The 56,641-nt window shown below is 72.1% G+C and carries 55 protein-coding genes and 3 tRNA genes (1 of these 58 running past the window's edge); 17 read left to right on the forward strand and 41 right to left on the reverse strand.

Going from position 1 to position 56,641, the window contains the following annotated elements; translation table 11 throughout:
• The first annotated feature begins 244 nt into the window (after positions 1 to 244).
• Genes LQ940_RS18845 through LQ940_RS18890 form a run of 10 tightly spaced genes read left to right on the forward strand, consistent with a single transcriptional unit; the run spans position 245 to position 11,997 of the window.
• Positions 245 to 985 (forward strand): ABC transporter ATP-binding protein, encoded by a 741-nt coding sequence (locus LQ940_RS18845; RefSeq protein WP_231241535.1) that lies wholly within the window; start codon positions 245 to 247, stop codon positions 983 to 985.
• Positions 982 to 1,782 (forward strand): ABC transporter permease, encoded by an 801-nt coding sequence (locus tag LQ940_RS18850; RefSeq protein ID WP_231241536.1) that lies wholly within the window; start codon positions 982 to 984, stop codon positions 1,780 to 1,782. The genes LQ940_RS18845 and LQ940_RS18850 overlap by 4 nt, the downstream gene beginning before the upstream one ends.
• A gap of 59 nt (positions 1,783 to 1,841) precedes the next feature.
• The gene (locus LQ940_RS18855; RefSeq protein ID WP_231241537.1) at positions 1,842 to 2,990 is read left to right on the forward strand and encodes an ABC transporter substrate-binding protein; all 1,149 of its coding nucleotides are present in this window, start codon (positions 1,842 to 1,844) and stop codon (positions 2,988 to 2,990) included.
• A 7-nt stretch (positions 2,991 to 2,997) separates the two neighbouring features.
• Positions 2,998 to 4,074, forward strand: coding sequence for a hypothetical protein (locus tag LQ940_RS18860; protein ID WP_231365049.1), 1,077 nt, complete (start codon positions 2,998 to 3,000; stop codon positions 4,072 to 4,074).
• The gene (locus LQ940_RS18865) at positions 4,071 to 5,489 is read left to right on the forward strand and encodes an aldehyde dehydrogenase family protein (protein WP_231241539.1); all 1,419 of its coding nucleotides are present in this window, start codon (positions 4,071 to 4,073) and stop codon (positions 5,487 to 5,489) included. Before LQ940_RS18860 ends, LQ940_RS18865 begins: the two co-directional genes overlap by 4 nt.
• Positions 5,486 to 6,700 (forward strand): aspartate aminotransferase family protein, encoded by a 1,215-nt coding sequence (locus tag LQ940_RS18870; protein WP_231241540.1) that lies wholly within the window; start codon positions 5,486 to 5,488, stop codon positions 6,698 to 6,700. The genes LQ940_RS18865 and LQ940_RS18870 overlap by 4 nt, the downstream gene beginning before the upstream one ends.
• On the forward strand, positions 6,697 to 8,118 hold the full coding sequence (locus LQ940_RS18875; RefSeq protein WP_231241541.1) for an amidohydrolase family protein: 1,422 nt from the start codon (positions 6,697 to 6,699) through the stop codon (positions 8,116 to 8,118). The genes LQ940_RS18870 and LQ940_RS18875 overlap by 4 nt, the downstream gene beginning before the upstream one ends.
• The gene (locus LQ940_RS18880) at positions 8,115 to 9,713 is read left to right on the forward strand and encodes a phytoene desaturase family protein (RefSeq protein WP_231241542.1); all 1,599 of its coding nucleotides are present in this window, start codon (positions 8,115 to 8,117) and stop codon (positions 9,711 to 9,713) included. Before LQ940_RS18875 ends, LQ940_RS18880 begins: the two co-directional genes overlap by 4 nt.
• Complete coding sequence (locus LQ940_RS18885; protein WP_231241543.1) at positions 9,710 to 10,666, forward strand: acetylserotonin O-methyltransferase; 957 nt, start codon at positions 9,710 to 9,712, stop codon at positions 10,664 to 10,666. Before LQ940_RS18880 ends, LQ940_RS18885 begins: the two co-directional genes overlap by 4 nt.
• A 56-nt stretch (positions 10,667 to 10,722) precedes the next feature.
• Positions 10,723 to 11,997, forward strand: coding sequence for a hypothetical protein (locus tag LQ940_RS18890; protein ID WP_231241544.1), 1,275 nt, complete (start codon positions 10,723 to 10,725; stop codon positions 11,995 to 11,997).
• Between the two features lie 141 nt (positions 11,998 to 12,138).
• Here LQ940_RS18890 and LQ940_RS18895 read toward each other — a convergent pair whose 3' ends face one another.
• A complete protein-coding gene (locus tag LQ940_RS18895; protein WP_231241545.1) occupies positions 12,139 to 12,606 on the reverse strand; it encodes a hypothetical protein in 468 nt (155 codons plus the stop codon).
• A 162-nt stretch (positions 12,607 to 12,768) separates the two neighbouring features.
• Between LQ940_RS18895 and LQ940_RS18900 the strand changes: the two genes are divergently transcribed.
• Complete coding sequence (locus LQ940_RS18900) at positions 12,769 to 13,377, forward strand: class I SAM-dependent methyltransferase (protein WP_205293126.1); 609 nt, start codon at positions 12,769 to 12,771, stop codon at positions 13,375 to 13,377.
• Positions 13,378 to 13,620: 243 nt separating this feature from the next.
• Here LQ940_RS18900 and LQ940_RS18905 read toward each other — a convergent pair whose 3' ends face one another.
• From LQ940_RS18905 to LQ940_RS18965, 13 genes are all read right to left on the reverse strand, one after another.
• Positions 13,621 to 14,910 carry an HNH endonuclease gene (locus LQ940_RS18905; protein ID WP_231241546.1) on the reverse strand — a complete coding sequence of 430 codons (1,290 nt, stop codon included), beginning with the start codon at positions 14,908 to 14,910 and terminating at the stop codon, positions 13,621 to 13,623.
• Between the two features lie 63 nt (positions 14,911 to 14,973).
• The gene (locus LQ940_RS18910; protein WP_231241547.1) at positions 14,974 to 15,492 is read right to left on the reverse strand and encodes a flavin reductase family protein; all 519 of its coding nucleotides are present in this window, start codon (positions 15,490 to 15,492) and stop codon (positions 14,974 to 14,976) included.
• Entirely contained in the window at positions 15,489 to 16,943 is a 1,455-nt protein-coding gene (locus LQ940_RS18915; protein WP_231241548.1) for an amidohydrolase family protein, read from the reverse strand. Before LQ940_RS18915 ends, LQ940_RS18910 begins: the two co-directional genes overlap by 4 nt.
• On the reverse strand, positions 16,940 to 17,806 hold the full coding sequence (locus LQ940_RS18920; protein ID WP_231241549.1) for a hypothetical protein: 867 nt from the start codon (positions 17,804 to 17,806) through the stop codon (positions 16,940 to 16,942). Before LQ940_RS18920 ends, LQ940_RS18915 begins: the two co-directional genes overlap by 4 nt.
• Positions 17,793 to 19,214: an NAD(P)-binding domain-containing protein gene (locus LQ940_RS18925; protein ID WP_231241550.1), complete on the reverse strand. Its 1,422-nt coding sequence runs from the start codon at positions 19,212 to 19,214 to the stop codon at positions 17,793 to 17,795. Before LQ940_RS18925 ends, LQ940_RS18920 begins: the two co-directional genes overlap by 14 nt.
• The gene (locus LQ940_RS18930) at positions 19,211 to 20,365 is read right to left on the reverse strand and encodes an amidase family protein (RefSeq protein WP_231241551.1); all 1,155 of its coding nucleotides are present in this window, start codon (positions 20,363 to 20,365) and stop codon (positions 19,211 to 19,213) included. Before LQ940_RS18930 ends, LQ940_RS18925 begins: the two co-directional genes overlap by 4 nt.
• Positions 20,362 to 21,237, reverse strand: coding sequence for a polysaccharide deacetylase family protein (locus LQ940_RS18935; protein ID WP_231241552.1), 876 nt, complete (start codon positions 21,235 to 21,237; stop codon positions 20,362 to 20,364). Before LQ940_RS18935 ends, LQ940_RS18930 begins: the two co-directional genes overlap by 4 nt.
• A complete protein-coding gene (locus tag LQ940_RS18940; RefSeq protein ID WP_231241553.1) occupies positions 21,234 to 22,415 on the reverse strand; it encodes an amidase family protein in 1,182 nt (393 codons plus the stop codon). The genes LQ940_RS18935 and LQ940_RS18940 overlap by 4 nt, the downstream gene beginning before the upstream one ends.
• Entirely contained in the window at positions 22,412 to 23,827 is a 1,416-nt protein-coding gene (locus LQ940_RS18945) for a 4-hydroxyphenylacetate 3-hydroxylase family protein (protein ID WP_231241554.1), read from the reverse strand. The genes LQ940_RS18940 and LQ940_RS18945 overlap by 4 nt, the downstream gene beginning before the upstream one ends.
• A gap of 24 nt (positions 23,828 to 23,851) precedes the next feature.
• Positions 23,852 to 24,829, reverse strand: coding sequence for a hypothetical protein (locus LQ940_RS18950; protein ID WP_231241555.1), 978 nt, complete (start codon positions 24,827 to 24,829; stop codon positions 23,852 to 23,854).
• A complete protein-coding gene (locus LQ940_RS18955) occupies positions 24,826 to 25,767 on the reverse strand; it encodes a GntR family transcriptional regulator (RefSeq protein WP_231241556.1) in 942 nt (313 codons plus the stop codon). Before LQ940_RS18955 ends, LQ940_RS18950 begins: the two co-directional genes overlap by 4 nt.
• A 1-nt stretch (position 25,768) precedes the next feature.
• A complete protein-coding gene (locus LQ940_RS18960; protein ID WP_231241557.1) occupies positions 25,769 to 27,130 on the reverse strand; it encodes an amidohydrolase family protein in 1,362 nt (453 codons plus the stop codon).
• The gene (locus LQ940_RS18965; RefSeq protein WP_231241558.1) at positions 27,127 to 27,990 is read right to left on the reverse strand and encodes a carbon-nitrogen hydrolase family protein; all 864 of its coding nucleotides are present in this window, start codon (positions 27,988 to 27,990) and stop codon (positions 27,127 to 27,129) included. Before LQ940_RS18965 ends, LQ940_RS18960 begins: the two co-directional genes overlap by 4 nt.
• Before the next feature lie 176 nt (positions 27,991 to 28,166).
• On the opposite strand from LQ940_RS18965, the gene LQ940_RS18970 reads away from it, so the two are divergent.
• A complete protein-coding gene (locus LQ940_RS18970; protein WP_231241559.1) occupies positions 28,167 to 29,201 on the forward strand; it encodes an AbrB family transcriptional regulator in 1,035 nt (344 codons plus the stop codon).
• A 1-nt stretch (position 29,202) separates the two neighbouring features.
• Here the strand turns inward: LQ940_RS18970 and LQ940_RS18975 are convergent, their stop codons facing one another.
• The 15 genes from LQ940_RS18975 to LQ940_RS19045 all read right to left on the reverse strand — a co-directional run bounded on the left by LQ940_RS18975 (position 29,203) and on the right by LQ940_RS19045 (position 42,756).
• Positions 29,203 to 30,111 (reverse strand): PfkB family carbohydrate kinase, encoded by a 909-nt coding sequence (locus LQ940_RS18975; RefSeq protein ID WP_231241560.1) that lies wholly within the window; start codon positions 30,109 to 30,111, stop codon positions 29,203 to 29,205.
• Positions 30,104 to 31,231, reverse strand: coding sequence for a class II histone deacetylase (locus tag LQ940_RS18980; protein ID WP_231241561.1), 1,128 nt, complete (start codon positions 31,229 to 31,231; stop codon positions 30,104 to 30,106). Before LQ940_RS18980 ends, LQ940_RS18975 begins: the two co-directional genes overlap by 8 nt.
• Positions 31,228 to 31,797, reverse strand: coding sequence for a DUF1989 domain-containing protein (locus LQ940_RS18985; RefSeq protein ID WP_231241562.1), 570 nt, complete (start codon positions 31,795 to 31,797; stop codon positions 31,228 to 31,230). Before LQ940_RS18985 ends, LQ940_RS18980 begins: the two co-directional genes overlap by 4 nt.
• Positions 31,794 to 32,867: a nucleoside hydrolase gene (locus LQ940_RS18990; protein WP_231241563.1), complete on the reverse strand. Its 1,074-nt coding sequence runs from the start codon at positions 32,865 to 32,867 to the stop codon at positions 31,794 to 31,796. Before LQ940_RS18990 ends, LQ940_RS18985 begins: the two co-directional genes overlap by 4 nt.
• Positions 32,868 to 32,878: 11 nt before the next feature.
• Positions 32,879 to 33,862, reverse strand: a complete 984-nt coding sequence (locus LQ940_RS18995) for a queuosine salvage family protein (protein WP_231241564.1) — start codon at positions 33,860 to 33,862, stop codon at positions 32,879 to 32,881.
• Positions 33,863 to 33,911: 49 nt separating this feature from the next.
• The gene (locus LQ940_RS19000) at positions 33,912 to 35,108 is read right to left on the reverse strand and encodes an ABC transporter permease (RefSeq protein WP_231241565.1); all 1,197 of its coding nucleotides are present in this window, start codon (positions 35,106 to 35,108) and stop codon (positions 33,912 to 33,914) included.
• The gene (locus LQ940_RS19005) at positions 35,105 to 36,244 is read right to left on the reverse strand and encodes an ABC transporter permease (RefSeq protein WP_231241566.1); all 1,140 of its coding nucleotides are present in this window, start codon (positions 36,242 to 36,244) and stop codon (positions 35,105 to 35,107) included. Before LQ940_RS19005 ends, LQ940_RS19000 begins: the two co-directional genes overlap by 4 nt.
• The gene (locus LQ940_RS19010; RefSeq protein ID WP_231241567.1) at positions 36,241 to 37,773 is read right to left on the reverse strand and encodes an ABC transporter ATP-binding protein; all 1,533 of its coding nucleotides are present in this window, start codon (positions 37,771 to 37,773) and stop codon (positions 36,241 to 36,243) included. Before LQ940_RS19010 ends, LQ940_RS19005 begins: the two co-directional genes overlap by 4 nt.
• A gap of 10 nt (positions 37,774 to 37,783) precedes the next feature.
• Positions 37,784 to 38,839, reverse strand: a complete 1,056-nt coding sequence (locus LQ940_RS19015; protein WP_231241568.1) for a BMP family lipoprotein — start codon at positions 38,837 to 38,839, stop codon at positions 37,784 to 37,786.
• A gap of 177 nt (positions 38,840 to 39,016) precedes the next feature.
• On the reverse strand, positions 39,017 to 39,964 hold the full coding sequence (locus LQ940_RS19020) for a D-2-hydroxyacid dehydrogenase family protein (RefSeq protein ID WP_231241569.1): 948 nt from the start codon (positions 39,962 to 39,964) through the stop codon (positions 39,017 to 39,019).
• Positions 39,965 to 40,048: 84 nt separating this feature from the next.
• Positions 40,049 to 40,768: a 50S ribosomal protein L1 gene (rplA, locus tag LQ940_RS19025; RefSeq protein ID WP_231241570.1), complete on the reverse strand. Its 720-nt coding sequence runs from the start codon at positions 40,766 to 40,768 to the stop codon at positions 40,049 to 40,051.
• Positions 40,769 to 40,857: 89 nt separating this feature from the next.
• Positions 40,858 to 41,286: a 50S ribosomal protein L11 gene (gene rplK / locus LQ940_RS19030; RefSeq protein ID WP_231241571.1), complete on the reverse strand. Its 429-nt coding sequence runs from the start codon at positions 41,284 to 41,286 to the stop codon at positions 40,858 to 40,860.
• 128 nt (positions 41,287 to 41,414) lie between these two features.
• Positions 41,415 to 42,293 (reverse strand): transcription termination/antitermination protein NusG, encoded by an 879-nt coding sequence (nusG, locus tag LQ940_RS19035; RefSeq protein ID WP_269214357.1) that lies wholly within the window; start codon positions 42,291 to 42,293, stop codon positions 41,415 to 41,417.
• A 79-nt stretch (positions 42,294 to 42,372) separates the two neighbouring features.
• Positions 42,373 to 42,627 (reverse strand): preprotein translocase subunit SecE, encoded by a 255-nt coding sequence (gene secE, locus LQ940_RS19040; protein ID WP_231241573.1) that lies wholly within the window; start codon positions 42,625 to 42,627, stop codon positions 42,373 to 42,375.
• 56 nt (positions 42,628 to 42,683) lie between these two features.
• Positions 42,684 to 42,756, reverse strand: a tRNA-Trp gene (locus tag LQ940_RS19045).
• 167 nt (positions 42,757 to 42,923) lie between these two features.
• On the opposite strand from LQ940_RS19045, the gene LQ940_RS19050 reads away from it, so the two are divergent.
• From LQ940_RS19050 to LQ940_RS19060, 3 genes are read left to right on the forward strand one after another with little or no spacing between them, the layout of a single operon-like run.
• Positions 42,924 to 44,189, forward strand: a complete 1,266-nt coding sequence (locus tag LQ940_RS19050) for a pyridoxal phosphate-dependent aminotransferase (RefSeq protein ID WP_231241574.1) — start codon at positions 42,924 to 42,926, stop codon at positions 44,187 to 44,189.
• Complete coding sequence (locus LQ940_RS19055; RefSeq protein WP_231241575.1) at positions 44,186 to 45,193, forward strand: adenosine deaminase; 1,008 nt, start codon at positions 44,186 to 44,188, stop codon at positions 45,191 to 45,193. Before LQ940_RS19050 ends, LQ940_RS19055 begins: the two co-directional genes overlap by 4 nt.
• A gap of 44 nt (positions 45,194 to 45,237) precedes the next feature.
• A complete protein-coding gene (locus LQ940_RS19060) occupies positions 45,238 to 45,801 on the forward strand; it encodes a DUF4190 domain-containing protein (protein WP_231241576.1) in 564 nt (187 codons plus the stop codon).
• On the opposite strand, the gene LQ940_RS19065 is transcribed toward LQ940_RS19060, so the two are convergent.
• The 11 genes from LQ940_RS19065 to LQ940_RS19110 all read right to left on the reverse strand — a co-directional run bounded on the left by LQ940_RS19065 (position 45,798) and on the right by LQ940_RS19110 (position 53,917).
• Positions 45,798 to 46,826: a UDP-N-acetylmuramate dehydrogenase gene (locus LQ940_RS19065; RefSeq protein ID WP_231241577.1), complete on the reverse strand. Its 1,029-nt coding sequence runs from the start codon at positions 46,824 to 46,826 to the stop codon at positions 45,798 to 45,800. The two genes, LQ940_RS19060 and LQ940_RS19065, sit on opposite strands and share 4 nt — an antisense overlap.
• On the reverse strand, positions 46,819 to 47,196 hold the full coding sequence (locus tag LQ940_RS19070; protein ID WP_231241578.1) for a MaoC/PaaZ C-terminal domain-containing protein: 378 nt from the start codon (positions 47,194 to 47,196) through the stop codon (positions 46,819 to 46,821). Before LQ940_RS19070 ends, LQ940_RS19065 begins: the two co-directional genes overlap by 8 nt.
• Positions 47,193 to 47,594: an FAS1-like dehydratase domain-containing protein gene (locus LQ940_RS19075; protein ID WP_231241579.1), complete on the reverse strand. Its 402-nt coding sequence runs from the start codon at positions 47,592 to 47,594 to the stop codon at positions 47,193 to 47,195. Before LQ940_RS19075 ends, LQ940_RS19070 begins: the two co-directional genes overlap by 4 nt.
• Positions 47,595 to 47,668: 74 nt before the next feature.
• Complete coding sequence (gene rpmG / locus LQ940_RS19080) at positions 47,669 to 47,839, reverse strand: 50S ribosomal protein L33 (protein WP_170259177.1); 171 nt, start codon at positions 47,837 to 47,839, stop codon at positions 47,669 to 47,671.
• Between the two features lie 33 nt (positions 47,840 to 47,872).
• Positions 47,873 to 47,946: transfer RNA gene (locus LQ940_RS19085), tRNA-Met, on the reverse strand.
• Positions 47,947 to 47,982: 36 nt separating this feature from the next.
• Positions 47,983 to 48,055, reverse strand: a tRNA-Thr gene (locus LQ940_RS19090).
• Between the two features lie 73 nt (positions 48,056 to 48,128).
• On the reverse strand, positions 48,129 to 49,532 hold the full coding sequence (locus LQ940_RS19095) for an amidase (RefSeq protein ID WP_231241580.1): 1,404 nt from the start codon (positions 49,530 to 49,532) through the stop codon (positions 48,129 to 48,131).
• Positions 49,533 to 49,693: 161 nt separating this feature from the next.
• A complete protein-coding gene (locus LQ940_RS21910; protein WP_374229499.1) occupies positions 49,694 to 49,897 on the reverse strand; it encodes an LrgB family protein in 204 nt (67 codons plus the stop codon).
• Positions 49,898 to 49,910: 13 nt separating this feature from the next.
• The gene (locus LQ940_RS19100; RefSeq protein ID WP_231241581.1) at positions 49,911 to 50,486 is read right to left on the reverse strand and encodes a DNA-3-methyladenine glycosylase I; all 576 of its coding nucleotides are present in this window, start codon (positions 50,484 to 50,486) and stop codon (positions 49,911 to 49,913) included.
• 30 nt (positions 50,487 to 50,516) lie between these two features.
• A complete protein-coding gene (locus tag LQ940_RS19105; RefSeq protein WP_231241582.1) occupies positions 50,517 to 51,527 on the reverse strand; it encodes a pirin family protein in 1,011 nt (336 codons plus the stop codon).
• A gap of 20 nt (positions 51,528 to 51,547) precedes the next feature.
• Entirely contained in the window at positions 51,548 to 53,917 is a 2,370-nt protein-coding gene (locus LQ940_RS19110) for an FdhF/YdeP family oxidoreductase (protein ID WP_231241583.1), read from the reverse strand.
• Between the two features lie 139 nt (positions 53,918 to 54,056).
• On the opposite strand from LQ940_RS19110, the gene LQ940_RS19115 reads away from it, so the two are divergent.
• Positions 54,057 to 54,878: a hypothetical protein gene (locus LQ940_RS19115; protein ID WP_231241584.1), complete on the forward strand. Its 822-nt coding sequence runs from the start codon at positions 54,057 to 54,059 to the stop codon at positions 54,876 to 54,878.
• 1 nt (position 54,879) lies between these two features.
• On the opposite strand, the gene LQ940_RS19120 is transcribed toward LQ940_RS19115, so the two are convergent.
• The gene (locus LQ940_RS19120; protein WP_231241585.1) at positions 54,880 to 56,076 is read right to left on the reverse strand and encodes a homogentisate 1,2-dioxygenase; all 1,197 of its coding nucleotides are present in this window, start codon (positions 56,074 to 56,076) and stop codon (positions 54,880 to 54,882) included.
• Between the two features lie 79 nt (positions 56,077 to 56,155).
• Here LQ940_RS19120 and LQ940_RS19125 point away from each other — a divergent pair, with 79 nt between their 5' ends.
• A protein-coding gene (locus LQ940_RS19125; protein WP_231241586.1) for a hypothetical protein crosses the window boundary here: on the forward strand, positions 56,156 to 56,641 show its 5' portion. 330 nt of this gene lie beyond the right edge of the window; only the first 486 of its 816 coding nucleotides appear in the window; it begins with the start codon at positions 56,156 to 56,158; the stop codon falls past the right edge of the window.

The raw sequence follows: 56,641 nt of genomic DNA on the forward strand, positions 1-56,641 counted from the left end.
TCTGGCTGCTGATGCAGCCGGACAACCGGCGGTCTCTGGATTCAGGTACGAACTCTACGGCCTCGAGGGAGACGGCACCAAATCGAGCTGCAGGCACCGGTCCGGCCCTCATGGAGCCGCCCGACTGGGCGGCGCCTGTCCCCCTGTCCCAGTGTTTGTAACACCGCCGAGAAGAACGGCGACGAGCAGTAAACAGGCCGTAAACCGGGCCGAATACGGCCGATTTCGCTTCTAACCTCGCCGCATGTCCAGCACTTCTCAGCCCCTGGTGGCCTTCCGCCGGGTGGGGCGCACCTTTGAGTCCGTCGAGGCGCTCGCCCCTACCGACCTCAGCGTCTCCCGGGGGGAGCTCGTATCGATCATCGGCCCGTCCGGCTGCGGCAAGTCGACGCTCCTGCGGCTGGCGTCGGGCCTGGACAAGGCGACCTCGGGCGACATCCAGTTCGCCACCGACAGCGTCGGCTACGTCTTCCAGGACGCCACGCTGATGCCGTGGCGGACGGTACGCCGCAACGTCGGGCTGCTGGCCGAGCTCCAGGGCATGAGCAAGGCCGGCATCCGCACGGCGGTCGACCGGGCGCTGGCGACCGTCGGACTCACCGACTTCGCCGACCACCTCCCTCACCAGCTCTCCGGGGGCATGCGGATGCGGGCCAGCGTGGCCCGCTCGCTGGTGCTCGACCCCGAGGTATTCCTCTTCGACGAGCCCTTCGGCGCCCTCGACGAGATCACCCGCGGCCGACTCAACCTGGTCCTGATGGACCTCTTCCTCGACCGCTCGTTCGCGGGGCTCTTCGTGACCCACTCGGTCGAGGAGGCAGTCTTCCTGTCCACCCGGGTGGTCGTGATGTCGGCTCGGCCCGGCCGGATCGTCGAGGAGTTCCACGTGCCCTTCGAGTTCCCCCGATCCCTCGACCTGCGCTACACGCTGGAGTTCGCCGAGCTCGCCGGCAAGGTCGCCAAGTGCCTGGAGGCGGCCTCGTGAACCGCTTGGTCAAGAAGGTTCTCGTCGCGGTCGTGCCGCCGCTGGCCGTCTTCGCGCTGATGCTCGGGATCTGGTACTTCGTCAGCTACCAGGTGCTGGCCGAGGACGAGAAGTTCCTGCTGCCGCCGCCGCACGACGTGCTCACCGAGGGCTTCCTCGACTCCGAGATCCGCGCCGACATGCTCGATGCCCTGTGGGTCACCGCCCAGGCGGCGCTCATCGGTCTGGCGATCTCGGTCGGCATCGGGCTCCTCCTGGCCGTCGCGATGGTCCAGGCCCGCTGGATCGAGCGGTCCCTCTATCCCTACGCGATCCTGCTGCAGACCGTCCCGATCCTCGCGATCGTGCCGGTGATCGGCTTCTGGTTCGGCTTCGAGATGTTCGCCCGGGTCGTGGTCTGCGTGATCATCAGCCTCTTCCCGCTCATCATCAACCCGCTTCAGGGCATGCTCGGCGCCGACCGCGGCCTGCACGACCTCTTCACCCTCGGCGGGTCCGACTCCTTCACCCGCCTGGTGAAGCTCCAGTTCCCGTCCGCCCTGCCCGACGTCTTCGTCGGCCTGCAGACCGCGGCCGGCCTCGCCGTCGTGGGGGCGACCGTGGGCGACTTCTTCTTCGGTCGCGGGGAGACCGGGCTGGGCCTGCTCCTCCAGCGCTACAGCTCGCGGCTCCAGTCCGCCGAGATGCTCGCCACCGTCATCGTCGCCTGCCTGCTGGGCATCGCGGCCTTCTGCATCTTCGGCGCACTCGGACGCCGGATCGTCGGAAAGTGGTCCCCCGCGTGGGGGGCCCGCTGACGGCGCTCGACCGACAGTCCCGCCCCATCCGCTCGCACACCACCTCGAAGGAACCCACCATGACAACTTCAGGCATCCGACGGTCCCTGGCCGTCGGCTCCACCCTCCTCGTCGGCTCCCTGGTCCTGACCGCCTGCGGCTCGGACGAGGAGCCGACCGCCACCACCACCGGTGAGGGAGTCCTCGCCGAGGTCTGCCCCGAGACCGTGGTGATCCAGGCCGACTGGGAGCCCGAGGCAGAGCACGGCGGCATCTACAAGCTCATCGGCGACGACTACACGATCGACGCCGACGCCAAGTCGGTCACCGGCCCGCTCATCGTCGACGGCGAGGACAGCGGCGTGAACATCGAGATCCGCATCGGCGGCACCTCCGTCGGCTTCCAGTCCGCCCAGTCCCTGATCTATCAGGACCGCGACATCATGTTCGGCTACGGCCGCGTGGGCGAGTACATGGCCACGCAGGCCGATACCCCGGTCATCGGCGTCCTGGCCTCGATGGCGATCAGCCCGTACGCCGTCTACTGGGACGAGGAGACCTACCCCGAGGTCGAGACGATCGCGGACCTCAAGGACACGGGCGCCCCCATCTCGGTCGGCTCGTCCGAGGACGTCTGGGTCGACTACCTCGTCGGCACCGGGGTCATCGACGAGGACCAGGTCGACCGCAGCGACCAGAACAAGCCGGCCGCGTTCGTGAGCGCGAAGGGCGAGCTCGCCGAGGCGGGCTTCCTCACGGCCGAGCCCTTCATGTACGAGGAGGAGATCCCGGAGTGGGGCAAGCCCGTCAAGGGCCAGCTGATCCACGACACCGGCTTCCCCGAGTACTTCCAGGCGCTCACCGTCAGCACGGCGACGTACGAGAAGGAGGCCGACTGCCTCAAGGAGATCGTGCCGATCATGCAGCAGGCGCAGGTCGACTACATCAACGATGCGACGGCGACCAACGAGCTGGTCGTGGAGCTCGTCAAGGAGTACGACACCGGGTGGGTCTACAGCCTGGAGGGCGGCGAGTACGCCCACAAGACGGGCGTCGAGCTGGGGGTGCTCGGTGACAGCGAGGACGGCGTCATGGGCACGTTCGACCTCGAGCGGGTCCAGACCCTGATCGACATCGTCGACGAGTACGGCAAGGGCGACGTCTCCGACGCCACGCCCGAGACGCTGGTGACCAACGAGTTCATCGACACCTCGATCAGCGCCGGGTGAGCGCCTCGTGACCACCCACCTCACGACGGAGTCCCGCGCGGCCGACCAGGCCGCGCGGGGCTCCGCCCCCCACGCCACCCCCCTGACCACCCCCCTGGCCGCCTCCCTGGCCGCGCTGCTCCCCGAGGCCCGCCTGGCCGGCTCGCGTCGCAAGATCCGCGCGCCGTTCGAGCTCGACCCGACGCTCTGCCTCTACTCGCCGCAGACCAACGTGGAGGCCCTGGACCACCCCCGGGTCGCCTCGTGGCTGCGCTACATCCAGGAGGAGTGGACGCCGAGCGCCGTGCCGGGCACGCACTCGCGGATCGCTCTGCTGCTGCCCTGCACCAAGATGAAGCCCTACTTCACCAGCCGCGAGCATCGGGGCGTCAACGCCGCCCTCCTGGGCGCCGGGTGGCGCCCGAGCAGGGCGTACGACGGCCCGGCCGAGCTCGCCTCCGCGCTCGCCGCCGACGAGTCACCCGACCTGCTGGCCAACGCGCCGCTGGTGCGTGACGGGGTCGTGCTCGACCGGTTCGTGATCTCCGAGCCGCTGGCGCTGGTCCCCTACGAGCACACGATGTACCTCCCCGACGCCCTCGGCGGGGGCCCTTCGCCGGCCGTCTCGTACGACGACCCCGGGCTGTTCGAGGGGCGCGGCACCTCCGTGTCACCCGAGCACCCGACCTTCAGCGCGGTGCCGCGCGGTGACGGCGCCTTCGCGTGGGGCCCGGCCGAGCGGGCGGCGTACGCCGCGATGCACCAGGCGATGGTCGAGGCTCTCACCACGACCCTGACCCGACTGACGCCGTCGTACGACGGCGTCCTCGCGTGGGTCTCCCCCGGGCTCACCCACCGCAGCTTCCTGCTCGGCGTGCTCGACGAGGCACCCACGGGCGAGCTGAGCCTCGAGGTGCTGCCGACGCCGGCGCAGAAGACGCTCGCCCAGGAGCGACTGGCAGAGCGGCTCGCGAGCGAGGGCCGGCCGGCGGGCGCCGCCTCGGTGCGCTCGGTCTTCGCCCGCGGCGACGGCCACGACACGCCTCTCGGCCTGCCCGAGCTCGCCGCCACCCTCGTCACGCGCCTGGACGAGCTCACCCGGTGACCACAACGATCTGGGCGCCCGGGACCGGACAGGTCCTCGGCGACATCACCGCACTGCCGCTCGCGGGCGTAGCGGGCATCGTCGGCGCGGCGCGCGCGGCCGCGGGCGACTGGGCGGGGGCGGCGCCCCACCAGCGCGCCGAGCCGCTCGTCGCGGCGGCCGACGAGCTGGCCCTGCGCGTCGACGAGCTGGCCGGCCAGCACGCCCGCGAGTCGGGCAAGGTGCTCGCCCAGGCACACCACGAGGTCCTCGGCGCGATCGCCCTGCTGCGCCGCAACGCCGAGCTCGGCCGCACCGCGGCCGGTGAGCTGGCGGCGACCGGCTGCCTCCCGGGCGGCGAGCGCGACATCACCATGATCGAGCGGGTGCCGCTCGGCGTCGTGGTCGCGGTGATCCCCTTCAACTTCCCGGTCGAGCTGACCATGGAGAAGGCGGCGGCCGCACTGGCGGCCGGCAATGTCGCGATCGTCAAGCTCCCCCCGCAGAACCCCCTCACGACCGCCGCCGTGCTCGACGTGCTGGAGCGCCACCTCCCGACCGGGGTCCTCCAGCAGGTGTACGCCGATACCGAGACCTCCGCGGCGCTCTGCGCCGCACCCGGGGTGGACGCGGTGTCCCTGACCGGGTCCGTCGGCGCCGGGGTGGCGGTGGCCCGAGCGACCGCGGGCGTCCTGCGCCCCCTGCACCTCGAGCTCGGCGGCAACGGCGCCGCGATCGTGCGGGCCGACGCCGACCTCGACCACGTCGTCACCGAGTGCCTGCGGGGCCGGCTGCTCATGAACGGCCAGGCCTGCGCGGCCACCAAGCGCGTCGTCGCCCACCGCAGCGTCGCGGCCGACCTGACCGAGCGCCTGGTCGCCGCGCTGAGCGACGTGGCCCCCACCGACCCGCTGTCGCCGGGAGCCCGCCTGGGGCCGCTCATCGACGCGGGCGCGGCCGCACGGGTGGAGGAGCAGGTGCAGCGCGCGATCGCCGACGGCGCCACGCGTGCGCTCGGCGCTCCCCCGGACGGCGCCTGGTTCGCTCCGACCGTCCTCGCCGACGTGCCCGCCGAGGCGGCGGTGCTCCACGACGACGAGATCTTCGGGCCGGTGCTGCCCGTGACGGCCTACGACGACGACTCCGAGGCGCTCGCGCTCGCCAACGCCACCCGCCTGCGGCTGACCGCCGCCGTCTTCTCCGCCGACCTGCCGACCGCGCTGGCCATGGCGGAACGGCTCGACTTCGGCGGCGTCGTCGTCAACGGCACCAACAACTACCGCCCTCCGATCGTGCCGTTCGGAGGAGTCGACCTCGCCGGCGCCGGGCGCGAGGGCCTCGGCTGGACCTTCCAGGAGCTCACCCGCACCCGCTTCATCGCGCTGCGCGGTGTCCGCCCCGCCGGCATCGTCCCGATCCCGAAGGGAGCATCATGACCACCACCACCAGCGAGGACTACCGCGACCGCTTCGTGGAGCGGCTCTCGCAGAACATGCCGGGTCGCAAGGACTTCCAGGTGGCGTCGGCGTCCGGGTGCACCCTCACCGACGACCAGGGCCGCACCTACCTCGACATGACCTCGGGGATCGGCGTCGCCAACGTCGGCCACTGCCATCCGCGCGTCGTCGCCGCGGTGCAGGAGCAGGTGGCGCGCTACGCGCACGTCAACGTCTACGGGCGGTTCGTGGTGCCCGAGCAGGTCGAGATGGTCGACCGCCTGGTCGCCGCCGCAGGTCCCGGCTTCGACATGGCCTACCTGCTCTCGACCGGCGCCGAGGCCAACGAGTGCGCCCTCAAGCTCGCTCGCAAGGTGACCGGCCGCCCGAAGTTCGTCGCCATGGAGCGGGCCTACCACGGGCGCAGCTTCGGCGCGCTGTCGGTGTCGTGGCGCGAGGAGTGGCGCACGCCGTTCGAGCCGCTGCTGCCGGAGGTCGAGTTCGTGCCCTTCGACGACCTCGCGGCCGCGGCCGCCGCCATCGACGACCGGACGGCCGCCGTGATCGTCGAGCCGATCCAGGGCGAGGGAGGCATCCGGGTGCCGTCCGACGGCTTCCTGCCCGGGCTGCGCTCACTCTGCGACGACGCGGGGGCACTGCTGATCGCCGATGAGGTGCAGGGCGGGATGGGTCGCTCCGGTCGGTGGTTCGCCCACCAGCACTGGGATGTGCGGCCCGACATCGTCACCTGCGCGAAGGCGACCGGTGGCGGGCTTCCGCTCGCCGCGGTGCTCGCGCGGGCCGAGCTGTTCGCCACGTTCGTCGACCCGCCGCTCTCGCACCTGACGACGATGGGCGGCAACCCGGTCGCCTGCGCGGCCGGCATCGCGGCGTACGACGTCATCGTCGACGAGGGGCTGCTCGACAACGCGACCGACGTCGGCGCCTACCTGCGCGACGAGCTGAGCACGATGATGACCGACTTCCCCGGCCTGCTCGTCGACGTGCGCGGCAAGGGGCTCTGGTGCGCGCTGGAGGTCTCGGTCGACGCCAACCCGCTCGTCACCCGGATGCAGGAGCTGGGCGTGCTCACGGGTTCGGTGCTCAACCAGTCCGGGACGGTTCGGATCATGCCGCCGCTGGTGATCACGCGGGCCGAGGTCGACGTCTTCCTCGAGGCGCTGCGCACCACGTTGACGGAGATCGCATGACCACCTTCCTGGTGCGGGGGCGTCACGTCCTCACGATGGCCGGGCTCGCCCCGGTCGGCGAGCGCGAGCGGACGCCCGGCGCCCACCTCGAGGGCGTCGTCGGCGACGGCGCCGTGCTCGTGCGCGACGGCGAGATCATCGAGGTCGCGGCGTACGACGCCTTGCGGGCCGCGCACCCCGGCGTGCCCGTGCACGGTGACGGCACCGGGCTGGTCCTGCCGGGCCTGATCTCGACCCACACCCACCTCTCGGAGGCGCTCGGGACCGGCATGGGCTCCGAGCTCTCGCTCTTCGAGTGGGGCGAGGAGATCGTCGGGCCCCTGGGCCTCGTGCTCACCCGCGAGGACGCCGCCGAGGGCACGGCGCTGCGCGCCGTCGAGATGCTGCTCTCGGGGGTCACGACCGTCAACGACATGTTCTGCCACGGCCACCTGAGGTCGCGCGCCTCCCTCGGGGTCGTCGACGGGCTCACGCGGGCCGGCATGCGCGGCGTGGTCTCCTACGGAGCCGAGGACCTGCCGCTGGGCGCCCTGGTCGACCTGGAGCCCACCGAGATCATCGACGACATCCTCGCCGAGCAGGTCGACCTCGCGGCGCACGTCGCGACCGCGCCGCTGATCGACTTCCGGTACGGCGTCGGCACGATGCTCGGCCAGAGCGACGACCTGCTCGCCGGCGGGGTCGAGCTCTGCCGCGAGCACGGCTGGGCGGCGCACACCCACCTCGCCGAGGTCCGCGAGGAGCTCACCGCGAGCCGCTCCCGCTGGGGACACCGCACCGTCGACCACGCGCTGAGGATCGGGCTCTTCGAGCGGCCGCTGATCGCCGGACACGGGGTCTGGCTGACCGAGTCCGACATCGCGACGTTCGCCCGGCACGACGTGGCGATCGCGCACAACCCGGTCGCCAACATGATCCTGGCCTCCGGGGTCTGCCCGGTGCCGCGGCTGCGCGCCGCCGGCGTCGTGGTCGGCATCGGCACCGACGGCGCCGCCTCCAACGACAGCCAGGACATGCTCCAGGCGGTCAAGGCAGCCGCGCTGCTGCAGAAGCTGCACCATCTCGACGCCCTGGTCATCGACGCGCTGGATGTGCTCACCATGGCCACGATCGACGGTGCCCGGGCCCTCGGCATCGACCACCTGGTCGGCTCGCTCGAGACCGGCAAGCGCGCCGACATCGTCCTGCTCCAGGACACCGTGGACGTCTCGGTGCTCCACGACCCCGTGTCCCAGCTGGTCTACGGCGCGTCGCCGCGCTCGGTGCGCGACGTGTGGGTCGACGGCGTGCAGGTCGTCTCCGACCACCGCTGCGCGAGCGTCGACGAGACGGCGCAGATCGTGCGCTGCCGGCCGCTGATGGAGCGCATCGCGCGCGCGTCCGGTCTCGCCGCCACCGGTCACTCGGTGCTGGCATGAGCCGGTCGGTCATCGTCGTCGGCGGCGGTCACAACGGGCTCGTCGCCGCCGTACGGCTGGCGCGCGCGGGCTGCCGGGTCACCGTCCTCGAGCAGGGTGTCGAGCCCGGCGGCTGCGTCTGGACCGAGACCCATCCCTCGGGCGTCGTCGTCGAGCGGGGGGCTTGGGAGCATGCCGGCGTGCTCGACGTCGCCCGCGAGCTCGAGCTGGACGTCGACTACGTCGAGCACCCGGTCGCCGCCGGCTTCCACTTCGCCGACGGTACGCAGCGGGTCTTCCACACCGACCTGGAGCACACCGTGCGCGAGCTCGGCGCCGACGGGCCGGCGTACCGCCGCCTGGTCGACCTCGCCGACACGCTCTTCGGGCTGCTCGACACCTTCGCCACCCCACCTACGCCGGCCGAGGTCGCGGCCGCTCTCGCGGCGGTGCCGGGCGGCGACGCGCTCTTCCGCACCATGGTGCAGTCCGCGGAGACGGTGATCGAGGCGACCTTGACCGACCCCTTCGCCCGCGCCGCACTGGCCCTCCAGGCCTCGCACGCTCAGGTGCCCGCGTGGGCGCCGGGCACCGGTCTCTTCGCGTTCCTGCTGCCGCTCGCCCACGGCGGCCCGTCGGTGCGCCCGCTCGGCGGCTCGCGAGCGCTGGTCGACGGCCTGGTCGCCGCGCTCGAGGCGGCCGGCGGGACGGTGCGCACGTCCGCCCCGGTCGTACGCCTCTCGACGCACCGGCGCCGCGGCGCCGCCTTCGGTGGCGGTCTCGACGAGTCCGGCGGGGGCGGGGGCGGCGAGGTCGAGCTCGCCGACGGCACCGTGCTTGCCGCCGACGTCGTCGTCTCGACGCTCGGGCTGCCCCGCACCGGCTCGCTGCTGACGGATCCGGCACCGGCGCTGAGGGCGGCGGCGAGCGACCTGCACAGCGGCCACTTCAACGTCTCCGAGCTCACCGCCACGGTCGTCTCCTCGGCGCCGGTCCCACTCCCGTGGGACGACACGGACGCGATCTGGTACGCCGTCGCCGAGCCGGGCGACGTACGTCGCGGCTTCGGCGAGATCCTCGCCGGCCAGCTGCCCACCTCGCCGTGGTCCATGGTGGGCGGGGTCCGGCAGCCCGCCGGGGTGGCCGGCGCCGCCACGTGGCTGAGCTCCGTCGTCCCCCTCGACCCCGCCGACGGGCCGTGGACGGCCGAGCGGGAGCGCCTCGCCGGCGAGCGACTGGTCGACCACGTCTCCTCGGTGCTCGGCGTCGACCTGCGTGCCGGGCTGGTCGACCTGGTCGTCTCGGGACCGGCGACCTGGGCCGGCCGGGTCGGCGGAGACGGCAGTCCCAACCACCTCGACAACACCCTCGACCAGCTGCTCGGCTGGCGCGTACCGGGCCACGCGGACCTGCGCACCGAGCTGCCCTGGCTCTTCCTCGCCGGCGCCGGCTCACACCCCGGCGGCGGGCTGTCGGGCGCCTCCGGCTCGGCGGTCGCGACCACCGTGCTTTCCGGTGCCGCGACGCCGCCTCGAGCCGAGCGACTGCGCGCCGAGGTGCGCGGACTGGTCCGCGGCTTCCAGGCCTACCGCTCCCTGAGAAAGGGCATCCGATGAGCGACGTGTTCAAGGTGATCGACCTCGTCACGGGCTACCAGCCCGCTGCCGCGCTCGTCGCGGCCGGGCGGCTGGGCGTCTATGACTGCCTCGTCGACGGGCCGCTGTCCGCGTCGGCGGTCTCCGACGCCATCTCCGCCGACGCCGGCGCCACGCGCGCCCTCCTCGATGCGCTCGTCGGGGTCGAGCTGCTGACGGCGGACGGCTCCCGCTACGCCCTCACCTCCGCGGCCCGCCGGCTCGCCTCCGACGGCGACCTGCGTCTGGTCGCGGAGAAGGAGGCGTACTTCGCGCGGGTCTGGCTCTCGCTGGAGGACTCGGTGCGCACCGGAGTCCCGCAGCTCGCGCCCTGGGCTACCCGGCTCGCCACGGACCCCGAGCAGGCCCGGTCCTTCCTCGAGGCGCTCGTCGTCCTCGCCGAGACCACCGGCCCCGACCTCACGAGCCTCATCCCCACCGGCTCCCGCGTCGCCGACCTCGGCGGCGGTCTCGGTGCGTACGCCGCCCCGCTCGCCGCCGCGGGGCACACCGTCACGCTCGTGGACCTCCCCCCGGTCGCCGCCTGGGCGGCGTCGGTGCTGCCCGCCTCGGTCTCGGTCACCGCCGTCGACCTGCTCTCACCCGGCGCGGCCTCGACGGTCGGCACCGCGTCGTACGACGTCGCGCTGCTCTCGCACCTGCTCCACGACCTCACCGACGACGACGGTGCCACGGTCCTTCGCGTCGCCCACGAGGTCCTCGCCCCCGGCGGCCGGGTCGTCGTCTTCGAGCTCCCCGGCGACCCCCCCGGCGCCTTCGGCCCCCTCTTCGACCTGATGATGCACGTCGAGACCCCGGGCCGCGCCCGCCGGCTCTCCGAGCTGGTCGCGCTGGTCGAGCAGGCGGGATTCAGCAACGTGCACGTCTCCGCGAAGCACCCGCTGCCGCACGGCGTCGTAGTCGGGACACGCTGACAGGCCTTCCGCCCAGATCGAGCTATGTGTGGCCGTCCCTCACCTAGCGTGTCCCCATGACGTCGAATCAGTGGGCGCGAATCCGTGACGGCGTCATCGGAACCTTCCAGCCGTTGCTCGCCGAGGGACTCGAACCGGCGAACGGCACCATCCGGCTCAACGATGAGCACGCTGAGGTCACCTTCATGGCCAGCGGTGATCACCTCGACGACGATCTCTTACCCCAGGCTTGCCGTGCCGTCTTCGGGGAAACTCAGGCGGGCGACGTCCTAATGCTGTCGATTGCGCAGCGAAGTGGTTCGTGGGGCGGCCTCTGCACAGCGAGATACCGATCTCGGTGCCTGGTGCTTGATCCACCTGCGCAGGACATCGACGACGACACCGTTGTTGCCGTTCAGCTTCACTATTACGGCCTGTCCAGTTGGTCAGGTGAGCGAAGGCTGAACGAAGAACCGATCATCGAAGACGGCAAGGTCGTCGGATGGACGGCGCAACTGCGATGGGACGCCGGCACCACTGTTCCACTCGGTGATGGATACACGCTGAGGTTCTCCTCCGGACATACGGTCACCGGCCCCTACGATCGCCGGACCCTCACCGCACCCCTCGTCATCACGATCGAGTCCGAGGAGCGACGGCCGATTGGCGAGCACCTTGTTCGGCTGGACGCGGTCCATGCCCTCCTAGCCGTAGCGCACAAGGAGACGCCGCTAGCTTCAAGTGGAGGCGTGCGATTCGCACACACACAAGATGTTTATTGCTCGTTGTGGGAGCGAACGATGATCGGGCTTGGCCCGCCTGGCGACCTCACCCACGAGTTCCCGCACCTCGGGCTCGACAACATTGGAGGGATTCGGGGAGTTGCTAGCTGGGTTCGCCTCGTGCTCGAAGACCGTCGCGCGGTCGAGCCCTTAGTTCGGCACGCCCTTTCCTCAATTCAGACGCCTGAGTCGCGCATCCTGTCGACGGCCGCGGCTATGGAGTACTGGGTAGCCAGCAACGCCCGCTCGGCGCCTTGGGCGAAGAGGAAGACCGGGGAGGACCTACCCAGTGCTTTGACTCGGCACGTCGACTCCGCTTGGAACTCCTGGATCGGAGACTCAGATCAGTGGGTCAAGAACTTCTGGAAGGCCTATCTCGACCTGAAGCACTTCCGACCCAACACCCCGGATCCGAGTACGGTCCATGCTCTGGAGGTTTCAGGGAGGTGGCTCCTCACAGCCACCCTCCTCGATCACTGCCTGGGATCTCCAGACGCCAGCCGTCACCTCTTCTCGAAGGGGCTCGGATCCCTCGGACGGAACGTTCGCGAGGAGCTATGGGGACACTAGATCCGGAGCCGGCCCCGAATCGGACGATTCTCAGACTCGGAGTCGGACGGGATACGCCGCCTGCTTACGTGTAGCGAAGCGGAATCGACCATGCCATCGCCATTCGTCGCGGCATCTCAGGGATACGCGTACCAGTAGAACTCAGACCCACTGCTCAGGTGGCTTGATCGCGTTCCACGCTGTCGTGCTCAGCTCGTCGGCAAGCGCTTGAAGGTCGTGAGCGATCTGGTCGAGTTCGGCCATCGTCCAGTCGCGGGTCTCTTCTCGATTTCGGTACCAGCGTTGGCCAGTCACGTGACCTGGCTTCGTCGAGTTCTTCCTAATCCACGTCGAGTGCACAACGCGATCTCGAAGCTTCATGGTCTTACTGATTCGGGACAGCAAGTCACGGAGCGCAACCTCGTGCCCATCGTGGATTACCACCCCACGGGCAAGCACCTGCTTGATCATCTTGATCAGGGCCGAGTACCACTGGCCCTGGGTCGCAGTGAGGTCGTCAGTGTCGGCTAACTCCATGTAAGCAATCTCCAACTGGTACTCCAGCCAGGTCGAACGGTGGCAGATAGCGCCGACTCTGCGATGAGTCTCGTCCAGCCAGTCCGTGCCCACGAGGTCGACGGTACCGCTGGGTCTGACACTCGGCCGCCATGCGCGTGGTAACGCAGCCTCCGCGCGCCCGCGTCCTACCACCGCGAGCCGCACACACTCTTCTGCCGAGAGTCGGGTAACGGCATGAGGAACTTTTCGGTGGCGGGCCGTTAGCCTGCCGTCGTGGATCTCCGCTCGGTGCGCGACGCCTACTCGTCGAAATCGCAGCAGTACGTCGACCTGTTCGACGGGGACTGGGACGCGGACAAGGCCGACGCGACGTTCATCCGGCGGCACCTCGCCGGTAGCGAAGGCCCCGTGCTCGACCTCGGCTGCGGACCCGGGCACTGGACTGCCGATCTGCACCAGCGCGGCGTCCAAGTCACCGGCATTGACGTGGTGCCGGAGTTCATCAGCCATGCTCGCGCCAACCATCCCGGCCCGGAATTCCGACTGGACTCAATGACCGACCTGAACCTAGCGGCCAACTCCATAGCAGGCATCCTCAGTTGGTACTCAACGATCCACGTTCCCCCGGCAGACCTGGACGGCGTGCTCGCCGAGTTCCGCCGCCTCCTTGCCCCGTCCGGCACGCTGGTCCTCGGGTTCTTTGACAGTGACGACGAGGTCGCCTCGTTCGACCACGCTGTCCACACCGCGTACCGCTGGCCGTGTGACCTGATGGTGCGACGCGTTACCGAGGCTGGATTCGCCGAGGTGGAGCGCCTACAACGGGAGTTCGCGGAGCGCCCGGGTCGGAAGTACGCCGCCGTCGCCGCGCGGGCAGTTTGAAACCGGACGAACGTCGCCGCGAAGTGCTACTTCGCCAACGGAGTGATGCCCATGCCACCCTGCGGGCCCGCCCGCTCATGCCGCGATCCGCGCGCTGTCATGCCGAGATCAGGGCGGTTGGAAATAGTGCGGTGGATTGCACGTACCAGGCGCGTGCGATCAACCGCGCTCTTTCGTGATCCGCCCGGACACGCCGCGGTCCGCGCGCGTTGGACGTGCCCCTTCCCACCGCTAACGCAGCACCTACGCGCCCAGCACCCACCGCCCCGGGGCGACCTGGCGGAAGGCGGGGCGGGGTGAGGCGAGGAGGGGTGGCGAGGTCGACCGGTACTCGTGGCCAGTCGGGGTGGTGATGTCGACGGCGTGGCGGTCGGGGCCGGGGCGGGGCTGGTGGTGCCAGCCGGGCGACTCCTTGGTGTAGTTGCACGACTCGCAGAGGCCCTGGCCGTCGGCGGCGGAGGTGGGGCCGCCGGAGGCGGCGCGGACCACGTGGTCGGTGTGGCGGATCGGGGCGTTGCACCAGGGCCTGCGGCACCACTGGTCGCGCAACCGGACGAACGAGGCGAGCGCTCGGGGGAAGACCCGACGGCGCGAGTCCATCGCGACGAGCTCGCCGGTGCCGGGCCGGGCGTAGAGGCGGCGGACCCAGGTGCGCTGGTGGGCGTCGAGGTTGCGGAGCACGAGCTCGCGGGCGAGGTCGGCGGGGATCGGTCCGTGGTCGACGAGGCCGGCCGGGTCATGGGCGCCGGCGAGGAGCGTCCGGTCGCTCATGACGACCCCGATCGCGACCGGGACGACCGGGCGCCCGGCGTCGTCGGCCGCGCACCCGGTGACGCGGGCGACGAGCGCATCGGCCATCACCTGCCCGCGGCCGCGCGGGTCGCCGGCGGCCCGGGCCCGGTCGGCCTCGGCGCAGAGGGCGGCGTACGCCGCGACGCCGTCGGCGACGGGCAGCAGCGCCGTCAGGTAGACCATCGTGTCGGGCGCGGGCCGGATGGTGACGCCGCGCCCGGACTCGGCCCGGCGGCGGCGCTCGGCCACGGAGGCCGGGTCGAGGCGGGCGGCCAGCGAGCGCAGCCGGCCGAGCACCTCGCGGTCCGAGCACGCCTCGAAGGCGTCGGGGTCGGCGGCGATCGCGCGGTCAACCTCGGCCCGATCCTCGAGGGAGAGGCAGGCGGTCTCGCGCGCGACGTTCATGACCCGCCACTCGGTGACGCGGCCGGCACGGAACGCCGCCATGGTGTGCGGCAGCTCGCCGGCGACCAGCGCGAGCCCGAGGTGCTGACGGCCGCGGTGCGGCGACTCGCGCCGCGCGAGCGCGACCTCGGCCGCGACGCTGCGCGGGTCGTCGCGGCTCTCCGCATAGGCCGTGGTCAGTCGCTGCTGCCGCGCCTGGGCGGCACAGACCAGCGTCTCGAGCGCGCGGATCTCGTCGACCTGATCGACGGGGTCGTCCGCGAGCGGAGCCTCCGCGAGCACGCCGGCGAGCCCCACCACAACGGTGGAGTCGATAGGATCGTTGACCTCGAACATGTGTTCGATTATACGCGACGGCGGCCGGCCCGGCAAGTGCGTGTGGACTGTGCGCTGCGACGTCTAAAGCTGCAGGTCGGCCAGCGCCCGGAACTTGCGGTCCTGGTAGACCAACGGCGCCTTGACGCGGCGGGCCACCTGCTCGACGTGGACGACCAGCAGCAGGTGGTCGCCGAGCACGGGCCGCTGGGCAACGCGGCCGACGAGGACGCCCATCGCGTCGATGATGACCGGGGCGGCCGGGAAGTCCGGGTCGAGGTCGACGTGGTCGAACTTGTCGTCGCCCTTGCCCGCGAAGACCACCGCGGCCTCGCTGTGGTGGTCGGCGAGGAGGTTGATGGCGACCCGGTCGGCCCGGAGGAAGTGGTCGTAGGAGCGCGAGGTGGCGCCGACGAGGACGCCGACGAGCGGGGGCTCGACGGAGATGTTGACGAAGCTGCTGGCGGTGAAGCCGACCGGTCCGTCGCTGGTGTGGGCGGCGACGATCGTCACCGGCGCGGGCACCCGGGCGATCGTACGGCGCAGCTCGTCGGCGTCCACGCGGTGCACGAGCTCCACCTCGAGCCGGTCGTCGGTGGTCACGGCAGCAGCCGCTCGTCGGGCCAGGGCTCAGCGCGCAGGGCGGCGAGGGCCGGGGCGGCGCGGTCGACGTCGCGGGCCGCGGCGGCGCGGGCGGGTGCGGCCTGGTCGTGCCAGGCGGCGCACAGCTCGCGGAAGCGCTCCTCCGCGGCGGCCACGTCGAGGCCGGGGAACCCGCGGTCGCGGTAGACCCAGCGCCCGGCGACCATCACGTCAGTGACGTCCGCTGCCCGGGCCGCGGTGAGCACCTGGTTGGCGAGGTCGTTGGGTGGCAGGAACGCACGGGCCCCGAGGTCCAGGACCGCGAGGTCGGCGGCGTACCCGGGCGCGATCCGCCCGACGTCATCCCACCCGCAGGCGGCGGCACCACCGGCGGTCGCCGCCGTCAGCACCTCCTCCACCGTCAGCCACGAGGAGGCCGGCCGCGTCGACGTCCGCGACATCAGCGCGGTGAGCCGGGCGGCGTCGAGGACGTCGAGGGCGTCCGCGGAGTTCGCCCCGTCGGTGCCGACGGCGAGCGTCACCCCGGCCTCGAGCAGGGCGCGGGTGTCGGCGGTGCCGGAGCCCAGCCGCAGGTTGGAGCCCGGTACGGCGACCGCGACCGAGCCGGTCGCGCCGAGCAGTCCCCGGTCCTCGGCGGAGAGCCAGATCGCGTGCGCCGCCGTCAGCCGCGGCCCGAGGACCCCCTGCCGGGCGAGCTCGGAGGTGATGGACCGCCCGAAGCGGGCCGCACCGCTGAGTGCCTGGGGCTTGGACTCCGCCAGGTGCGTGTGCACCCGGAGGTCGTGCTCGTCGGCGAGCGCCAGGAGCCCCGCGACCAGCTCGGGCGTGCAGTGGGCGAGGATCGTGGGCGCGACCGCGGGAGCCACGAGCGGTGGGAAGGACTGCGCCGCGAACTCGCGACACCGGGCCACGACCGTCTCGGCCCGTACGCCGCCGGTGGGAACCCCGCAGCACCCGCCGATCGCCGGCACCGCCTCGTGCACGGAGCGGTCCGCCACCATCGGCGCGAGGACGACGCGCAGCCCGGCGCGGGCGTAGCCGCGGACGGCGGCCGCGAGCCCGGCGAGGTCGGGTCCGCCGGCCTGGGCCATCAGGTCGAAGGCGCCGGTCGCGCCGGAGGCGATCATCTCCGTGGCGGCCAGCAGCGCACACAGCTCGGCGAGCTCCTCGCTGCGCGCGCCGGACATCCAGCCGCCGTTGAGCAGCGAGTCCTCGAGGGTCCAGGTGCGAGACGCGCCCCGCGCCGGGAGGGTGTGTGAGTGGGTATGGGCGTTGACCAGGCCGGGCATGACGAGCCGGCCCTCGAGCGAGACCCGCGCGGCGTCGAGGCGCTCGGCGCCCTCGAGCCGGCCGACCTCGACGACGCAGCCGTCCTCGACGAGCACGTCGGCGACGCTGGGCACCCAGGCCGGTCCGGTCAGCACGACGCCACCGGTCAGCAGCGTCCTCACGGCGCGTGCTCCTCGCGCCAGTGCCGGGCGACCGCTGCGCGCGTCGTGACCCACACGTCCTCGTGGGCCACGACGTGGTCGAGGAAGCGCGCCAGACCGGCCGCGCGGGCCGGATGGCCGGTCAGCCGCGGGTGCACCGAGACGACGAGCATTCCCCCGCCCTCGGCGTACAGCACGTCGAAGGCGTCGCGTAGGTAGACGAATGCGTCCTCCGAGGTCGACCACCAGCCCTTGGCGTACTTGTTGTCGTTGTTGGAGAACGTGTGCGGGATGACGAGGTGGCGCTGTCCGGCGACCGCGACCCAGTACGGCAGCTCGTCGTCGTAGGCGTCGGAGTCGTAGGCGAGCCCGTGCTCGACCAGCAGCCGCCGGGTCTGCGCCGAGGGGGCGTAGCGGCAGTACCAGCCCTCGGGCGGGGCTCCCCACGACCGGGTCAGCGACGCCACCGCGGCCGTGATCGCGGCGCGCTCCTCGTCGACGTCCATCAGGTAGTGCTTGTCGAAGCCGAGCCCGTGCGCCATGAGGTCCCATCCCGCGCTCCGGGCCGCGGGCGCGATGAGGGGGTTGGCCTCGAGCGCGAGCGCGCAGGCGGACAGGGTGGCGGGCAGGCCACGCTCGGTGAGCAGCCGGTGCACGCGCCAGAAGCCGACCCGGCTGCCGTAGTCCATCATCGACTCGGCCGCGAGGTCGCGGCCCGGCACGTCGCCCCCCGCGGCGCCGGCGTCGGTCAGCGGCCACTCCCCCCGCTCGGCGCCCTCCTCGACGCTGACCGCGATGTTGACGGCGAGGCGCGCCCCCTCCGGCCACCGCGGGTCGGGGCGGTCGCGGCCGTAGCCGACCAGGTCCCGCTCAGCGCCCACCATCCGGCCTCCCCAGGTCGGTGAGCTCGGCGAGGTCGTAGCGGGTGTAGTCCTCGAGGAACGCGGCACCGTCCTCGAGGAAGAGCGAGCGGGAGAGGGCGTCGGCGAGGCGGCGGCCCCCGGCGCCGAGCCCGGAGTTCATGTTGCCGTTGAGCCCCATCGACACGCGCGCGCCGTAGGTGAAGTCGTGGACCCGGCTCAACCACGGGGCAGAGCCGGGCGTGCGCTCGGTGAAGCCGAAGTCACCGTCGAGGTAGGGGTAGCCGGCGGTGGCCTGGTCCTCCCAGCCCGCCGGTGGCGTGAAGCGGTCGGCCCAGGTCGCGGCGTACGGCGCCACGTCGCGCAGCTCGGGCCGCGCGGCCAGGTCGACGTTGGGACCGGTGGCGCTGATCACCGCGTCGAACCGGAACTCTCCCGCCCCCGTCGCCACCACGATCTCGCCGGTCCCGGGGTCGCCGTCGACCTCGACGGACTTCCAGTCGGCCGAGGTGTGCCAGGCGAAGGAGTCCCACCCCGTGCAGCGGTGCCAGCTGGCCTGCGGCGGTGGCTGGTTCATGCGCTGGAAGTGCACGGAGTAGCGCCACTTGTCCTCGTCGGGCAGGTCGGGGAAGTGCGCGCCGAAGGCGTAGAACTCCATCCACCGGAACAGGTTCACGCGCGGCACCTCGGGGCGGCGGTAGAAGAGGTCGACGCTGGCGGCGCCGTGCTCGAGTGCCGCGCCTGCGTAGTCGAACGCCGAGGCGCCGCCGCCGAGCACGCCGACCCGCTGGCCGGCGAACCGCGCGAAGTCGAGCCGCTCGCCGGTGTGCGCGTAGCGGTGGGGCGCCAGCGCGTCGCGGACCATCCGGGGCACGGTCCACTCGCCGTTGCCGGCGAGGCCGCTCGCGAGCACGACCCGCCGCGCGAGCCGCACGCCTTCGCTGGTCTCCACCTCGAGCAGGTCGCCGGCGGGCCGGATGCCCGTGACGCTCACGCCGTTGTGCACCCGGGGCTCGGTCACCTTGCGGAACCAGTCCAGGTAGGCCTGCCAGTGGTGCTTGGGGATGAAGCGCAGGTCCTCCCAGGCGGCGTCGCCGTGCGCGGCGCGGTACCACGCCTCCGGGGTCAGTGACGGCAGCCCCTGGTCGGGACCGGTGAGGGTCTTGGGGGTCCGCAGCGTGTGCATGGCGGCGTACGTCGTCCACGGGCCCTCGCTGCCGGCGGGCGCGGCGTCGAGCAGGAGGACGTTGGTGACGGCGCGCCGCTTGAGGGCGAAGGCCACCGTGAGCCCCGCCTGGCCGGCGCCGACGATGAGCACGTCGAGCACGTGCTCGCCGTCCCGGGTGCGCGGGCGGACCCACTCGGGTCGCGGGTAGGCGGTGAGCTCGAGGTCGCGGCGGACCCGCTCCTCGAGTGTGTCGAGCGCAGTCATCGGTCTCCTTGTAGAAGGGTGTCGAGCCAGCGGGCCCCGCCGAGCAGCGCCGCGTCACCGCCGGCGAAACCGAGCAGCTGGACGCCCTGCGGCAGCCCGTCGACGGTGAGCCAGGGCGCCGAGAGCGCCGGCACGCCGAGCAGCGAGGCGGTCGCGGGCATCCGCCGACAGCCGGTGGTGGCGTGGCCGGACGGGGCGGGGTTGGTGGTGGACAGGGTCAGCACGAGGTCGACCGTCGGGGTGAGATCGGCCCAGGCCGCCTGCAGCTCGGCGCGATGCCGCAGCGCGGCGGCGAGCCCCTCCGGCCCGATCGCGTCGGCGTGGGCGACCATCTCCCTCAGCCGGGGGTCGGGCTCGCCGGCCGCGACGTAGGTGCGCAGCAGCGCCGCCGACTCCCCCGCGAACAGGTCGAAGCAGGCCTGGCCGGACCCCACGACCGCGGCGTCGAACGCCGCGAGCCCCGGGTCGGCGTCCACGATCTCGACCCCGAGCCCGCGCATCCGGGAGACGAGCCCGGCGAGCGCCGCGCGGGTCTCGGGACGCGGGAGCCCGCCGTCGTCGAGCCTCAGCAGCCCGACTCGAGGCGGTGCCGGCGGACCCGGGACGACGCCCAGCACGTCCAGCACGGCGCTCAGGTCGGTCAGCGAGGAGGCCATCACGCCGAGGTCGTCGAGGGTGTCGGAGAGCAGGTGCATCCCGCCACGCGGCAGGGCGAGGTGGCTGGGCTTGAACCCCCACACGCCGCAGTACGACGCCGGCCGGATCGTCGAGGCCTGCGACTGGCTCGCCAGCGCGACCGGCACGAGGCCGGCCCCGACCGCAGCGGCCGACCCCGCCGAGCTGCCGCCCGGCGTGTGGCCGGGAGCGCGCGGGTTGTCGGTGGGCGTCGTGGTGCCGCAGGCGAAGGGTGTGCTGGTCGTGATCGCGGCGATGACGGCGCCGGCGGCCCGTAGGCGGGCGACGGCCTCCGCGTCGGTCCGGGGCACCCGGTCGGCGAAGAGTGCCGAGCCGAGCCCCACGGGCATCCCGGCGACGTCGATGATCTCCTTGACCACGACCGGCATCCCGGCGAGCGGCCCGTCCCCGTGCGACCGGTCGTCGGCGACGTGGGTGAAGGCGCGCAGGGTGGCGTCGGCGCTGCGCAGCGTCATGGGGCCGGCACCTGCGCGGCGTACCAGTCGTGGATCTGCGACGACGTCACCGCGGCGACGCCCACGGTCGAGGCGACGGCGGAGGCGATCCGCTCCAGCTCCCCGATGCGGTGCGGGACGCCCATGATGTGCGGGTGCAGCCCGATCGGCATGACCAGCGGGTTGCGGGCGGCCTCGTGGGTGTGCCGGTCGAGCGTGCGGAGCGCGCGGTCCTCGAGCGTGCCGTCGGGCTGGAGGCCCACCTGGTAGGTCGTGACGTCGTTCAGCGTGAGCGTGTAGGGCAGCCCGAGGATCGGCCCGTGGTCGGTGCCGAGCCAGACCGGGCGGTCGTCGACCATCCAGTCGTGGTTGAACTCCAGCCCGGCCGCTCGCATCAACGAGAGCGAGTCGTCGGTCTGGTTCATGCCCGGGCTGAGCCAGCCGCGAGGGCGCCCGAAGCGCGCCTCGATGCGCGTCAGCGCCTCCGCGATGACCGGCTCCTCGGCCTCGTACGACTGGATCGACTGCTGCCGTACGCCGTGGGCGACCACCTCCCAGCCGCGCGCCTCGACCAGGTCGGCGACCTGGGGGTAGTGATCGATGACGTCGGCGTTGAGCGCGACCGTGACCGCGCTGCCGAGCGGCGCGAGCGCCTCCGCGAGCCGCGGCAGCCCCGCGCGCAGGCCGTAGAGCACCCACGAGTGGTTGGCGACGTCCGGGACGACCGTGAGCCCGCCGGGTGCCGGCAGCGCTGCCCGCGGCATCGGCCGGTCGAGGGTCCAGTGCTCGAGGTTGACCACGACGTTCACGAGGACCGAGGCCCCGTCGAGCGGCTCCAACCGCTGTGCCTCGGAGGAGAGGGCGAACGGCGCCGGGGGCCTGCGCTCACTCATGCGATCTCCTGGGCGAGGGCCAGCAGCAGCTCGTCGTCGCCGGCCAGGCCGAGCAGGGAGGTGCCGATCGGCGCCGTCGTGCCGGCGGTCCGGTGCACCACGGTGCCGGTGGGCAGTGAGAGCTGGGGCACGCCGGCCAGGGAGGCCGGCACGACGAAAGCAAGGTTGCGGTCGCGGTAGGCGATCAGGTCGGCATGCGGCAGGTCGCGCAGCGGCGCCGCGTCCACCGTGGTCGGCAGCACGGCGAGCCCGTCGTCGAGCAGCGCCGTCAGTCGCTCCACCAGCAGCACCTGCTGGGCCTCGGCGGCGCGCACCTCGGCGTCGGTGACGTCCGCGGCCGCGAGGATGCGCTCGCGGATGCCCTCCCCGAGCTCGGGCTCGTCGCGCAGCACCCACTCCCCGTTGCTCTCCCAGACCTGGCGGCTCATCAGCGGCCAGAAGACGGGTAGCAGCTCGGAGGGCAGGGGGGAGACGAGCAGCGGCTCCTCCACCAGGGGCAGGCCGAGGCGGTCGGCCCAGGCCGCCGCCACCTGCCGTACGTGGGCGGCCACGTCGGGAGTCGCCAGGTCGAGCAGGTCGGTGAGCAGCACCAGGCGGCGCACGTCATCGCGTCCCCGCCCCGCCGCGTCGTGGGCGAGCACCCCGAACGCCGCCGCCACCGGGCCGAGCGTGCGCGCGAGCAGGCTGACGGTGTCGAAGCGCGGCGCCATCGGACGGACCCCGGCGGTGTCGATGCGCCCGTGCGTCGGCCGGAGCCCGACCAGCCCGCAGAACGACGCGGGCGAGCGGATCGACCCGCCCGTGTCGGTGCCGAGCCCCAGGTCGGCGTCGCCGGCGGCGACGGCGCTCGCCGATCCGCTCGAGGACCCTCCGGGCACCCGGTCGGGCGCGGCGGGGTTCTCCGGCGTGCCGAAGTGGCTGTTGACGCCGAACATGCCCATCGCGAGCTCGTCGGTCGCGCTCTTGCCGACGACACTCGCGCCGGCGCCGAGCACCCTGGCGACGGCGGCGGCGTGCCGGGTCGCCGGGGCTGCCGCCGCCAGGGTGGGGTTGCCGGCCGCGGTGACCCGACCGGCCACGTCGTAGAGGTCCTTGACGACGACCCGCACGTCGTCCAGCGGCCCGTGGGACGTGGGCCGCAGGCGCACGTCGCCGTCAGGTGCGAGTGCCCCGGTCACAGCCCGTAGGTCCCCAGGAAGTCGCCGACGAGAGCCTCGGTCTCGGCGAAGGGGTAGAAGCGGTGCGCCTGGGCCCGGACGACGGCCGCGTTGCCGGAGTAGAAGCGCTCGTACTGGACGTGGCGCCCCGCGAACTCCGAGCCGACGAGGTCCCACGCGAGCTTGAAGAGCTTCACCCTCTCCCGGACCGGCAGGTGGTCGGAGCCCATGACGACGTCCATCCCCTCGGCCGCGACCGGGTCCTCGAAGTCGCGCACGGAGGACGGCACCTGGATCACGCCACCACCGGCGAGCTCGCCGAGCAGCTTCACCGCTCGGGGGTAGACCTCGGTCTGCATGCCGAGGGCCGCGTAGAGGTACTTGCCGGCCGGTCGGAGCACGCCGTGCTCATCGGGCTCGGCGAAGGCGTGCGCCGACTCCGTGAGGGCCTCGCAGACGGTCTGGATCATGGAGATCTCGGCGAGCTGGCCCTTGATGGCCATGTCGGTGTCGCGCCCGTTGGCCTTGGCGACCAGGCTCGCGACGCCCGTGAGGAAGCGCAGCTTCGCCGTGAGCCGGACGATCGACTGGAGGTTGCCGATCTGGTGCGCGGCGGTGCCGAAGAACTGGCTGTTGACCACCTGCACGCTGCCCGCGGCGAACACCGACTCCCACGGCACCAGGACCCGGTCGAAGACCACCATCGCGTCGGTCTCGTCGTAGCGGTTGGAGAGCGGGTAGTCGAAGACCTCGCCCGCGGTGGCGTAGGGCCTGCGGCAGAGCAGCCGTAGGCCCGGCGTCCCGATGGGCACGACGAAGGACAGCGCCCGCGCCGTCTCCTCGGGCGCGAGCGGCCGGATGCTCGTCACGAAGATCGCGTCGGCCACGGCCGCGCCGGTGCCGAGCATCTGGGCGCCGTCGACCACGATGCCCAGGTCGTTCTCCTCGACCAGGACGACCGGCCGCACCCGGCTGGTCGGGTCGTTGGGGTTCTGCTGCGGCGGCACGATCGAGTTCGTCACCCACAGCCCTTCGGCCGCCGCCTTGTCGTGGTAGGCGAGGACGCTCTTGCCGAGCTGGTGGGTGTCGGTGTCGAAGAGCTCAGGGCGCGAGGAGAAGCCGGCGAGCAGGCCGGAGACGTGGTCCGGCCCGCGGCCGATGAACCCGTGGGTCAGCCTGGACCACTCCTCCAGGGTGGCCTTGCGGCGCTCGTGCTGCTCCCGGGTCCGCGGCACCGTGAAGATCGCGAGCCGGCCCGTTTCGGGGTCGACGAGCGGCGAGCCGGGCAGGCACGAGGCGTCGTAGACGGCCGCCATGGTCTGCACGACCCCGGCGAACGCCGGGTGCTCGGCCACGTTGGCCACGAGCTCGCCGTCGACGTAGACGGACCGGCCGTCGTCGAGAGCGGCGGTGTAGTCGGCTCCGGTGCGCAAGGTGCACTCTCCTTCGAAAGTCGTTCAGGTGGCGAGGATCTGCTCGGCGCCGGGACCGGCGAAGAGCTCCTCCACGGTGAAGCGGGTGCCGATGAGGCCGTCGGCGACGCAGTAGTCGACGACCTGCTCGAGCATGGGTCGGTTGGCGGCGACACCGGACGCCCAGAGGTCGGGCCCGAGGTCGCGCTCGGTGGCGAGCAGCTCCTCCAGCTGCCAGGGCAGCACCGTGTCCAGCGCCGTCGAGTCGAAGAGGTCCGTCCGGGCGAGCGCCTGGGCGCGCACGAACGCGTCGTAGAGCGCCATCGGCAGCGTGGGGTGCGCCTCGGCGAGTGGCCGCTTCACAGCGAGCACGTGCATGGCCGGGAAGATGCCCGTCGTGCGGAAGTAGTCCTGCTCGGCCGGGCGCGGGTCGTCGAAGAGTCGCCGCACGCCCCCGCCGGGCCACGTCGACGGGGCGCGGGCCGTCATCAGGGCGTCGATCTCGCCCGCGGCCAGCAGCTCGGCCAGGCTGGCATCCGAGCGGGACTCGAAGGAGAACCCGTCGGGATAGACCTGGGGGTGCTCGTCGCCGCTCCGTGCCTCCTCGAGACCGCCGATGACGTACGTCGGCGCGAACCTGTCCAGGCCGTAGTGGTCGTGCAGGATGCCGCGCAGCCAGACACCGGCTGCCATGTCGAAGACGGAGATCCCGATGCGCCGGCCGGCGAGGTCGGCCGGGGTCCGCACGTCGGCGTGCTCGCTGACGAAGATGCACGAGAGGCGGAAGTGCCGCGACGGGAACACCGGCACGGCCAGGTACGGGCGGGCCGGATCCTGCAGGGTTCGCAGGTACGTCGCGATCGGGAACTCGCACGCGTCGTAGGTGTGCTCCACCGTCTGCTGGTTGAAGAGGGCCTGCACGCCGGTCAGCGTGACGTCGGCGTCGAAGCCGTCGACGACGACCCGTCCGTCGGCCAGCGGCCGCGTGCGTGCGGACTCCGACAACCCGAGCTTCAGCTTCATGCTTCTCCTGTTCCTGGCCCGGGCACGACCGCCCGGGCGCTGATGACGTTCTCGACGCGTGCTCGCAGAGCCGCGTTGAAGCGGCCGTCGAGCTCCCACTCGATGGCGATGACCTGGCCGGCCTTCGCCTCCGCGATCGGCCCGAGGGTGGCGGCGTTGTTGACGACCAGCACCGGCTCGCCCTCGAACCACGCGCCGTCGTCCGGCGCGTCGGGGCCGAGCTCGACGCCCTGGATGTGCCCGGGGTAGTACTGCCCGACGAGCGCGGTCATCCACTGCACGCCGCGCGCGCTCGGAGCCACGACGACGAGGCTCTCCTGGTCGCGCACGCCGATGATGCGCCGCAGGGCAGCCGGCGACGCGACGAGGTTGAGCTCGACGACCTGGTCGAGGTCCTTGACCAGGTCGGCGATGTCGTTGAGGTGGAAGATCGGCACGGCGACGGCGTCGAACTCCTCGTCGAGCACCCGGCCGGCCGCCTCCGCCAGCAGCACCGGTTGCACCTCCACGCCGCTGGCGCGCTGCACCAGCCTCTGCACGTGGCGCAGGTCGCGCTCGTTGCACTCGACGACGGCGATCCGCCGCACCGAGTCCACGCGGTCCAGGGCGACCTCGACCATGCCGGTCAGCTCGAGGGCGGTGAACCCGAGCCGGCGGGCGCGCAGGAGCACCTCGTCGAGCTCGGTGGCGACCACCTCGCGGGCATCGACGGTGACGCCGTCCTGCTGATCCACGAAGGTGCCGCGCCGCGGCACCGTGCGGACCCGGCCGCCGGTGGCGAGCCGGCCGATGGCCCGGTCCACCGTGGAGGAGTTCGAGCCGAGCTCGGTGGCCAGCGCCCGGCACGACGGCAGGCGGGACCCCGTCGGGTAGTACCCGCTGAGGATCCTGTCCAGGATGCGGCGGTAGACCTCGTCCACGCCGGGCGCGACCTCCACGTCAGCTCCCGGCCGACCCGGAGCCTGCGAGCACCGAGAGGTGGGCGAGACCGGCGCGACGCACCAGGTCGGCGGCGACAGGCCGCGACCGCGCCGCGACCTCGGCCGGGTCCACGGCGGTGACCTCGAAGTCGAGCAGGCTCGCTCGCCCGCCGACCCAGACCTCCTTGACCTCCCGGCTGCCGGCGACGAACACCACGGCCTGATAGGGGTCATGGACGTTGGCGAGGGTCGGGCCGGTGCCGTCGAGGACGACGATGTCGGCCTGCTTGCCGGCCTCGAGCGTGCCGATCGTCGCCTCCATCCGCAGGGCACGGGCGCCGCCGATGGTCGCCATCTCCCAGGCCTCGCGCGCGCTCATCGCCGTCGCCTGCTGGTGGTGCACCCGGGCCAGGAGTGCGGCCGACTTCATCGCCTGGAGGAAGTCCTGGGAGTCGTTGGAGGCCGCCCCGTCGACACCGATGCCGACGTCGATGCCGAGCTGGCGCATCTCGGTGACGGGCGCGACGCCGCTGGCGAGGATCATGTTGGCGACGGGGTTGTGGGCGACGCCCACCCGGTGCTCGGCCATCAGCGCGCGGTCGGCCCGGTCGACCCAGACACAGTGCGCGGCGAGCGTCGGCGCCGCGAAGAGGCCCTCGTGGGCGCAGTGCCCGACCACCGTCCGGCCGGTGCGCTCGAAGGTCGCCGTGACCTCCTCGCGGATCTCCTGCATGTGGATGTGCACGCCGTGACCGCCGCCGACGGCGTACTCGACCGATGCCGCGAACATCTCGTCGCTCTGGCCACCGAGCGCCCCGATGCCCACCCGGAAGGTCTGCAGGCTGCTGCTCGCGACGGCCTCGCGGAGCGCGTCGTGCTCCTCGACCTGCCGGCCGATCGAGCGTCCGCCTCGGTCACCGGCGCCGAAGGAGAGCACGCCGCGCAGGCCGAGCTCCTCGAGAGCGTCGACGACGCCGGGTGTCACCGGCGCCGCGTCGTCGGCCGGATGGCAGACGAACATGTCGTTGGCGGTAGTGACACCGCTGCGCAGCATCTGAATGCCGGAGAGCAGGGTGCCGAGGTACGCCGAGCCGCGGTCCAGGTGCGGGCTGACGGGGTTGATCAGCGCGCAGATCCACTCCCACAGGGTGTAGTCGCTGGCGATGCCGGTGATCAGGCCCTCGGAGAAGTGCCCGTGGGTGTTGACGAAGCCCGGGGACACGATGTCGTACGCCGACCCGTGCACCTCGGCGTCGGGATAGCGCGCGACGAGGTCGGTGTACGGGCCGACCTCGACGATCCGGGCGCCCTCGACGACGACCGCGCCGTCGGCGATCGCCTCGGGGGCGAGCACCCAGCCGCCACGGATCAGGACGGTCATGCACCACGCCCGGTCGCATAGTCGTAGGCATCGGCCTGCGGGGCGACGAGGTCGCCGTACATCTCGGGGCGCCGGGCGCGCAGCAGACCGGGGACGGAGTCGAACCGCTTCGGCTCGGCCATCGAGTCGTCGTGGTCGCGCAGCCAGCGGACCCGGTCCAGGTCGAGGGTGGCGAGCACGAGCTCGCGCCGGCCCGCAAAGGCGAGGGGGTGCTCGGGGCCCGTGATCATCGCGGCACCCTGCTCCTCGCCGAAGAGGTTGTTGGTGAGGCCGACGTAGCAGAGGTTCTCGATCGCCCTCGCCTGGTTGATGATCTGCCAGTTGCGGGTCAGGCTCGTGAAGCCGCCTCCGGCCGGCGACAGGATCACCTCGGCACCGCGCAGCGCCACGATGCGGGCGACCTCGGGGGTCCACATCTCCGAGCAGACGACGAGGCCGAAGGGCACGCCATCGATCTCGACGTTGCCGAAGGCCTCGCCCGCCGAGGTCAGGGCACCCCCGGTCTCCTCCGCGGGGATCGTCGCGGGATGGGTCCGCTCGTAGCGCAGCAGCGTCGAGCCGTCACGGCCGACGACGTACACGACGAGGCGGTTGAGCCCGTCCTCGCAGACCTCGTTGCGCGACCAGACGACGTTGATGTCGCCGGCCTTCGCGGCGGCGGCGAGCGCCGGGCCGGCGTCGTAGGAAGGGAGGTCGAGGTCGATCGGGCCGGGGCTGAACTCCGGGAAGCAGACCAGGTCCGCCCCGGCTGCCGAAGCCTCGGCCACGAGGCCGACGGCGTGGTCGACGTTCGGGCTCCCGTCCTCGCCGTGGATGCGACGCGGCTGGGCCATGGCCAGGGTGTAGGAGGAGCGACTCATGGGGCGAGCGTAGGGACCTCCGGACGCCCAGAACCCCCGTGTAATCGGGTGTTTACGGCTCTGCCCCGTTCTTCTCATCCGTGTTACATGCACGGGGACAAGGGGACAGGAAGCGCCTGTGTGACCTCTCCCGCATCACCCGCGCGACCACCCTTGCGGGGTCTACGGTGTGGCCCGTGCTCCGCTGGCTGCTGCTGCTGGCGATGGTGTCCGTCGCCTCCGCGATCCTCTCCGTCGCCCACCTCCCGACCCCGCTCCTCTTCGGTGGACTTCTGGGCGGGCTCATCTACGCCGTGTCACGTCCCCGCCGACCGCTCCAGCTGCCGGGACGGTGGTTCACCGTCGGCCAGGCGGTCGTCGGTGTGCTCGTGGGGGCGTCGGTCGACTGGGGCAGCCTGAGCTCGCTCGGCGCGAGCTGGGCGATCGTCCTGGTGGTCTCGTGCTTCTCGCTGATCGTCTCGGTGCTCGCTGGGCAGCTGCTGGTGCGCCGCGGCGTCTCGCGCGTCACCGCGACCTTCTCCTCCATCGCCGGGGGCGCCGCCGGACTCACCGCCGTCGCCGACGAGCTCGGCGCCGACTCGCGCGTGGTGGCGTCTCTGCAGTACCTGCGCCTGCTCGTCGTGCTCGTCACGATGCCGCTGGTGGCCACCACCGTCTTCGGCGCGAGCAGCGATGCGAACCCGCTCGAGGTGGAGACCCATGCACTGCTCACCGACCTGGCCTTCGCCCTGGTGGCGATCGTCGCCGGCCTGGTCGGCGGGCGCCTGCTGCGCTTCCCCACCCCCGCGATCATCGGCCCGCTCGTGGCGGCCGCGCTGCTCACGCTCGTGCCGGTCTTCGACGATGCCCGGGTGCCCTGGCTCGTCGCCTCCGTCGGCTACGCCCTCATCGGCATCCAGGTCGGCCTGAAGTTCACCGTCGAGAGCCTGCGCCGGATCGGAGGCATGCTGCCGACCGCGCTGTTGACCATCGTCACCACGCAGGTGGCCTGTGCCGCCCTGGGCTGGGTGCTCGTCTGGACGACCGACGTCTCCCCCCTCGACGCCTACCTAGCGACGAACCCGGGCGGCATCTACGCCGTCCTGGGCATGTCCGCCGCGACCGGCGGCGACGTCACCTTCGTGGCGGCGGCCCAGATCGTCCGGCTGATCATCGTGCTCGGCAGCGCGCCGTTCGTCGCGGCGTTCCTCCGGCGGGGAGAGAGCGGCTGAGTCACTCCCCCAGCAGGCGCGCGACGGACTCGGGCGTGGCCAGGGAGCCCCGCGCGCCCAGGGCGGTGACCGCGACGGCCCCCGCGGCGACCGCCCTCGCGACCGCATCGGGGAGCGACCGACCCTGCACCAACAGGGCCGCCAGCGCGCCGCAGAAGGCATCGCCCGCCCCGGTGGTGTCGACGACCTCCACCGTCGGGGCCGGCACGCGCCGGATCGCGGGACCGTCGGCGACCAGCGCACCGCCGGCTCCGACCGTCACGATCGTCGCCACGGTCGAGGCGCCGAGGACGCCGGCCGCGGCCTCGACATCGGCCAGGCCGGTCAGCTGCTCGGCCTCGACCTCGTTGACGACGAGGATCGGGGGCCGGTCCCTCCAGGCCGGCAGCCGGCCGGCGGGCGCCGCGTTGTGGACCCAGGTGGCGCCGTCGCCGATCCCGGCGGGCACTGCCTCGAGCGCCGCGCGCGGGATCTCGGCGCAGGTGAGCACGACGTCCCCCGCTGCCGGAGCCAGGCGCGAGAGCGCCGCGGCCACGTCGTCATGGGTGAGGCCGCCGGTGGCGCCGCTGGCGACGACGATGCTGTTCTCGCCATCGGCGGAGACCCAGATGAAGGCCTGCTGCGTCGGCGACGCCGCGTCGGCGATCGCCTCGCTCGTGTCGACTCCGGCGGCCCGGAGGTCGTCGAGCACGGCGGCGCCGTCGGCGTCCTCACCGAGCTTGACGACCATGGCGGTCCGCGCGCCCATCGCGGTCGCGTTGACCGCCTGGTTGCTGCCCTTGCCCCCGAAGCCGACGAGGAGCCGGGGGGTCAGCACCGTCTCCCCCGGCGCCGGTAGCTGCGCCAGCAGCGCGGTGCGGTCGACGCCGGCCGACCCCACCACGATCACGCGGCCCCCGGGCTCAGGCATCGGGGCCCGGGACGCCGAGGACGTTCGCGGCGGCGAGCCCGACGGCCTCCTCCTGGTGCGGCCGCAGCTGCTGGCCGTACCCCTCGATGGCGGCCAGGTAGGGGTCCTCCACCGGCGTGCGCGCCCCGCTGAGCTCCTCGAGGACCGCCAGCCCACAGAACGGCACGACCCACGGGTTGTAGCCACCCTCGTGTGCCAGCACGAGCCGGCCCCCGCAGAGCTCCTCAGCGGCCTCGCGCACGTGGCGGGTGAGCATCCGGAAGCCCTCCGAGCTCAACATCTGGCGCGCCATCGGGTCGCCGCCGTTGCCGTCGAGGCCACTGGCGACGAGCACGAGGTCGGGCTGGAACCGGGCGAGGGCGGGACGCACGACGTTCATCATGGCGTGCTCGTAGGCACCACCACCGGAACCCGGCGGAAGCGGCACGTTGAGGTTGGTGCCCGCGCCCGGGCCCTCGCCGACGTACGACACGGGGCCCGAGCCGGGCGGGTAGGCGCCGTCCTGGTGCAGCGAGATCGTGAGCACGCTCGGGTCCGCGGCGAAGATGGACTCGGTGCCGTTGCCGTGGTGGACGTCCCAGTCGACGATCGCGACCCGCCCGAGTCCGCGGGACCTGGCGTGCGCGGCGGCGATGGCGAGGTTGTTGAAGAGGCAGAAGCCCCAGCCGGTCTCGCGCGAGGCGTGGTGGCCAGGCGGTCGCACCAGGGCGTAGGCGTTGTCCACGACGCCGTCGAGCACAGCGTCGACGCCCGCGATGACACCGCCGGCGGCGAGCAGGGCGATGCGGTAGGACTCCGCTCCGAACGGGCTCGACCCGTCGCCTGCGTCGCCGCGTCCGCCGGCCGCCTCGACCTCGATCCGGCGACGCAGCGCGGGGGCGTGCACCGCCTCCACCTGCGCCTCCGTGGCCGGCACGGGCCGCACGGGCACGAGCTCGTCGAGCAGCCCCGAGACCGCGACCAGATTGGCGAGACGACGCTTGGCCGGCGGTGACTCGACGTGCTCCATCGGCTCGATCCACTGGCTCAGGCTCGTGGGCAGAGGGCCGGCGCCGGTGCCGGTGTCGTGCCAGAGGTAGCGCTCGTCGAAGACCCAGCCGGTACGCCGCCGCGCCTTCACGTCGTCACCACCAGGCAGCCCCCGGGGACCGTCCGGATCCGGGTGTCGGGGCACGACGAGACGGCCACCGAGACGGGTCGCAGGGCCAGCACCGAGAAGGAGTCTCCAGGGCGCTCGTTCTTCGGCCCGAACGGGTCGTAGTAGTCCGCGGTCGCCGTGGTGTTCTCCCAGAACGACGCCATCCCGGTCACCTCACGCACCGGGATGCCGAGGGCGGCCGCAACCAGCTCACGACAGCCGGCCCGCCCGTCGGCGTACGTCGCGCGACGGCACCCGGGCAGCATGATGTCGATCTCGCCCAGGGACGTGTTCTCCTCCAGCAGCAGCACCGCGGTGCCCTCGGTGTCGTGGAGCGTCTCGCCCGGCCGGACGTGGAACGGCAGCTTCGGTGGGGCGCCGTAGCGCTCGTAGCCGATCACGTTGCGGGTGATCCCCCGGTCGAACCAAGGAAAGGTCAGGTCACCGCCCGAGCGGGCGTCCGGCGTCGTGACGGTGAGCCGGTCCCCCACCGCCAGGTCGAACCGGGTCGCGTGGCCGCGGGGCACCTCGACGGTCCGGCCCGTCACGAGGTGCCCACCCGGACGAGGTCGGCCAGCACCGAGCGCAGGCGCCGGATGAACTCCGCGCCGTCGCCCGCCGTGGCAACGTAGGCGTTGACGGGCTTGTCGAAGTGGCCCCGCCAGTCGGCGATGGTCTCGCCGGTGGTCCACTGCCCGCCCAGCTCCACGTCGACCACCGTCGACAGGGACGCGATCAGGCTCGGGTCGACCGCGGCGCCGACGACGAAGGGGTCGTGCACGTGCGCACCGTAGAAGCCGTCGTGCAGCTCGTGGAACTCGAAGTAGAAGCGCAGCGAGTCCCGCACGAAGTCGAGCACGGGCGAGCCGAGAGCCGTGGTCATCACCTCGACATCCGTCCCTCCCGCCGCTGGGAGTCCGGTGGCGTGGGCGACCGCCAGCAGGTCCTCGGCACGGATCACGGAGGTCTCGGTGACGTCGAGGCCCATCATCGTGATCGGGACCGCACCGCGCTTGCCCGCCGCGCTCCACTGGTGCAGCACCGTGCGCGCCGCCTCGGGGTCGACGTGGATGTTCCACTCCACCCGCGGGTGCACGTTGCCGGCCTGGCTGAACGTCCCGCCCATCACGAAGACGTCACGCAGCAGCAGCGGCAGGTCGGGCTCGGCCAAGACGGCCGCGGCCAGATTGGTGAGGGGTCCGGCCGTGACCAGCGTGATCTCTCCCGGCGTACGACGGGCCTCGTCGACCAACACCTCGATCGCCGTCCGGTCCGAGACGGAGCCACTCGGCTCGAGCACGGCGTACCCGGTGCCGGTGGGCCCGTGCGTCTCCGGGGTGATCTCCAGGCGCCGCGCGATGGGGCCGGCCGCGCCCCTGGCCACCTCGACGTGGGTGGCCCCGGCGAGCTCCAGGACGCCGAGCGTGTTGTGGACGACCTGGTCGACGCCGACGTTGCCGGCACAGGTCGTGACGGCGACCAGGTCGACGTCGGGGTGGCCCGCGGCGTAGAGCAGCGCCAGCGAGTCGTCGATGCCGGTGTCGACGTCGAGGATGAGGCGCTGTCGGCCCCCCGGACGGAAGACCGGCGGGGGTTCGGCCTGGCGGGGTCGTCGCACGGGTCGTCCTCTCAGTACCGGGTCGTGACGGTCAGGTGGTGCGGGCGGATCAGGTCGTGGAAGGCCGACCAGAAGCGGTAGTCGACCTGGGCGTTGACGACCGGCTCGGCGCGCCGCTCGTTGAGGGCGTCGGTGATGCGCGCGCACGCCACGATCGTCTGGACCCGGATCTCGTTCTCCCAGTCCGACCCGGAGGGCACGATCTGACCGCCGTCGACCGCCGCTGCGAGCGCGGGCGAGTAGCGCAGCACCCGCAACGCCCGCAGCGCGGCCGGCACGATGTAGTCGGCGAAGACCGCCAGCGAGTCGAGGTCCTCCAACAGCACCAGCCCCAGCCGGTGCAGGGTCCAGACGCCCAGCTGGGCCAGCTTGTCGATGCGCACCGGCACGCCGTGCACGATCGAGCTGTCGTCGAACTGGGCGAACTCCGAGGTCAGCCGCTCGAGCAGGCCCGCGCCGTCGGCGTACGCCCGCGGGGGGCAGTCGGCGACGAAGGTGGCGAACCGCCCGTCGTACCGCTCGACCAGCACGGCTCCGATCTCGTTGAGCACCCGCACGCGCTCGGCGAGCAGCGGGATGGGTCGTGGCCCGTGCAGCACCTCGGCGAGCTGTTCCTCGGTCACCGACGCGAGCCAGGCGCCCTCGAGCACCGGCACGCCGGCCGCGAGCGCCTGCTCGAAGCGCAGGAACATGCCGTCGGCGTCGACGAGCTCGCGCCCCTCGTGCTCCACCGACCAGGGCACCCCGGTCTCGAAGTCGGTGTAGGCGAAGTTGATCGCGGTCGTCACGAGCGCGAAGTCGATCTGGTCGTCCGGATCGGTGAGGAAGGGCCGCTCCGGGTCGGGCTGGGCACCCCCGATGGGCGCGAACACCTCGAAGCACATCCAGTCGGCGACCGCCGAGACCTGCTCGTCGTCGATCGTCACGTCGCGGCAAAGCGGGCTCGCCGTCGCGCAGCTCGCGAGCACGCTGGCCTTCCAGGCGTTGCTGGTCATCTCGTCTCCTTGTGGGGTTTCATGCTTCGGATCGTCAGGGGGGAAGGGGTCATTCGTCGGAGCGCCGGTAGGCGATGCCGACCGCGGCGGGCGGTCTCAGGGCCTGACGCGCGACGACGAGCACGAGCAGGGTCGTCAGGTACGGCGCGACCACGACGAGCTCCCGCGGAACCGGCGGCCCCCACACGAACCAGATCAGCACGGCCAGTCCGACCACCAGGTTGCCCCAGGCCTCGGAGCCACGCCCCTGGCGCAGCAGCGACAGCGCACGCAGGGCGAGGGCGACACCACCGATGAGGAGCAGCGCCGAGACCGACGCGGCCTGCCTGGTGCTGAGCGCGTCGGTGAAGCCGAAGAGCAGACTGCCACCGAGGACTCCGCCCGGCGTCCAGTTGCCGAAGAGCACCGTCGCCAGGCCGATGAACCCCCGGCCCGCCACCTGGCCCTCGCGATACACCGACGAGGCGGCGACCACGAGGTAGGCGCCGCCGAGGCCGGCCAGGGCTCCGGAGATGGCCTGGGACTGGTAGCGGATGCGGTACGGCGAGACACCGAGGGAGTCGGCCGCCGACGGGTTCTCTCCGCACGCCCGCACGTGCAGGCCGAAGCGGCTGTGGGCGAGGGTCCACCACGTCACGGGGACGAGGAGCAGGCCGATGATGGTCGCGACCGAGACGTCGGTGACCAGGCCGGTCAGGATCCGCGCCCACGCCGAGAGGAACGGCAAGCCCGCGTCCGCGACCGGGTCGAGCAGCCACGAGGCGCCCGGGAGCGTGACGGTGGGCACCGGCTCGAGCGTCGGGCTCTGGCTGATGCTGCCGCCGTCCTGCTGGGCGAAGGTGATCGACGACAGGAAGCGCACGACGCCGAGGGCGGCCATGTTGATGACGATGCCGGCGATCGCCTGATCGACGCCCCAGGCGAGCGTGATGACCGCGTGCAGGAGCCCGGTCAGCACCCCGCCGACCACCCCACCGACCAGCGCGGCCCAGGGGCCGTACTGGAGTCCGACGAAGGCACCGGTCCAGCCGCCGATGATCATCATCCCGTCCAGCCCGAGGTTGAGCGTTCCGGAGCGCTCCGCCCACAGGCCGCCGAGGCCGGCGAGCAGGATCGGCACGGAGAAGCGCAGCGTGGCGCCGGCCAGCCCGGCCGAGGTGAGGTCGGGGGCGTCCGCGAGGTACGCCGCGACCGGCAGCGCCAGCGCGACGACGACGAGCACCCACCACCAGGAGAACCGGGTCACGAGACTGCCTCAGCCGCGGCAGGGCGCGCGTACGAGGCGGCGCGGCGACGGGCAGCGCGGGTGGAGATCCCGTGGACCAGCTGGTAGGACGTGACGACCGCGAGCACGACCGTGGCCTGCACGACCGAGACGACCTCCTTGGGCACGCCGATGAGGTCGAGCGGCAGCGCGCAGCGCTCGAGGAAGGTCCACAGCAGCGCCGCAAGCGCCACTCCGACCGGGTGGTTCCGCCCGACGATCGCGATCGAGAGCCCCACCCAGGCGAGTCCGGCGGGGAAGCCGATGCCGTAGCGGTGGGTCGCGGAGCCGAGCAGCTCGGGCAGACCGACGAGCCCCGCGATGAGGCCGGAGACGACCATCGTCAGCACGATCATCCGACGCGGGTCGGTGCCACCGAGCAGCGCGGCTCGTGGAGCCTGCCCGGCGGCGGTCTGCTCGAAGCCGAAGCGGGTCCGCTCGGTCAGGACCCAGAACCCCACCCCGAGGAGCACGGCGAGCACCGTGAACCCGTAGATCTCGCCGAGGCCGGGCACCGGGATCGAGGGCATCCAGCCCGACTCAGACATCAGCGGCGTCTGGGTGTTGTTGCTGCCCTCGTCACGCGTTCCGAGCCGCTCGGGCGCGACGAGAAACGCGACGATTCCCGTCGCGACGGCGTTCAGCATGATCGTGCTGATCACCTCGCTCACGCCCCGGCTTGCCTTCAGGTACGCCGCGACCGCGGCGTACGCGCCCGCGACGAGGCACGAGACGGTGATCAGCAGCGGGATCTGGAGCACCATCGGCAGGCTCACCGCCGCCCCCACAACGGCGGCGGCGAACACACCGAGCCGGTACTGTCCGTCGATGCCGATGTTGAAGAGGTACATCCGAAAGCCGATGGCCGCCGCCAGTCCGGCCAGGTAGTACGTCGTCGCCTTGTTGACCATCGCCACCCAGCCCTCGGGCGTCAGTGCGAACCGTCCGACGACGTCGAGGATCACTCCCGGTGAGATCGCGTACGCCGCGAGGATGCCCGTCAGCACGGCGGCCGCGAAGGCCAGGGCGATGCCGACCGCGAGCAGGTGCAGGCCCAGCGAGGCCAGGCGCGGCGGCGAGACGACGCGCCTCACCAGCCCCTCGAGCCGCCCGCTCACGCCACCGCCTGGGTCATCGAGCGGCCGATCTGGGCCACCGTCGCGGACTCGGCGTCATGCACGGCGACCACGCGGCCGCGCACCATCACGACGATCCGGTCCGAGAGCGTCAACAGCTCCTCGAGATCGGCGCTGATGAGGAGCACGCCGGTGCCGCGCTCGGCCGCCTCGATGAGCCGGGCCCAGATCGCCCGCTGCGCACCCACGTCGACCCCGCGCGTCGGCTGGGCCGCGACGAGCAGATCCGGCCGGGCATCGAGCTCGCGGCCGACGATGAACTTCTGCTGGTTGCCGCCCGAGAGCGCGGACGCCGGGAGGTCGACGGACGGCACCCGCACGTCGGAGCTGGCGACCACGGCCTCCGCGGCACGTCGTACGGCGCCGATGCGCAGCCACGGGCCGCGCGCCAGGCGCCGGTCGTGGAGGTGGCCGAGCAGCTGCGAGCGCCACAGCGGCTGGTCGAGCAGCACCCCCTCGCGCTGCCGGTCTTGTGGGATGCAGCCCAGGCCGCCCACCCGGCGCTGGGCGGTCGACTCATCGGCGAGGTCGCGGCCGTCGAGCACCACCGTCCCGGCGGTCAGCGGCAGCACGCCGAGGAGCGCGTCGACCAGCTCGTCCTGTCCGTTCCCCTCGACCCCGGCGACGCCGACGATCTCGCCGGCACCGACCTCGAGGTCGAGGTCCAGGCGCCCCCCGCCCTGCGCGGTGGCGGTGACGCCCGCCATGCGCAGCAGCACCGCTCGCTCCCGGCCCCGGTCTCGCAGCGGCAGCGCGGCCGGCTCCGCACCGACCATGAGCACGGCGAGCTCGTGCACGTCGGTCTCGCCGCGCAGGACGTCGGCGACGACCTTGCCGCGCCTCATCACGGTGATCGCGTCGCTGATCTCGACGACCTCGTCGAGGTGGTGGGAGATGAAGACCACGGTGAGGCCGTCCTCGCAGAGCCCGCGGATCCGGCTCAGCAGGTCGGCCGACTCCTGCACGGTGAGCAGCGCGGTGGGCTCGTCCAGGATCAGGATCCGGGCCCCCCGGAAGAGCACCTTGATGAGCTCGACACGCTGGCGCCGGCCGACGCCGAGGTCTCGCACCATCGCATACGGGTCGACCGCCAGGCCGTAGCGCTCCGAGATCTCGACGATCCGTCGCGCGGCCGCGTCGCGGTCGATGCGCCCGAAGCGCGAGCGGCGTACCGGCTCCTGGCCGAGGATCACGTTGTCGAGCACCGAGAGGTTCTCGGCCAGCTTGAAGTGCTGGAAGACCATGCCGATGCCGGCCGCGATGGCGTCCGCCGGCGAGGAGAAGCTCACCGGCTCGCCGCCGATCCGCAGCGTCCCGCGGTCGGGACGGGCCGCGCCGTACATGATCTTCATGAGCGTCGACTTGCCGGCGCCGTTCTCGCCGACGACGGCGTGGACCGTGCCGGGGACAACCCGCAGGCGGACGTCGTCGTTCGCGCGGACGCCGGGGTAGGTCTTGGTGATCCCGTCGAGCTCCACGGCGTAGGCCGTGGAGCCCGACGGGGTGCTCACCGGTAGCGAGTCACTCAACGGTCGTCGGGACCGTGATGTCGCCGGACCTGATCTGGGCGGCGAGCTCGTCGACCGCGGCGATGGTCTCCTCGGAGAGCAGGTCGCCCGAGGTCGAGTACCCCACCCCCTCCGTCGAGAGGTCGAAGCGACGCTCCCCCGCCTCCACCGACCCGTCGGCGACGGACTCGATGAAGGTCTGGACACCGACGTCGACGCGCTTGAGCATCGAGCTGACGATGACCTCGTTCAGCGGCGCCTCGGTGGTGTCGTACTGGTCGCTGTCGACGCCGATCACCTTGGCCCCGGCGCCGTTCGCGGCGTCGAAGACGCCCGCGTTCGAGCCACCGGCGGCCGCGAAGACGATGTCGACGCCCGAGTCGTACTGTCCGTTGGCCGACTCCTTGCCCCGCGTCGGGTCGTTGAAGCCCGCGAAGTCCGGCGGCTGAGTCAGGTACGACGTGCTGACGTCGACCTCCGGGTTCGCCGCCTCGGCGCCGGCGAGGAAGCCGGCCTCGAACTCGTTGATCAGCGGCGTGTCGACGCCGCCGATGAAGCCGACCTTGCCGCTCTCCGACTCCAGGGCGGCGACGGCGCCGACGAGGAAGGAGCCCTCGTTGGCAGCGAAGGTCAGAGCCGCGACGTTCGGCTGCTCGACGGTCGCGTCGTCGACGATCGCGAACCAGGTGTCGGGATACTTGGGCGCGACCTCGTTGAGCGCGGTGGCGTAGAGGTAGCCGACGGTCACCACCGGGTCGGCGCCGCTCTGCGCGAGCAGCTCCAGCCGCGCCGCGCGGTCCTCGTCGGTGTCGGTCTCCTTGGCGGTCGACTCGGTGACCTCGGCGCCCTGCGCGTCGGCCGCGGCCTTCGCGCCGGCGTACGCAAGGTCGTTGAAGCCCCCGTCCCCGCGACCGCCGAGGTCGTAGGCCACCGCCACGGTGCCGCCCGCTCCGGAGCCCCCGCCGTTGGTGTCGTCGCTCGCCGAGTCCTCGTCGCCGCCGCTGCTACAGGCGCCTAGCGCCAAGGACGCCGCAGCGACCAGCACCGCCGCCCGAATCAATGCCTTCATGCTGCTGCTCCTGAGGAGTCGAGGCAGCCGCACGTTCCCGGATCGTGAGCCGCTGCTGGGTGGACAGCGGCCAGTCTTGGGGGCGGCGAGAGGGCGGACAACCCAAGTCTGCAAGAGGAAACCGAGGTTTAACGGGCCGGAGACAACACCCGGCACACAGGGACAGCGCGGCCCGGCTCAACCGAGTCGACGGACAGGCTCCCCCGCGCGCCAGGCGGCGATGTCCTCGACGCCCTGGGAGAAGAACGTGCGGTAGTTGTCCTCGGTGACGTAGCCGAGGTGCGGGGTGGCGAGCACCTGCGGGAGCGAGCGCAGCGGGTGGCCCGAGGGCAGCGGCTCCTCGTCGAAGACGTCGAGCCCGGCGCCGGCGAGCCGGCCCGCCCGCAGCGCCTCCAGGAGCGCGCCGGTGTCGACCAGGCCGGCCCGGGAGGTGTTGACGAGCAGGGCGTGCGGCCTCAGCGCCCCGAGCTCGGCGGCGCCGACCAGCCCGCGCGTGGACTCCGAGAGCACCAGGTGCAGGGTGACCACGTCGGCGGCGGCCATCAGCGCGGACAGGCTCTCGGCGCGGCTCGCGCCCGCCTCGGCGGCGCGCTCGTCGGTGAGGTGCGGGCTCCAGGCGACGACGTCCATGCCGAATGCCCGGCCCACCTGCGCCACCCGGCGGCCGATCTTGCCCAGCCCCACGACCCCGAGCGTCGCGCCCGCCAGGTCACGACCGACGGTGAGCTGCCACGGCCCGCCCGCACGCAACGACGCCGCCTCGCGCTCGAGGTGGCGCGCCAGACCCAGGATGAGCGCCCAGGTGAGCTCGGCCGGCGGCGCCGGGCTGCTCGCCGTACCGCAGACGACGACCCCGCGCTCGACGCACGCCGCCAGGTCGATCGAGGCGTTGCGCATGCCGCTGGTGACCACCAGGCGCAGGTCCGGCAGACGCTCGAGCAGCTCGCGCGTGAGCGGGGTGCGCTCGCGCATCACCATCACGATCTCGGCACCCGACAGCACGTCGAGGAGAGCCTCACCCTCGAGGTGCTCGCTCACCGGGGCGACCTCCACGTCGCCGAGCACCGACCAGTCGGCGTACGACGTGGCGACGCCCTGGTAGTCGTCGAGGATCACGCAGCGCATGGGCCAAGCCTCGCAGCCCGCCGCCGCTCCACGACGAAGGCCCGCCACCCTGACGGGTGACGGGCCTTCGAGGTGCAGCCGGGATCAGGCGTTGCCCTCGTCCTCAGCGGCGACGTTGCGGGTGCGGTTGGGGTCGACCTGGACGCCGGGGCCCATGGTCGTGGAGACCGTGACCTTGCGCAGGTAGCGGCCCTTGGAGCTGGCCGGCTTGAGCCGCAGCACCTCCTCGAGGGCGGCGGCGTAGTTCTCGGCCAGCTGGGCCTCCGAGAAGGACGCCTTGCCGATGATGAAGTGCAGGTTGGCGTGGCGGTCGACGCGGAACTCGATCTTGCCGCCCTTGATGTCCGAGACGGCCTTGGCGACGTCGGGCGTCACGGTGCCGGTCTTGGGGTTGGGCATGAGGCCGCGGGGGCCGAGCACGCGACCGAGGCGGCCGACCTTGCCCATCATGTCCGGGGTCGCGACGACGGCGTCGAAGTCGAGCCATCCGCCGTTGACCTTCTCGATCAGCTCGTCGCCACCGACGACGTCGGCGCCGGCCTCACGGGCCGCGTCGGCCTTGTCGCCGTTGGCGAACACCAGGACGCGGGCGGTCTTGCCGGTGCCGTGCGGGAGGTTGACCGTGCCGCGGACCATCTGGTCGGCCTTGCGGGGGTCCACGCCGAGGCGCATGACGACGTCGACGGTCTCGTCGAACTTCTTCTTGCTGGCGGTCTTGGCGATCTTGATCGCGGTCAGCGGGGCGTAGAGCTCGTCCTTGTCGAACGTGTCTGCCGCCGCGCGGTAGGTCTTGCTGCGCTGCATGTCTGGTTCTCTCGATTCTTTCGGTGCCAGTCGTGGTCAGGTGAGCCAGCGCGGCTCTGCCACAGGTGCGGAAAAGGGCCCGGAGGCTCTTAGTCGGTGGTGACGCCCATGGAGCGAGCGGTGCCCTCGACGATCTTCATCGCGGCGTCCAGGTCGTTGGCGTTGAGGTCGGGCAGCTTGGTCTGCGCGATCTCGCGGATCTGGTCCTTGCTGAGCTTGCCGACCTTCTCCTTGTGCGGGACGCCCGAGCCCTTCTTCAGGCCGGCGGCCTTCTTGATCAGCTCGGCGGCCGGCGGGGTCTTCGTGATGAAGGTGAAGGACCGGTCCTCGTAGATGGTGATCTCCACGGGGATGACGTTGCCGCGCATGGACTCGGTCTGGGCGTTGTACGCCTTGCAGAAGTCCATGATGTTGACGCCGTGCGGACCGAGCGCGGTACCGACCGGCGGGGCCGGGGTCGCGGCACCGGCCTGCAGCTGCACCTTGACCAGCGCAGCGATCTTCTTCTTGGGAGGCATTCGTTGTTCTCTCTCTGTCTTGTGGTCATGACGAGGACGTCCGGCGCCCTCTGCCACTCATCTGTTGCTGTACAACCGCACCATTCTGCGGCCTTGGCGCCTGACGTGCGAAATCCGCGGGGCGGAGCTCAGACGCGCTGGATCTGGCTGAAGCTGAGCTCGACGGGGGTCTCGCGACCGAAGATCTCGACCAGGGCCTTGACGCGCTGGGCCTCGGCGTTGATCTCGGTGATCGTGGCGTGCAGCGTGGCGAACGGCCCGTCGACGACCATGACCGAGTCGGAGATGTCGAAGTCGGCGACCTCGACCTGCTTCTTCGCGGTGGCGGCGCCACCCTTGGCGGGGGTGCCGGCGGCGACGGCCTCGGCCTCGGCCCGGGCGAGGACGCTCGGGGCGAGCATGTTCTCGACCTCGGACATACTCAGCGGCACCGGCTGGTGGCTGTGGCCGACGAAGCCCGTGACGGACGGGGTGTGGCGTACGGCGGACCAGGACTCGTCGGTCAGGTCCATGCGCACGAGCACGTAGCCGGGCAGCGACGGCTTGGTGCGGGTGCGGCGCTGGCCGTTCTTGATCTCGACGACGTCCTCGATCGGGACCACGATCTCGTGGATGTAGTCCTCCATGTTCAAGGAGATGATGCGGTTCTCCAGGTTGGACTTCACCCGGTTCTCCATGCCGGAGTAGGTGTGGACCACGAACCAGTCCCCCGGCTTGGCCCACAGCTCGCGGCGGAAGGCCTCCAGCGGGTCCTCGTCCTCGTCCTCGGCGGCGTCCTCGTCCTCGGCGGTGTCCGCCTCGGCGTCGGCGCTCTCGTCGCTCTCGTCGCCCTCGGCGGCCGGCTCGTCCGTGGCCTCGAGGTCGGCGGCGGCGTCGTCGGAGGCGGCCTCGTCGGGCGCCTCGGGGCTCTCGTCCGCGGCCTCGTCGACGACGGGGGTCGCCTCGGCGTCCGCCGGCGTCTCCTCGGGCTCGACCTGCTCGTACTGCTCCGACACGTGTTGCTCCATCACATTGCTTGTCGTGTTGCTGGGTGTGGTCCAAGTTCCCGGCCCGCCCGGACCGTGGTCACGGGGCGCCGGGAGGGGGTCAGCCGTCGCCGCCGGCGAAGACGGCGAGCGCGAGCTTGCCCAGGCCGAGGTCGAGGGCCGAGATCAGCACCATCATGAAGATCACGAAGACCATGACGACGAGGAAGTACGTGACCAGCTGCTCCTGGGTGGGGTAGACCACCTTGCGGAGCTCGGCCACGACCTGCCGGTAGAACGTCGGGAGGCTGGTGCGTTTGTCGGTCCTGGTGTCGCGGTTGCGGGAACCGCCGCCGACTGCCTTGCTGTCCGACACGCTCTCACCTCTCTCTGTCGTCCTGACGGGTGCTTCTGGTGATCGTTCCTGCTACGCAGGGCACGAGGGACTTGAACCCCCAACCTTCGGTTTTGGAGACCGATGCTCTGCCAGTTGAGCTAGTGCCCTTCGCGGAGGCCCACTCTGCACGCCCTCGAGATCCGGGCGCGCGACAACATGTGGGAATCCACCAAACGTGGAGTCTACGGTGCGGGTGTTGATCGCGTCCAAACGACTCCGACCACCCCCCGGATCTCGGATGTCGGTCCCGGGGGTGCGCCTCTACGATGACAGACATGTCTGACGCGTCCGCCGCCCCGTCCTCCACCCCCACCTCGACCACCGAGTCGCCCGTGGGCACCAACCCGCGCGAGCGCCGGGTGTCTCGCCGGATCGGCGCGATCGCCGAGTCCGCCACGCTCAAGGTGGACGCCAAGGCCAAGGCGCTCAAGGCCGAGGGGCGGCCGGTGATCGGCTTCGGGGCCGGCGAACCGGACTTCCCCACGCCCGACTACATCGTGGAGGCGGCCGCCGAGGCCTGCCGCGACCCGCGCAACCACCGCTACACCCCGGCCGGCGGGCTTCCGGAGCTGAAGAAGGCCATCGTCGCCAAGACCCGCCGCGACAGCGGGCTGGAGATCGAGACCAACCAGGTGCTCGTCACCAACGGCGGCAAGCAGGCCATCTACGCCGCGTTCGCCGCGATGATCGACCCCGGCGACGAGGTGATCGTGCCGGCGCCGTACTGGACGACGTACCCGGAGGCCATCCAGCTCGCCGGCGGCGTGCCGGTCGAGGTGCTCGCCGACGAGACCCAGGACTACAAGGTCACCGTCGAGCAGCTGGAGGCCGCGCGCACCAAGCACACCAAGGTGCTGCTGTTCGTCTCCCCGTCGAACCCGACGGGCGCCGTCTACAGCTCCGAGGAGATCCGCGCCATCGGCCAGTGGGTCGAGGACCACGACCTGTGGGTCCTGACCGACGAGATCTACGAGCACCTCGTCTACGACGACGCCGACACCGGGTCGATGCCGGTCCTGTGCCCGTTCCTGCAGGACAACTGCGTCGTCGTCAACGGGGTCGCCAAGACCTACGCCATGACCGGTTGGCGCGTCGGCTGGATGATCGGCCCCGCCGACCTGGTGAAGGCGGCCACCAACCTGCAGTCGCACGCCACCTCCAACGTCGCCAACGTCTCCCAGCGCGCGGCCATCGCCGCCCTCGAGGGCGACCTGACGGCCGTCGACGAGATGAAGGCGGCCTTCGACCGCCGGCGCCACAAGATCGTGTCGATGCTCAACGAGATCGACGGCGTGGTCTGCCCGATGCCCGGCGGCGCGTTCTACGCCTACCCGTCGGTCAAGGGCCTGCTCGGCAAGGAGTACGGCGGTCAGGTCGTCGAGACCTCCGCCGACCTGGCCGGCTACATCCTGGACGCCGCCGAGGTGGCGGTCGTCCCGGGCGAGGCCTTCGGCTCCCCCGGCTACCTGCGGCTCTCCTACGCGCTCGGCGACGACGACCTCGTCGAGGGCCTCTCGCGCCTGCAGAAGCTGTTCGCTTGAGGGATCTGCACGCCCTCCCCAAGGCGCACCTGCACCTGCACTTCACGGGGTCGATGCGGCACAGCACGCTGCTCGAGCTGGCCGAGCGCGACGGCATCGCCCTGCCCGAGTCCCTGGTCTCGCAGTGGCCGCCGCAGCTGAGCGCGGCCGACGAGAAGGGCTGGTTCCGCTTCCAGCGGCTCTACGACGTCGCGCGCTCGGTGCTGCGCACCGAGGCCGACGTACGGCGCCTGGTCCGGGAGGCGGCGGAGGACGACGTGGCCGACGGGGGGCGGTGGCTGGAGATCCAGGTCGACCCGAGCGGCTACGCCGCGCGCTTCGGCGGGATCACGGCCTTCACCGACCTCGTCCTGGACGCCGTGCGCGACGCCTCGCAGCGCACCGGCCTCGGGATCGCGGTCGTGATCGCCGCCAACCGGACCCGGCACCCCCTCGACGCGCGGACCCTGGCGCGCCTGGCCGCGCAGTACGTCGGGCGCGGCGTGGTGGGCTTCGGGCTCTCCAACGACGAGCGGCGCGGCCGTACGTCCGACTTCGCGGGGGCCTTCGCGATCGCGGAGCGGGCCGGGCTGCTCTTGGCTCCGCACGGCGGGGAGCTGCTCGGGCCCGACTCGATCCGCACCGTCCTGGACTCCCTGCACGCCGACCGCCTGGGCCACGGGGTGCGCTCGGCAGAGGACCCGGCCCTGCTCGAGCGCATCGTCGAGGCCGGCGTGGCACTGGAGGTGTGCCCGGTGAGCAACGTGGCGCTGGGCGTCTACAGCGACCTGACCTCGGTGCCGCTGCCGACCCTGCTCGAGGCCGGCGCCACCGTGGCGCTCGGCGCCGACGACCCGCTGCTGTTCGGCTCGCGGCTGGCCGGGCAGTACGCGACCATGCGCGCGGCCCACGAGCTCCCCGACGAGGACCTCGCCGAGCTGGCGCGGATGTCGGTGCGGGCCTCGAGGGCGCCCGAGGACGTGCGCGCCGCGGTCCTGGCCGACATCGACGCCTGGCTGGACTGAGCACCCGCTGTTTGCGCGGTCCGTCGCCTGGGAAGATCCTCCGTGTGACCAACCAGGGGCCGGACGAGTCGGACGAGACGCAGCCCTTCGCCTCGCCCTCCGGCCCGGAGCAGCCCAGCGCGCCGCAGTGGCCGACGTACGGGCAGCCCAGCGCGCCGACCCCGGAGCCTCCGGCGGCTCAGCCGCCGCCGTCCTACGGCGCTCCGGCGCCGCCGAACCCCTACCTGCAGCAGCCCTACGGCCAGCCGCCGTACCCGCCGAACTTCGCCGGCTACGGCCAGCCGGTGCCGGGCTACAGCTACGCCCAGCCCCTGGGCCAGGCCACGACGTCGATGGTGCTCGGCATCATCGGGATCGTCTCGATCCTCCTGACGCCGATGTGCTGCCTGACCTTTCCGGGCGTCTTCGTCGGTCCGTTCGCGATCTGGACCGGCGTGAGCGCCAGGCGCACGATCGACCGCAACCCGGGGTTCTACACCAACCGTGGCCAGGCCGTCGCCGGCTTCGTCACCGGCATCGTCGCCACGGTGCTCGCGGTGCTGGCCCTCATCGTGGTGGTGGCGTTCGTGGGGATGGCCGACTGGTCCTCGTCGTACGACGGCTACTAGAGCGCGCAGCCCACGAGCACCGGCTCGTTGACCAGCGTGATGCCGAAGCGGGCGGCGACGCCGTCGCGCACCTCGCGGGCGAGGTCGAGCAGCTCGGCGGTGGTCGCGCCGCCGCGGTTGGTGAGGGCCAGCGTGTGCTTGCCGGACAGCGCGACCGTCGTGGTGCCGTGCCCCTTGGCGAAGCCGGCGTGCTCGATGAGCCAGGCCGCGCTGGTCTTCACCCCGCCGTCGGCCGGCCAGGACGGCGCCCCCTCGGGCAGCTCGGCGGGCGCGACCACGGGGTTGGTGAAGAAGGACCCCGCGCTCCAGGTGTCGTGGTCGTCGGCGTCGAGGACCATCCCCTTGGCCCGGCGCAGGCCGAGCACCGCCTCACGGACGTCGGCCAGGGGCGCGCGGCGGCCCACCTCGACGCCGAGCGTGCGCGCGAGCTCGGCGTAGGCCACGGGAGCCCCCAGCGAGCCCTGGACGAGCTGGAAGGTCACGTCGAGCACGACGTGGCGCCCGGGGTCGGCCTTGAACCGGGAGTGGCGGTAGCCGAAGTGGCAGTCGGCGTTGGCGAAGGTGCGGACTCCCCGCAGCGTGCGGTCCCAGACCCGCACGGACGCGACCGTCTGGGCGACCTCCTGGCCGTAGGCGCCGACGTTCTGGATCGGGGTCGCGCCGACCGCGCCCGGGATGCCGGAGAGGGCCTCGACGCCGACCCAGCCGCGCTCGACGGCGGTCGCGACCAGCCCGTCCCAGGACTCCCCGGCGGCCACGGTGACCAGCACCCCACCGCATGAGGCGTCGGTCTCCCCCTCGGGCAGGTCGGGGGTGATCCCGCGGGTCGCGACGTGCACCACGACCCCCGGGAAGCCCTCGTCGGCGACGACCAGGTTGCTGCCGCCACCGAGGACCAGCACCGGCTCGCCGGCCGCGTCGGCGGCGGAGACGGCCTCGATCAGCTCGGCCTCGGTGGAGGCGGTGACGAGGCGCCCGGCCGGCCCACCCAGACGCAGCGTGGTGAGGTCGCGCAGGTCAGGCACGGACCACGGCCTTGGGCATCCCCAGGACCTTCTGGCCACCGCAGGTGACGGTCAGCGCGACCGTCGTCAGCCCGTCCTCGGTGCCCTTCACCTCGCCGGCGACCTCCAGCTCGACCCCGCCCTCGGCCGGGACGACGACGGGGTTGGTGAACTTGCAGCCGAAGCTGACCACCTGGGCGCCGGGGAACCAGCCCTCGACCGCGCGGGCGGCGAGCGCCATGGTGTACATGCCGTGGGCGATGACGCCGGGCAGCCCGACGCTGAGCGCGACCGCCTCGTCCTGGTGGATGGGGTTGTGGTCGCCGCTGGCCTGCGCGTAGCGCACCAGGTCGGCGCGGGTGATCGTGAAGCGCCGGCTGTCGAGGGTCATGCGTCCGCCCCCCGGTGGACGAGGGTGGCCGAGGTGCGGCAGACCACGGCGCCCATCACGTCGGTGATCTCGCTGGTGGTCCCGATGATGTCGTTGCCGCCTATCTGGCGCAGGGTCGCGACGGTGAGGGTCGCGCTGAGCACGTCGCCGGGCAGGATGGCCCGCTCGTAGGCGAACCTCTGCTCGCCGTGGACGATGCGGAACAGGTCGATGCGCTCCGCCTCGAGGAAGGCGTTCATGGCGTCGAAGGCGAGCACGATCGGGAACGTCGCGGGCGCCGGCCCCCCGGCGTACTCGCCGCCGGTGGCGGCGACGAACTCGCCGATCCTCTCGGCCGACACCTCGAAGCGCGGGGTCGGCGGGAAGGTCCGGCCGACGAGGGATTGGTCGACTGGCATGGGTCGAATCTAGCCGGTCCGAAATGCGTTCGACCCGCCGCGGGTCAGCGGCGGGTCGAGCGGCAAGCGTGGGTTCAGCGGGTCTCGCGGTGCGCCTTGTGCGTGCGGCACCGGGGACAGAACTTCGCCAGCTCCAACCGGTCGGGGTCGTTGCGGCGGTTCTTCTTGGTGATGTAGTTGCGCTCCTTGCAGTCCACGCACGCGAGCGTGATCTTGGGGCGAACGTCGGAGCTCTTGCTGGCCACGGGAAGTCCTTTGTCGTATTCAGTCGTCTTGCGTAGCGGGGGCGGGACTCGAACCCGCGACACCACGATTATGAGCCGTGTGCTCTAACCACCTGAGCTACCCCGCCATGGGGAAGGGATCAGGCTCTTCAGAGCCTACCCAGAGCCCCTTTACGGAATCGAACCGTAGACCTTCTCCTTACCATGGAGACGCTCTGCCGACTGAGCTAAAGGGGCAACGACGGAGAACGATACACAGGGGGGTCACGGTTGGAGAAATCGGTCCCGCCCTCCCGCCGCCGGCCCCATCTCAGCCCTGGATCCGAGCCCAGGGACGGGCCTGCTCCAGCTCGTAGGACAGCCCCAGCAAGGTGGCCTCCCGGCCGGCCCCGGCACCGAACATGACCCCCAGCGGGAGCCCCTCCGCGGTGGTCGCCAGGGGCAGCGACACCGCCGGGTCGCCGGTGGCGTTCTGCAGCGGCGTGAAGGCCACCCAGTCCAGGAGCCGGCCCATGATCGTGTCGTAGTCGCGGGTCGGGTCGAGATGGCCCACCTGCGGCGTTCCGGTGGCGAGCGTGGGGGTCAGCAGGACGTCGTACTGGCGGAAGAAGGCCTCGGAGTGAGCCCGGGTCCGCCGCAGCCGGCGGATGGCGCCCGGCAGCCGGTGCAGGTTGCGGCGGCAGTGCCGGTCCAGGCCCAGGGTGAGGTTGTCGAGGTTCTGCGGGGCCCAGCTCCGGCCGTGGGTACGGCGGCCGGTGCGGACCAGGAACATCGCCAGCATCGACCAGTAGAGCAGGAAGTCGTCGCGGAACGTGTCCGGCACCATCATCGCCTCGACGGGCTCGACGTGGTGGCCCAGGTCCTCGAGCAGCGCGGCGACGCCCTCGGTGAGGGCGGTCACCTCCGCGTCAGCGGAGACCCCCATGCCGGTGGTGTTGAGGGCCACCCGCAGCCGGCGCCTGCCGGGTCGTGTGATGTCACCGATGGGCGGGAGATGCAGGGCGCGGTAGACCTTCTCGGCCTCCCGCAGGAACGCCGCGGTGTCGCGCACCGAGCGGGTCAGGACGCCGTCGGACACGATCCGGATCGGCATGTCGCGCGCCAGCTTGTCCTGCGCCAGCCGGTCGCGGGTCGGCTTCAGCCCGACCAGGCCGTTGACCGCCGCCGGGATCCGGATCGAGCCGCCGCCGTCGTTGGCGTGGGCCAACGGCACGGCCCCCGCCGCGACCAGGGCCGCCGACCCCGCCGACGACGCACCGGCCACATGGTCGGTCGACCACGGCGAGCGCACCGCCCCGAGCCGCGGATGCTCGGCAGCCGCCGAGAAGCCGTACTCGGAGAGCTGGGTCTTGCCCAGCGGCAGCAGGCCGGTGGCGAGGTACATGCGCGCGAAGTCCCCGTCCGCGGCCTGCGGCCGAGCGACGTAGGAGTCGGTGCCCTGCTGGGTCGGCATCCCGGCCACGTCGACGTTGTCCTTGACGAAGGTCGGCACGCCGGCGAAGTAGCCGGCGCGTGGGGCGCGTGCCTCGGCGCGCGCGCGGTCGTAGGCGCGGAAGGCGACCGCGTTGAGGTCACGGTCGACCCGCTCCACCCGTGCGATCGCGGCCTCCACCACCTCCGGCACCGACACGGCGCCCCGGTGCAGCGCCTCGACCAGCCCGACCGCGTCGAGCTCCCCCAGCGCGTCGTCAGTGAAGGTGTGCACGCGGTTCATGGTGGCAACCTAGCGGCGGGGTGGGCATGGCGTGAGTTTCACCGGGTCCCCGGTGAAACTCACGCCTCCCCGACAAAGTTTCGTAGCGGAAGCATGAGATTCACCGGGTGCCCGGTGAATCTTGAGGTCCTTGAGGCCTCGCCTGGCCGGCCGGCCGGCCGCTAGAGCAGGACGGCGAGCAGGAGCGGGAGCAGGATGCTCATGGCGAGGGCGGTGAGGCCCATGGACAGGCCGGCGAAGGCACCCTCGGTCTCGTGGGCGGCGAGCATGCGGGAGGCACCAGCATCCCGATCACGGGGCCCGGAACGGGCACGTCCAGGAGCCGGACGGCCACCTCGCCGACGAGCTGGCAGGCCAGGAGCCAGGTGAGCCCGGTGATCATGCCGCGCCGCGGCGGTGACACCCCACCAGGTGCGGGTCGAAGAGGCCGACGGCCTCGCTCAGGGCGTACATCGTCGTCGGCCCGACGAACGCGAAGCCGTGCCTCTTCAGCGCCTTGGACAGCGCCACCGACTCCGGCGAGGTGGTCGCCAGCTCCTCGGTCGTCTCCGGGGCGGGCGGCACCTCGGGCCGGAAGCCGAGGATGAAGGCCTCGAGACCCTCGGCCTCGCGCAGGGCCATGGTGGCCCGGGCGTTGGTCAGCGCGGCCTGGATCTTCAGCCGGTTGCGCACGATGCGAGGCTCGGCCATGAGCCGCTCGACGTCGCGCTCGTCGAAGGCGGCGATCGCGTCGGCGTCGAAGCCGTGGAAGACCTCGCGGAACGCCTCGCGCTTGTGCAGGATCGTCGACCAGGACAGTCCGGACTGGAACGCCTCGAGGGTCAGGCGCTCGAGGTAGGCGGCCTCCCCGTGCACCGGGTTGCCCCACTCCGTGTCGTGGTAGTCGCGCATGGTGCCCGGGCCGCCCGCCCACGGGCAGCGCAGCACGCCGTCCTCACCTTGCACCGGTCCCATGCCGGCATCCTCCCATCGGGTACCGACGGGTCAGCGGCGCTCTCGCAGCCGGGCGTTGGGCAGCGACGGCGCTGGAATGGGCGGCAGGTGCTCGCCCACCACGACGCCGAAGCGCCCGTCGCGGACCAGCTGCCCGTCACGCACCACCCGCTCCCCTGGACCGGCCTCCTCGCGCAGCCCGCCGGCCGCGCCGGGATCGGCGGGCTCGCCGGCCTCGTCGGCGATCTGCGCCTGCCACTGCGCCCGGAAGCCGACGATCTCCTCGTGGCTGCGCCCGACGAAGTTCCACCACATGACGATCGGCTCGCCGAACGGCGGCCCGCCCAGCAGCAGCACCCGCACCGGCTCGTCGTACGAGCTGAGCCTCAAGGACGCCGACCCGGGCGCTACGAAGGCCAGGTCACCGCGCTCCGCGGTCGTGCCGGCGACCTCGAGCCGACCGCGATCGACCAGCACCCCGAGCTCGAAGGCCGGGTCCACGTCCAGGTCCAGGGTGGCGCCCGGGTCGAGCAGCAGCTCGGCACCCAACAGCGGCGTCGCGGTCGGCACCGGGGAGGTGTCACCCAGGAGCGAGCCGAGGAGGACGCGGGCCTCCCAGCCGGTGCCCGCGAGCGGCGGCGGTGCATGGTGGGCGAACCCCGGGGCGACGTCGCGGGCACCGTCGGGCAGCGCCACCCAGAGCTGGGCGCCGTGCAGCGTGCGCGTCTGCGGGGTGGAGACCTCGGAGTGGCTGATCCCGCGGCCGGCGGTCATCAGGTTGACCTCGCCGGGGCGCACCATGGCGTGGTTGCCGGCGCTGTCGCGGTGCTCGATCTGGCCGGTGAAGAGCCAGCTCACGGTCTGCAGCCCGGTGTGGGGGTGCGGCGGCACCGACATGCCGCCCGTGTCGGCGACGTCGTCGGGGCCGTAGTGGTCGACGAAGCACCACGCGCCGATCAGGGATCGCTCACGCTGCGGCAACGTACGGCGCACCGTCATCGCCCGGGGGCCGCCCAGCGGCACCTCGCGCGGAGCCAGCAGCTGCACCCGGTCCCGGTCCACGCCCCCAGTCTGCCCGAGGGTCAGGAGAGCTGGGGAGGCTCGACGTAGCGCTTGCCCTCGTCGCCTCGGGTGAACCCGTGCGCGTCGCTGGACCGCACCACCCCCGTGCGACCGCCGGTGGACGGCTCGAGCCGCACGATCACCGACTTGTACGCCGGCTGGTTGCTGCCCTCCGCGGTGTGCTCGAGCGCCACCAGCGGGTTGGTCTCCGGGTAGTAGGCCGCGGCGCAGCCGCGCGGCTGGTCGTAGGCGACGATCCGGAAGGTCGGCACCTGCCGCACCGAGCCGTCCTCCCACTCGCTGACGATGTCGACGAAGTCGCCCTCCTCGAAGCCGAGCGCGGTGATGTCGTCGCGGTGCAGGAAGATCACGCGCCGGCCGCCCTCGATGCCGCGGTAGCGGTCGCTGAGGCCGTAGATCGTGGTGTTGAACTGGTCGTGCGAGCGGATCGTCTGCAGCACCAGCCGGCCCTCGGGCACCTGCAGCACCTCGAGCGGGCTGACCTGGAACAGTGCCTTGCCGGCGTCGTTGGGGAAGGTCCGGGTGTCGCGCGGCGGGTGGGGCAGCACGAAGCCGCCGGGCTGGCTCGCCTTCTCGTCGTAGGCGGCACACCCCGGCACCACCCGCGAGATCGAGCGGCGGATCTGCCCGTAGTCGGCGCGGAAGTCCGCCCACGGGACCGGGCTGGACTCGCCCAGCGTCGCCAGGGCCAGCGAGCAGACGATGTCGACCTCCGAGCGCAGGTGCGGCGACGCCGGCTTGAGCGGCCCGTGCGAGGTGTGCACCGACGACATCGAGTCCTCGACGGTGACCTTCTGCAGGCGGCCGCCGGTCTGGTCGCGCTCGCTGCGCCCCATCGCCGGCAGGATCAGCGCCTCGCGACCGTGCACGACGTGGGAGCGGTTCAGCTTGGTGGAGACCTGGACGGTCAGCGCCGCCGAGCGCAGCGCGTCCTCGGTGACGGAGGTGTCGGGCGCGGCGGAGACGAAGTTGCCGCCGAGGCCCATGAAGACGCGGGCGTCGCCCTGCGCCAGCGCCTTGATCGAGGCGACGGTGTCGAGGCCGTGCTCGCGCGGAGGGTGGAAGCCGAACTCGGCCTGCAACCGGTCCAGGAAGTGGTCCGGGACCCGCTCCCAGATGCCCATGGTGCGGTCGCCCTGGACGTTGGAGTGGCCGCGCACCGGGCACAGGCCGGCGCCCGGCTTGCCGATGTTGCCCTGGAGCAGGGCGAGGTTGACGATCTCCTTCACCGTCGCCACGGCGTTGTGGTGCTGGGTGATCCCCATCGCCCAGCAGATGACGGTCTTGGAGGACGCCTGGAACATCCGCGCGGCCGCCTCGATCTCCTCGCGGGGCAGGGCGGTGGACGCGAGCACCTTGTCCCAGTCGAGCGCGTCGAGCGCCGCGGCGTACTCCTCGAAGCCGGCGGTGTGCTGGTCGATGAAGTCACGGTCCACGCAGCCCCACTCCAGCAGCAGGGAGCCGATCGCCTGGAGCAGCGCGAGGTCGCCGTTGGTGCGGACCTGGAGGTAGAGGTCGGCCAGGCCGGTGCCGGGGCCGAGGACGCCGCGCGCGGTCTGCGGGTTCTTGAACCGCACCAGCCCTGTCTCCTTGAGCGGGTTGACCGCGATGATCCTGGCGCCGTTCTGCTTGGCGATCTCCAGGGCGGAGAGCATGCGCGGGTGGTTGGTGCCGGGGTTCTGCCCCATGATCACGATCAGCTCGGCGCCGTGGATGTCGTCCAGCGTGACCGACCCCTTGCCGATGCCGATCGACTCGGCCAGCCCGACCGAGGTCGACTCGTGGCACATGTTGGAGCAGTCCGGCAGGTTGTTGGTGCCGTAGGAGCGCGCGAAGAGCTGGTAGAGGTAGGCGGCCTCGTTGGAGACCTTGCCGGAGGTGTAGAAGATCGCCTGGTCGGGCTCGATGGCGCGCAGGTGGTCGGCCATGAGGGCGTACGCGTCGTCCCACTCGATCGGCTCGTAGTGGGTGCCGCCGGCGCGCAGCACCATCGGCTCCACCACCCGGCCCTGCTGGTTGAGCCAGTAGTCGGTGTGCTCGGCGAGCTCGGCGACCGGGTGGGCGGCGAAGAACTCCCGTCCGATCAGGTCCCGCGTCGCCTCGTCGGCGACCGCCTTCACGCCGTTCTCGCAGAACTCCGCGGTGTGCCGGTGCTCCGGGCTCGGGTCCGGCCAGCCGCAGCCCTGGCAGTCGAAGCCGTCGGTCTGGTTGAGCTTGAGCAGCGTCCGCGCCGATCGGACGACGCCCATGTGCTCCACAGCCCGCTTCAGGGCCACGCTCACGGCGGTGACGCCGGCAGCCGCATGCGACGGCCCGCCGACCTCGACGTCGGCCTCTTCGATCTCGTGCTCTCGTGAGCGTCGACCCATAGTCCGTCAGTACCCATCTGCCAAGGGGCCATCCTCCGGATCCGGGAATCCTCCGGCCCTGCCCGAGTGGTGCCGCCCAGGTTAGCTTGGGCCTACCAACGCCGCCTCCGACGTGGCGCCGGCTCCGAGAGGAACGCCGATGTCGAACTACGGACCTCCTGAGGGCACTCCCCCCGAGCCACCCGACCGGCCACCCGAGCAGCCACCCGGCCCGCCACCCGAGCAGCCCCCCGGCGGGTACGGCGCCCCGCCGCCGCCCACGATCGGGTACGGCGCGCCCGCGCTCGGCGCCTCGGGATGGGACGTCGGCAGCGCCCTGCGCTACGGGTGGGAGAAGTTCCGGGCGAACGTGGGGGCGGTGATCGTCGCCGCGATCGCGATCGTGGTGGCCGTCGGGATCGTCCAGGGGGCCGGCTACCTCGTGCGCGACGCCATGGGCTGCCGAGGGACGTCGTATGAGGACTGCGGCGGCTACGTGAGCCTCGCGAGCCTGGTCTCGCTGCTCTTCAGCGCCCTGTCCTTCGTGGTCGCGCAGATCATCAGCGCCGGCGTGATCCGTGGCGGTCTGGACCTCACCGAGGGGCGGCGGTTGACCCCCGCCACCGTCATCTCCCCGCATCACCTTCCCCAGGTCGTCGTGGCCTCGATCCTGATCTCGGTCCTGACGACCGTGGGGATCATCCTGTGCATCCTGCCGGGCATCGTCTTCAGCTTCGCCAGCCAGTACACGCTGTACTTCATCGTCGACAAGGGGATGGGCCCCTGGGAGGCGATCAAGGCCAGCATCCACCTGGTCCGCACCAACCTCGCCGACACCCTGGTCTGGTACATCGTCGGCGGCGTCGTCGCCTTCCTCGGCTTCCTCGTCTGCCTCGTCGGCGCCATCGTCAGCGTCCCGGTCGTGCTCATCGGCACGGCCTACACCTACAAGGTGCTCACCCGCCAGCCGGTCGCTCCCTAGCTCAGCGGCTCTCCGCTCCGCGGCCGGCCCGGTCGCTCGCCCAGCTCCACGCGTACTGCGGGTCCTCCGAGGCCAGCGCGGCCTCGCCGAGGTCGAGCGGGGCGAAGGTGTCGACCATGACCGCCGACTCCTCGAAGCGCTCCGCGCCCAGCGAGGCCTCGATCGCCGACGGCTGCGGGCCGTGGGCGTAGCCGCCCGGGTGCAGCGAGATCGAGCCGAGCCCGATCCCGGAGCCCTTGCGGGCCTCGTAGTCGCCGCCGACGTAGAACATGACCTCGTCGCTGTCGACGTTGGAGTGGTAGTACGGCACCGGCACGGACAGCGGGTGGTAGTCGACCTTGCGGGGCAGGAAGTTGCAGACCACGAAGCGGTGTCCCTCGAAGACCTGGTGCACCGGCGGCGGCTGGTGGATCTTGCCGGTGATCGGCATGAAGTCCTCGACGTTGAAGGTGTAGGGGTACAGGCAGCCGTCCCAGCCCACCACGTCGAAGGGGTGGCTGGCATAGGTCATCCGGGTGCCGACGATCCGCCCACCGGCCCGGTGCTTCACCAGCACCTCGACGTCCTCGCCCTCGGCGAGCAGCGGGGAGGTGGGCCCGTAGAGGTCGCGCTCGGAGTACGGCGCATGCTCCAGCAGCTGCCCGTAGCGCGAGAGGTAGCGCTTCGGCGGCGCGATGTGGCTGTTCGACTCGATCGCGTAGAGCCGGCTCGGCTCGGCCGGCACCCAGCGGTGCGTGGTGGCGCGAGGGACGACGACGTAGTCGCCGGTGCGGTAGTCGACCGCCCCGAAGACGGTCTGCACCGTGCCGGATCCGGACTCGACGTAGACGCACTCGTCCCCGGTGGCGTTGCGGTAGAGCGCCGAGGCGGTCGTGCCGGTGACGACGTAGGCGATCCGGACGTCGGCGTTGCCCAGCACGAGGCGCCGGCCGGTCACCGCGCATCCCTCGGTCTCGAGGGCGTGCAGGCGCAGGTGGCGCGGCTTGAGCGGATGGTTGGGGGTGGTGCCCTGGTCGGGCAGCTCCCACACCTCGCTCGCGACGATCGCCGAGGGCACGCCGCGGTGGTAGAGCAGTGCGGAGTCCGAGGAGAAGCCCTCCTCCCCCATCAGCTCCTCGTAGTACAGCCGCCCCTCGAGGTCGCGGAACTGGATGTGCCGCTTGGGCGGCACCTCGCCGACCTGCCGGTAGTACGCCACGGAGACTCCAGTCGTCGGAGAGAGTGTTCGGTGAGCGGACGTTTGTGTCCGCTATCTGTCACAGGCCTAGAGTAGCCGCGTGTCCCCGTCCCTGGAACCCGTCTTCGCGAGGCTCATCGACGACGCGGCGATCTTCCCGCCCGGCGACGCCCCGCTCCCCGACGCCGTCGCCGCCCATGCCGCCCGCACGCCGGAGGACGGCGCCGAGCTCGTCGCCAGCTTCGTGCTCCGCGACACCGACCTGCCGTCCGTGCGCGGGCTGGAGGCACCGCTGTCGGTCGTCGTGACCGGCGGCGCCGGCCAGCTGGCCGGTCCGGCCGGCCTGTGCGGGCGGCTCGGCCTGCGTCTCTCGGCGCTCGAGATCGCGCTGCGCGACCTCGACGACCTCGCGGGCAACGCGCGCCGGGTGGTCGCCGCCGTGGACGCGGCTCGCGTCGAGGGCGTGCTCGACGAGGACGTCCCGGTCTTCGTCGAGCTGCCCCAGGACGACCCGGGCCACTCGTGGCTGGCGGCCGCCGACGAGGTCGCCGGCGCCGAACTGCGCCTCAAGCTCCGCACCGGCGGC

The sequence above is a fragment of the Nocardioides sp. cx-173 genome (assembly GCF_021117365.1).
Taxonomy (GTDB): Bacteria; Actinomycetota; Actinomycetes; order Propionibacteriales; family Nocardioidaceae; genus Nocardioides.

Coding starts and splice junctions, on each gene's coding strand:
- LQ940_RS19050 (WP_231241574.1), top strand. CDS start 42,924: ATGTCTGACGCGTCCGCCGCCCCGTCCTCCACCCCCACCTCGACCACC.
- LQ940_RS18960 (WP_231241557.1), bottom strand. CDS start 27,130: ATGACCGTCCTGATCCGTGGCGGCTGGGTGCTCGCCCCCGAGGCGATC.
- LQ940_RS19115 (WP_231241584.1), top strand. CDS start 54,057: ATGTCGAACTACGGACCTCCTGAGGGCACTCCCCCCGAGCCACCCGAC.
- LQ940_RS18890 (WP_231241544.1), top strand. CDS start 10,723: ATGACGTCGAATCAGTGGGCGCGAATCCGTGACGGCGTCATCGGAACC.
- LQ940_RS18845 (WP_231241535.1), top strand. CDS start 245: ATGTCCAGCACTTCTCAGCCCCTGGTGGCCTTCCGCCGGGTGGGGCGC.
- LQ940_RS18875 (WP_231241541.1), top strand. CDS start 6,697: ATGACCACCTTCCTGGTGCGGGGGCGTCACGTCCTCACGATGGCCGGG.
- LQ940_RS18920 (WP_231241549.1), bottom strand. CDS start 17,806: ATGGTGGGCGCTGAGCGGGACCTGGTCGGCTACGGCCGCGACCGCCCC.
- LQ940_RS18995 (WP_231241564.1), bottom strand. CDS start 33,862: ATGACCAGCAACGCCTGGAAGGCCAGCGTGCTCGCGAGCTGCGCGACG.
- LQ940_RS18855 (WP_231241537.1), top strand. CDS start 1,842: ATGACAACTTCAGGCATCCGACGGTCCCTGGCCGTCGGCTCCACCCTC.
- LQ940_RS18925 (WP_231241550.1), bottom strand. CDS start 19,214: ATGACTGCGCTCGACACACTCGAGGAGCGGGTCCGCCGCGACCTCGAG.
- LQ940_RS19075 (WP_231241579.1), bottom strand. CDS start 47,594: ATGCCAGTCGACCAATCCCTCGTCGGCCGGACCTTCCCGCCGACCCCG.
- LQ940_RS18930 (WP_231241551.1), bottom strand. CDS start 20,365: ATGACGCTGCGCAGCGCCGACGCCACCCTGCGCGCCTTCACCCACGTC.
- LQ940_RS18935 (WP_231241552.1), bottom strand. CDS start 21,237: ATGAGTGAGCGCAGGCCCCCGGCGCCGTTCGCCCTCTCCTCCGAGGCA.
- LQ940_RS19015 (WP_231241568.1), bottom strand. CDS start 38,839: ATGAAGGCATTGATTCGGGCGGCGGTGCTGGTCGCTGCGGCGTCCTTG.
- LQ940_RS18870 (WP_231241540.1), top strand. CDS start 5,486: ATGACCACCACCACCAGCGAGGACTACCGCGACCGCTTCGTGGAGCGG.
- rplA (WP_231241570.1), bottom strand. CDS start 40,768: ATGCAGCGCAGCAAGACCTACCGCGCGGCGGCAGACACGTTCGACAAG.
- LQ940_RS18950 (WP_231241555.1), bottom strand. CDS start 24,829: ATGAAGCTGAAGCTCGGGTTGTCGGAGTCCGCACGCACGCGGCCGCTG.
- nusG (WP_269214357.1), bottom strand. CDS start 42,293: ATGGAGCAACACGTGTCGGAGCAGTACGAGCAGGTCGAGCCCGAGGAG.
- LQ940_RS19020 (WP_231241569.1), bottom strand. CDS start 39,964: ATGCGCTGCGTGATCCTCGACGACTACCAGGGCGTCGCCACGTCGTAC.
- LQ940_RS19100 (WP_231241581.1), bottom strand. CDS start 50,486: ATGGGACCGGTGCAAGGTGAGGACGGCGTGCTGCGCTGCCCGTGGGCG.
- LQ940_RS19095 (WP_231241580.1), bottom strand. CDS start 49,532: ATGAACCGCGTGCACACCTTCACTGACGACGCGCTGGGGGAGCTCGAC.
- LQ940_RS18965 (WP_231241558.1), bottom strand. CDS start 27,990: ATGAGTCGCTCCTCCTACACCCTGGCCATGGCCCAGCCGCGTCGCATC.
- rplK (WP_231241571.1), bottom strand. CDS start 41,286: ATGCCTCCCAAGAAGAAGATCGCTGCGCTGGTCAAGGTGCAGCTGCAG.
- LQ940_RS18905 (WP_231241546.1), bottom strand. CDS start 14,910: ATGTTCGAGGTCAACGATCCTATCGACTCCACCGTTGTGGTGGGGCTC.
- LQ940_RS18885 (WP_231241543.1), top strand. CDS start 9,710: ATGAGCGACGTGTTCAAGGTGATCGACCTCGTCACGGGCTACCAGCCC.
- LQ940_RS18880 (WP_231241542.1), top strand. CDS start 8,115: ATGAGCCGGTCGGTCATCGTCGTCGGCGGCGGTCACAACGGGCTCGTC.
- LQ940_RS19070 (WP_231241578.1), bottom strand. CDS start 47,196: ATGACCCTCGACAGCCGGCGCTTCACGATCACCCGCGCCGACCTGGTG.
- LQ940_RS19110 (WP_231241583.1), bottom strand. CDS start 53,917: ATGGGTCGACGCTCACGAGAGCACGAGATCGAAGAGGCCGACGTCGAG.
- LQ940_RS18975 (WP_231241560.1), bottom strand. CDS start 30,111: ATGCCTGAGCCCGGGGGCCGCGTGATCGTGGTGGGGTCGGCCGGCGTC.